At 43.3% G+C, this 56,704-nt stretch carries 58 protein-coding genes (2 of these 58 running past the window's edge); 23 read left to right on the forward strand and 35 right to left on the reverse strand.

Annotated features, from left to right (window positions below):
• Window positions 1–677: the 5' portion of a hypothetical protein gene (locus ACLI08_RS04135; RefSeq protein WP_411427192.1), read on the reverse strand. Its footprint begins 34 nt before the window's first position; only the first 677 of its 711 coding nucleotides appear in the window; it begins with the start codon at window positions 675–677; its stop codon lies off the left edge, out of view.
• A 252-nt stretch (window positions 678–929) separates the two neighbouring features.
• On the opposite strand from ACLI08_RS04135, the gene ACLI08_RS04140 reads away from it, so the two are divergent.
• The gene (locus tag ACLI08_RS04140) at window positions 930–1,517 is read left to right on the forward strand and encodes a hypothetical protein (RefSeq protein ID WP_411427193.1); all 588 of its coding nucleotides are present in this window, start codon (window positions 930–932) and stop codon (window positions 1,515–1,517) included.
• A 112-nt stretch (window positions 1,518–1,629) separates the two neighbouring features.
• A complete protein-coding gene (locus ACLI08_RS04145; RefSeq protein ID WP_411427194.1) occupies window positions 1,630–4,497 on the forward strand; it encodes a GH92 family glycosyl hydrolase in 2,868 nt (955 codons plus the stop codon).
• 2 nt (window positions 4,498–4,499) lie between these two features.
• On the opposite strand, the gene ACLI08_RS04150 is transcribed toward ACLI08_RS04145, so the two are convergent.
• Window positions 4,500–6,557: a site-specific recombinase gene (locus tag ACLI08_RS04150; protein ID WP_411427195.1), complete on the reverse strand. Its 2,058-nt coding sequence runs from the start codon at window positions 6,555–6,557 to the stop codon at window positions 4,500–4,502.
• Between the two features lie 198 nt (window positions 6,558–6,755).
• Here ACLI08_RS04150 and ACLI08_RS04155 point away from each other — a divergent pair, with 198 nt between their 5' ends.
• Window positions 6,756–8,120 carry a YHYH protein gene (locus ACLI08_RS04155; protein WP_411427196.1) on the forward strand — a complete coding sequence of 455 codons (1,365 nt, stop codon included), beginning with the start codon at window positions 6,756–6,758 and terminating at the stop codon, window positions 8,118–8,120.
• Window positions 8,121–8,318: 198 nt separating this feature from the next.
• Here the strand turns inward: ACLI08_RS04155 and ACLI08_RS04160 are convergent, their stop codons facing one another.
• On the reverse strand, window positions 8,319–8,957 hold the full coding sequence (locus ACLI08_RS04160) for an MAE_28990/MAE_18760 family HEPN-like nuclease (protein WP_411427197.1): 639 nt from the start codon (window positions 8,955–8,957) through the stop codon (window positions 8,319–8,321).
• On the reverse strand, window positions 8,957–10,042 hold the full coding sequence (locus ACLI08_RS04165) for a DUF262 domain-containing protein (protein ID WP_411427198.1): 1,086 nt from the start codon (window positions 10,040–10,042) through the stop codon (window positions 8,957–8,959). The genes ACLI08_RS04160 and ACLI08_RS04165 overlap by 1 nt, the downstream gene beginning before the upstream one ends.
• An 81-nt stretch (window positions 10,043–10,123) precedes the next feature.
• Here ACLI08_RS04165 and ACLI08_RS04170 point away from each other — a divergent pair, with 81 nt between their 5' ends.
• From ACLI08_RS04170 to ACLI08_RS04180, 3 genes are read left to right on the forward strand one after another with little or no spacing between them, the layout of a single operon-like run.
• The gene (locus tag ACLI08_RS04170; protein WP_411427199.1) at window positions 10,124–10,594 is read left to right on the forward strand and encodes a CYTH domain-containing protein; all 471 of its coding nucleotides are present in this window, start codon (window positions 10,124–10,126) and stop codon (window positions 10,592–10,594) included.
• Window positions 10,585–11,565, forward strand: a complete 981-nt coding sequence (locus tag ACLI08_RS04175; RefSeq protein WP_411427200.1) for a YpdA family putative bacillithiol disulfide reductase — start codon at window positions 10,585–10,587, stop codon at window positions 11,563–11,565. The genes ACLI08_RS04170 and ACLI08_RS04175 overlap by 10 nt, the downstream gene beginning before the upstream one ends.
• 1 nt (window position 11,566) lies before the next feature.
• Window positions 11,567–12,244 (forward strand): hypothetical protein, encoded by a 678-nt coding sequence (locus ACLI08_RS04180; protein ID WP_411427201.1) that lies wholly within the window; start codon window positions 11,567–11,569, stop codon window positions 12,242–12,244.
• Window positions 12,245–12,306: 62 nt separating this feature from the next.
• Here the strand turns inward: ACLI08_RS04180 and ACLI08_RS04185 are convergent, their stop codons facing one another.
• From ACLI08_RS04185 to ACLI08_RS04220, 8 genes are all read right to left on the reverse strand, one after another.
• A complete protein-coding gene (locus ACLI08_RS04185; RefSeq protein ID WP_411427202.1) occupies window positions 12,307–13,302 on the reverse strand; it encodes an NAD(P)H-dependent glycerol-3-phosphate dehydrogenase in 996 nt (331 codons plus the stop codon).
• A 319-nt stretch (window positions 13,303–13,621) separates the two neighbouring features.
• Window positions 13,622–14,104, reverse strand: a complete 483-nt coding sequence (locus ACLI08_RS04190; protein WP_411427203.1) for a hypothetical protein — start codon at window positions 14,102–14,104, stop codon at window positions 13,622–13,624.
• 75 nt (window positions 14,105–14,179) lie between these two features.
• On the reverse strand, window positions 14,180–14,761 hold the full coding sequence (gene nadD / locus ACLI08_RS04195; protein ID WP_411427204.1) for a nicotinate (nicotinamide) nucleotide adenylyltransferase: 582 nt from the start codon (window positions 14,759–14,761) through the stop codon (window positions 14,180–14,182).
• 48 nt (window positions 14,762–14,809) lie between these two features.
• Entirely contained in the window at window positions 14,810–15,061 is a 252-nt protein-coding gene (locus ACLI08_RS04200; protein WP_411427205.1) for a hypothetical protein, read from the reverse strand.
• 113 nt (window positions 15,062–15,174) lie between these two features.
• Window positions 15,175–15,750, reverse strand: coding sequence for a guanylate kinase (gmk, locus tag ACLI08_RS04205; protein WP_411427206.1), 576 nt, complete (start codon window positions 15,748–15,750; stop codon window positions 15,175–15,177).
• A 101-nt stretch (window positions 15,751–15,851) separates the two neighbouring features.
• Window positions 15,852–16,712 carry a YicC/YloC family endoribonuclease gene (locus ACLI08_RS04210; protein ID WP_411427207.1) on the reverse strand — a complete coding sequence of 287 codons (861 nt, stop codon included), beginning with the start codon at window positions 16,710–16,712 and terminating at the stop codon, window positions 15,852–15,854.
• A 174-nt stretch (window positions 16,713–16,886) separates the two neighbouring features.
• Window positions 16,887–17,237, reverse strand: coding sequence for an arsenate reductase family protein (locus ACLI08_RS04215; RefSeq protein ID WP_411427208.1), 351 nt, complete (start codon window positions 17,235–17,237; stop codon window positions 16,887–16,889).
• 149 nt (window positions 17,238–17,386) lie between these two features.
• Window positions 17,387–17,797 (reverse strand): hypothetical protein, encoded by a 411-nt coding sequence (locus tag ACLI08_RS04220; protein ID WP_411427209.1) that lies wholly within the window; start codon window positions 17,795–17,797, stop codon window positions 17,387–17,389.
• A 145-nt stretch (window positions 17,798–17,942) separates the two neighbouring features.
• Between ACLI08_RS04220 and ACLI08_RS04225 the strand changes: the two genes are divergently transcribed.
• Window positions 17,943–18,413: a copper resistance protein NlpE gene (locus ACLI08_RS04225; protein WP_411427210.1), complete on the forward strand. Its 471-nt coding sequence runs from the start codon at window positions 17,943–17,945 to the stop codon at window positions 18,411–18,413.
• A 115-nt stretch (window positions 18,414–18,528) separates the two neighbouring features.
• A complete protein-coding gene (locus tag ACLI08_RS04230) occupies window positions 18,529–20,778 on the forward strand; it encodes a histidine kinase dimerization/phosphoacceptor domain -containing protein (protein ID WP_411427211.1) in 2,250 nt (749 codons plus the stop codon).
• Window positions 20,779–20,858: 80 nt separating this feature from the next.
• On the opposite strand, the gene ACLI08_RS04235 is transcribed toward ACLI08_RS04230, so the two are convergent.
• Window positions 20,859–21,821 carry an OmpA family protein gene (locus tag ACLI08_RS04235; RefSeq protein ID WP_411427212.1) on the reverse strand — a complete coding sequence of 321 codons (963 nt, stop codon included), beginning with the start codon at window positions 21,819–21,821 and terminating at the stop codon, window positions 20,859–20,861.
• 65 nt (window positions 21,822–21,886) lie between these two features.
• Window positions 21,887–22,648, reverse strand: a complete 762-nt coding sequence (locus tag ACLI08_RS04240; protein WP_411427213.1) for an exodeoxyribonuclease III — start codon at window positions 22,646–22,648, stop codon at window positions 21,887–21,889.
• A 136-nt stretch (window positions 22,649–22,784) separates the two neighbouring features.
• Between ACLI08_RS04240 and ACLI08_RS04245 the strand changes: the two genes are divergently transcribed.
• Complete coding sequence (locus ACLI08_RS04245) at window positions 22,785–24,248, forward strand: hypothetical protein (protein ID WP_411427214.1); 1,464 nt, start codon at window positions 22,785–22,787, stop codon at window positions 24,246–24,248.
• An 80-nt stretch (window positions 24,249–24,328) separates the two neighbouring features.
• Complete coding sequence (locus ACLI08_RS04250; RefSeq protein WP_411427215.1) at window positions 24,329–25,114, forward strand: alpha/beta fold hydrolase; 786 nt, start codon at window positions 24,329–24,331, stop codon at window positions 25,112–25,114.
• A gap of 57 nt (window positions 25,115–25,171) precedes the next feature.
• Here the strand turns inward: ACLI08_RS04250 and ACLI08_RS04255 are convergent, their stop codons facing one another.
• From ACLI08_RS04255 to ACLI08_RS04275, 5 genes are all read right to left on the reverse strand, one after another.
• Complete coding sequence (locus tag ACLI08_RS04255) at window positions 25,172–25,807, reverse strand: DUF4291 domain-containing protein (RefSeq protein WP_411427216.1); 636 nt, start codon at window positions 25,805–25,807, stop codon at window positions 25,172–25,174.
• Window positions 25,808–25,894: 87 nt separating this feature from the next.
• On the reverse strand, window positions 25,895–27,346 hold the full coding sequence (locus ACLI08_RS04260; protein ID WP_411427217.1) for a nicotinate phosphoribosyltransferase: 1,452 nt from the start codon (window positions 27,344–27,346) through the stop codon (window positions 25,895–25,897).
• Between the two features lie 56 nt (window positions 27,347–27,402).
• Window positions 27,403–28,233, reverse strand: a complete 831-nt coding sequence (gene prs, locus ACLI08_RS04265) for a ribose-phosphate diphosphokinase (RefSeq protein WP_411427218.1) — start codon at window positions 28,231–28,233, stop codon at window positions 27,403–27,405.
• Window positions 28,234–28,308: 75 nt separating this feature from the next.
• The gene (locus tag ACLI08_RS04270) at window positions 28,309–28,995 is read right to left on the reverse strand and encodes an NUDIX hydrolase (protein ID WP_411427219.1); all 687 of its coding nucleotides are present in this window, start codon (window positions 28,993–28,995) and stop codon (window positions 28,309–28,311) included.
• 100 nt (window positions 28,996–29,095) lie between these two features.
• Window positions 29,096–30,778 (reverse strand): ABC transporter ATP-binding protein, encoded by a 1,683-nt coding sequence (locus tag ACLI08_RS04275; RefSeq protein WP_411427220.1) that lies wholly within the window; start codon window positions 30,776–30,778, stop codon window positions 29,096–29,098.
• A gap of 228 nt (window positions 30,779–31,006) precedes the next feature.
• On the opposite strand from ACLI08_RS04275, the gene ACLI08_RS04280 reads away from it, so the two are divergent.
• On the forward strand, window positions 31,007–32,824 hold the full coding sequence (locus tag ACLI08_RS04280) for a GNAT family N-acyltransferase (RefSeq protein WP_411427221.1): 1,818 nt from the start codon (window positions 31,007–31,009) through the stop codon (window positions 32,822–32,824).
• Window positions 32,825–32,871: 47 nt separating this feature from the next.
• Here ACLI08_RS04280 and ACLI08_RS04285 read toward each other — a convergent pair whose 3' ends face one another.
• The 7 genes from ACLI08_RS04285 to ricT all read right to left on the reverse strand — a co-directional run bounded on the left by ACLI08_RS04285 (window position 32,872) and on the right by ricT (window position 40,259).
• The gene (locus ACLI08_RS04285; RefSeq protein WP_411427222.1) at window positions 32,872–33,264 is read right to left on the reverse strand and encodes a DUF805 domain-containing protein; all 393 of its coding nucleotides are present in this window, start codon (window positions 33,262–33,264) and stop codon (window positions 32,872–32,874) included.
• Between the two features lie 107 nt (window positions 33,265–33,371).
• Window positions 33,372–34,328, reverse strand: coding sequence for a 2-hydroxyacid dehydrogenase (locus ACLI08_RS04290; RefSeq protein WP_411427223.1), 957 nt, complete (start codon window positions 34,326–34,328; stop codon window positions 33,372–33,374).
• Window positions 34,329–34,337: 9 nt separating this feature from the next.
• Window positions 34,338–34,997, reverse strand: a complete 660-nt coding sequence (locus ACLI08_RS04295) for a 3-oxoacid CoA-transferase subunit B (RefSeq protein WP_411427224.1) — start codon at window positions 34,995–34,997, stop codon at window positions 34,338–34,340.
• A gap of 2 nt (window positions 34,998–34,999) precedes the next feature.
• Entirely contained in the window at window positions 35,000–35,701 is a 702-nt protein-coding gene (locus tag ACLI08_RS04300; protein ID WP_411427225.1) for a CoA transferase subunit A, read from the reverse strand.
• A 90-nt stretch (window positions 35,702–35,791) separates the two neighbouring features.
• Entirely contained in the window at window positions 35,792–38,116 is a 2,325-nt protein-coding gene (locus ACLI08_RS04305) for a penicillin-binding protein 1A (protein WP_411427226.1), read from the reverse strand.
• A gap of 6 nt (window positions 38,117–38,122) precedes the next feature.
• Window positions 38,123–38,608, reverse strand: coding sequence for a gliding motility lipoprotein GldH (locus ACLI08_RS04310; RefSeq protein ID WP_411427227.1), 486 nt, complete (start codon window positions 38,606–38,608; stop codon window positions 38,123–38,125).
• Window positions 38,589–40,259 carry a regulatory iron-sulfur-containing complex subunit RicT gene (gene ricT / locus ACLI08_RS04315; protein ID WP_411427228.1) on the reverse strand — a complete coding sequence of 557 codons (1,671 nt, stop codon included), beginning with the start codon at window positions 40,257–40,259 and terminating at the stop codon, window positions 38,589–38,591. The genes ACLI08_RS04310 and ricT overlap by 20 nt, the downstream gene beginning before the upstream one ends.
• A gap of 320 nt (window positions 40,260–40,579) precedes the next feature.
• Between ricT and ACLI08_RS04320 the strand changes: the two genes are divergently transcribed.
• The 7 genes from ACLI08_RS04320 (at window position 40,580) to ACLI08_RS04350 (ending at window position 45,696) form a co-directional block, all read left to right on the forward strand.
• Window positions 40,580–41,068: a hypothetical protein gene (locus ACLI08_RS04320; RefSeq protein WP_411427229.1), complete on the forward strand. Its 489-nt coding sequence runs from the start codon at window positions 40,580–40,582 to the stop codon at window positions 41,066–41,068.
• Window positions 41,069–41,265: 197 nt separating this feature from the next.
• Window positions 41,266–41,487: a helix-turn-helix domain-containing protein gene (locus ACLI08_RS04325; protein ID WP_411427230.1), complete on the forward strand. Its 222-nt coding sequence runs from the start codon at window positions 41,266–41,268 to the stop codon at window positions 41,485–41,487.
• On the forward strand, window positions 41,487–42,728 hold the full coding sequence (dcm, locus tag ACLI08_RS04330; RefSeq protein ID WP_411427231.1) for a DNA (cytosine-5-)-methyltransferase: 1,242 nt from the start codon (window positions 41,487–41,489) through the stop codon (window positions 42,726–42,728). The genes ACLI08_RS04325 and dcm overlap by 1 nt, the downstream gene beginning before the upstream one ends.
• Entirely contained in the window at window positions 42,682–43,854 is a 1,173-nt protein-coding gene (locus ACLI08_RS04335; RefSeq protein WP_411427232.1) for a type II restriction endonuclease, read from the forward strand. The genes dcm and ACLI08_RS04335 overlap by 47 nt, the downstream gene beginning before the upstream one ends.
• Window positions 43,854–44,039 carry a hypothetical protein gene (locus ACLI08_RS04340; protein WP_411427233.1) on the forward strand — a complete coding sequence of 62 codons (186 nt, stop codon included), beginning with the start codon at window positions 43,854–43,856 and terminating at the stop codon, window positions 44,037–44,039. Before ACLI08_RS04335 ends, ACLI08_RS04340 begins: the two co-directional genes overlap by 1 nt.
• Before the next feature lie 122 nt (window positions 44,040–44,161).
• Complete coding sequence (locus ACLI08_RS04345) at window positions 44,162–44,266, forward strand: DUF559 domain-containing protein (protein ID WP_411427378.1); 105 nt, start codon at window positions 44,162–44,164, stop codon at window positions 44,264–44,266.
• 77 nt (window positions 44,267–44,343) lie between these two features.
• Complete coding sequence (locus ACLI08_RS04350; RefSeq protein WP_411427234.1) at window positions 44,344–45,696, forward strand: ammonium transporter; 1,353 nt, start codon at window positions 44,344–44,346, stop codon at window positions 45,694–45,696.
• Window positions 45,697–45,785: 89 nt separating this feature from the next.
• Here ACLI08_RS04350 and ACLI08_RS04355 read toward each other — a convergent pair whose 3' ends face one another.
• Both ACLI08_RS04355 and ACLI08_RS04360 read right to left on the reverse strand, forming a co-directional pair.
• On the reverse strand, window positions 45,786–46,400 hold the full coding sequence (locus ACLI08_RS04355) for a DUF6705 family protein (RefSeq protein ID WP_411427235.1): 615 nt from the start codon (window positions 46,398–46,400) through the stop codon (window positions 45,786–45,788).
• Window positions 46,401–46,441: 41 nt separating this feature from the next.
• Complete coding sequence (locus ACLI08_RS04360) at window positions 46,442–46,708, reverse strand: hypothetical protein (protein WP_411427236.1); 267 nt, start codon at window positions 46,706–46,708, stop codon at window positions 46,442–46,444.
• 80 nt (window positions 46,709–46,788) lie between these two features.
• Between ACLI08_RS04360 and ACLI08_RS04365 the strand changes: the two genes are divergently transcribed.
• Window positions 46,789–47,313 (forward strand): nuclear transport factor 2 family protein, encoded by a 525-nt coding sequence (locus tag ACLI08_RS04365; RefSeq protein ID WP_411427237.1) that lies wholly within the window; start codon window positions 46,789–46,791, stop codon window positions 47,311–47,313.
• Window positions 47,314–47,333: 20 nt separating this feature from the next.
• On the opposite strand, the gene ACLI08_RS04370 is transcribed toward ACLI08_RS04365, so the two are convergent.
• Window positions 47,334–47,801: a CvpA family protein gene (locus tag ACLI08_RS04370; RefSeq protein WP_411427238.1), complete on the reverse strand. Its 468-nt coding sequence runs from the start codon at window positions 47,799–47,801 to the stop codon at window positions 47,334–47,336.
• A gap of 99 nt (window positions 47,802–47,900) precedes the next feature.
• On the opposite strand from ACLI08_RS04370, the gene ACLI08_RS04375 reads away from it, so the two are divergent.
• The gene (locus ACLI08_RS04375; RefSeq protein WP_411427239.1) at window positions 47,901–48,257 is read left to right on the forward strand and encodes a hypothetical protein; all 357 of its coding nucleotides are present in this window, start codon (window positions 47,901–47,903) and stop codon (window positions 48,255–48,257) included.
• A gap of 105 nt (window positions 48,258–48,362) precedes the next feature.
• Complete coding sequence (pheS, locus tag ACLI08_RS04380) at window positions 48,363–49,382, forward strand: phenylalanine--tRNA ligase subunit alpha (protein WP_411427240.1); 1,020 nt, start codon at window positions 48,363–48,365, stop codon at window positions 49,380–49,382.
• Window positions 49,383–49,687: 305 nt separating this feature from the next.
• Here pheS and ACLI08_RS04385 read toward each other — a convergent pair whose 3' ends face one another.
• Window positions 49,688–50,671 carry an aldo/keto reductase gene (locus tag ACLI08_RS04385; protein ID WP_411427241.1) on the reverse strand — a complete coding sequence of 328 codons (984 nt, stop codon included), beginning with the start codon at window positions 50,669–50,671 and terminating at the stop codon, window positions 49,688–49,690.
• Between the two features lie 242 nt (window positions 50,672–50,913).
• On the opposite strand from ACLI08_RS04385, the gene ACLI08_RS04390 reads away from it, so the two are divergent.
• Both ACLI08_RS04390 and ACLI08_RS04395 read left to right on the forward strand, forming a co-directional pair.
• Window positions 50,914–51,354, forward strand: a complete 441-nt coding sequence (locus tag ACLI08_RS04390; RefSeq protein WP_411427242.1) for a hypothetical protein — start codon at window positions 50,914–50,916, stop codon at window positions 51,352–51,354.
• Window positions 51,355–51,571: 217 nt separating this feature from the next.
• On the forward strand, window positions 51,572–51,964 hold the full coding sequence (locus ACLI08_RS04395) for a DUF1508 domain-containing protein (RefSeq protein WP_411427243.1): 393 nt from the start codon (window positions 51,572–51,574) through the stop codon (window positions 51,962–51,964).
• Window positions 51,965–52,050: 86 nt separating this feature from the next.
• On the opposite strand, the gene ACLI08_RS04400 is transcribed toward ACLI08_RS04395, so the two are convergent.
• From ACLI08_RS04400 to ACLI08_RS04420, 5 genes are all read right to left on the reverse strand, one after another.
• Window positions 52,051–53,040, reverse strand: coding sequence for a TerC/Alx family metal homeostasis membrane protein (locus ACLI08_RS04400; RefSeq protein ID WP_411427244.1), 990 nt, complete (start codon window positions 53,038–53,040; stop codon window positions 52,051–52,053).
• Between the two features lie 436 nt (window positions 53,041–53,476).
• The gene (locus tag ACLI08_RS04405) at window positions 53,477–53,719 is read right to left on the reverse strand and encodes a hypothetical protein (protein ID WP_411427245.1); all 243 of its coding nucleotides are present in this window, start codon (window positions 53,717–53,719) and stop codon (window positions 53,477–53,479) included.
• Window positions 53,720–53,850: 131 nt separating this feature from the next.
• Entirely contained in the window at window positions 53,851–54,876 is a 1,026-nt protein-coding gene (locus tag ACLI08_RS04410; protein ID WP_411427246.1) for a cytochrome d ubiquinol oxidase subunit II, read from the reverse strand.
• A gap of 117 nt (window positions 54,877–54,993) precedes the next feature.
• Entirely contained in the window at window positions 54,994–56,298 is a 1,305-nt protein-coding gene (locus ACLI08_RS04415) for a cytochrome ubiquinol oxidase subunit I (protein WP_411427247.1), read from the reverse strand.
• A gap of 80 nt (window positions 56,299–56,378) precedes the next feature.
• Window positions 56,379–56,704 carry the 3' end of a hypothetical protein gene (locus ACLI08_RS04420; RefSeq protein ID WP_411427248.1) on the reverse strand. It continues 577 nt past the right edge of the window, so the window shows 326 of its 903 coding nt (coding positions 578–903); the start codon falls outside the window, past its right edge; it ends in the stop codon at window positions 56,379–56,381.

The following is a 56,704-nucleotide window of genomic DNA, read 5'->3' on the forward strand; positions in this document are numbered from 1 at the left end:
TTTTGCACTTTAAAGGCATTGCCGTTAAAGAGTATACGGGTAGTGTCGTATTGGTTAGGCCTGCTGCTGTCGTTAAAGTCTATACCTTCTACAATAGTAAGCGTGTTAGACTGCCCGGCCACATCGCCCGGCCATATTTCTTTAAAATGGCGGTTGCTGTACCCGTCGCCGCTTTTAGCTGACCAGTATTCGTTAATGTAGCCAATGCTGCCGTCGTTGTTTAGTACGTAATAGCGCGATGTTTGCGTATAATCACAGGCCTGTGTGCCGTAATTTAGTTTAAAGATCAGCTTTTTATCGCCACCCAGCTCGTGGTAGCCCAGGGAGGTAACATAGGGTTCGCCTTCGCCTTTAAACGCGTCTTTAAACAGTAGCTTGCCGTCTTTTTTTACCTCCAGGTAGCCCGGGTTTTCAAAGCCAAATACATCTTCATCGTATTCGGTGTACCCATACCGGAAGGTAAGTCCCTCCAGGGTTTTTTCATGCGGAATAAGGCGGGCTTCGTTTTTTAGGGTTTCCTCGTCTACCGGTTTTTCATTTGCCTGTTTTTTTGCTTTTTCCGGGGCATGCGCATGCTGTGCCGGAGTTTTTTTAACCGGCAGCGCAGCCGTGTCTTCAGCCTTGGGGCTGTTACACGCTACAGAAAGCGATAGCAGGGCTAACAAAATACGTTTCATTTTTTCAGCACAGAAATTACGGGTATAAACTTACAAAAAAACCTGATTTTTGCATAGGGTAACGGTAGTTATTCGTTTGTAAAACCTACATTATATAAACGCCAAAGCAGCGCATTAAGTTTGCCTGTGCTGTAAAAAAATGAAAAAAGGTGGCGTGCATGCGCGTGTTACACCTCCACGTGAATATTGCTGCGGTTTTAGCCACAGAAACTTCTTATATTTACAGTTAGCCAACACCACAAAAGCGTATAAATGAGAAAAATCTATATTCCATTGTTATTACTGTTTATAATCGCGTGCGACCCCGGAGCAAAACTTTCGATAGACGACCCTACGGTAAAATACATATATGAGAATCCGAAAGATGATTTCTTTCCGGATATGCGGTTCGGTCCGGTTTCGGATACTGTGTACCTGGATGCTATGATAGACGATTGTGGCGAATGGGGTGGGCCAAAAGATCGTTTTGCACTTTACCAGGATACTATCGGAACATATAAGCTGAACTGCATAAGGCACAGTTTTAATTGCGACTCGCTACGGTACCTAAACGGTAAACCAAAACCATTAGAATACAACAAAACAATAGTATTAGGCCCAGCCGGAAAAAAAGCGGTGGCTGATTTGTTTAAAAACATTATGATGGGGAAAATTGCTCAAACTAAACTTGAATCTTACAGCAGCTTTGTTTTGCATAATACTGATTCTACACTGTTTGTAGAGGTTAGCGGTGTACGCTATGAACTTGAACAAAGCTATTACCGTTTTAAAAAAGAAATAGGCCTGCCCGAAAATAACAACCGGGCAAAATACGAACCCGAAATAGAGATACCACAATAGCTTGCCACGTACATACCGCAGTACATAGAGGCCGCCACCGGTTTTGCTAAAAGCATACAACCAATAGAAAAACCGCTATCTTTACATTAACCAAAATAATCTCCTCATTAAAATGAAGAAGCTGTCGGTTTTCGCACTTTTAGTAGTATCATTTTTCGCATTTTCTCAAAAACATAAACCCAAACCGCGTACTAAGGCTTCAGCCTTAAAAGATCTTGCCCATTTTGTAAACCCGTTTATAGGCACCGGCGGCCATGGGCACACTTTTCCCGGGGCTACCGTTCCGTTTGGTATGGTGCAGCTTAGCCCCGATACGCGGGTAGATGGCAGCTGGGACGGGTGTAGCGGCTACCATTATTCAGATGAGGTTATTTATGGGTTTTCGCATACGCACCTTAATGGTACCGGATGCAGCGATTATGGCGATATTATGCTTATGCCTACCCTGGGCGAGGCATCTTTAGATAAAAAAGACTACAGCACCACGTTTAAGCATGCTAATGAAACGGCTGCGGCAGGTTATTATTCTGTACTGCTGGATAATAACATAAAGGCTGAACTTACCGCTACCCCGCGTGTGGGTTTTCATAAATATACCTTTAATAAGGCAGGACAAGCCAACATTATACTCGACCTTAACCATCGCGATAAGCTGCTTATGGGCGAAGTACGGGTTATAGACAGTAAAACCATAGAGGTGTTTCGCCGTAGTGAGGCCTGGGCACGAGACCAGTACATTTATGCCCGAATAGAATTTAGCCAGCCGGTAAAAATTACCAAAGTAAACAACAACGCCTTTGCCCCGGCTAAGCTAACCGATACGTTTTTTGCAGGTTCGCTTTTAGCTATAAGCTTTAGCAAGGAGGTAAAACAGGGCGAACAGCTATTGGTTAAGGTAGCGCTGTCCCCTACGGGCTATGAGGGCGCCGCCAAAAATATGAAAGCCGAATTACCGGGTTGGGATTTTGGCGAAACCGTTAGCAACGCGCAGGCGCTTTGGAACAAAGAACTTGGCAAAATAGAGATCACCGAAAAGAATAAAGATAAGAACGCCGTATTTTACACTGCGCTGTACCACACCATGATGCAGCCTAACGTGGCTATGGATGTAGATGGCCAATACCGTGGCAGGGATAACCAGCTGCATTATGCAGAAGGCTTTACGTATTACTCTGTATTCTCGTTATGGGATACTTTTAGGGCGGCGCATCCGCTATATACCCTGATTGACAAAAAACGTACTGCCGACTTCATTAACACCTTCCTTGCCCAGTATGAGCAGGGCGGCAGGCTGCCCGTATGGGAACTTGCCAGCAACGAAACCGACTGTATGATAGGCTACCACTCAGTAAGCGTTATGGCCGATGCCATCGCCAAAGGTATTAAGGGTTTTGATTACGAAAAGGCATTTCAGGCGGCAAAACACAGCGCCATGCTCAACCATTTAGGGCTCGATGCCTATAAGCGCAACGGTTTTATAAGCATAGATGATGAGCACGAAAGCGTATCGAAAACCCTGGAGTATGCGTATGACGACTGGTGTATAGCCCAAATGGCAAATAGTACAGGCCATGCGGCCGATTACAAATATTTTATGAAGCGCAGCCAAAACTGGAAAAACCTGTTTGACCCTACTACTAAACACATGCGCCCGAAACGCAACGGGGGCTGGGAAACACCGTTTGACCCACGCGAAATAAACAACAACTTTACCGAAGGCAACAGCTGGCAGTACAGCTTTTTTGTACCTCAGGATATACAGGGTATGATAGAAGCGTATGGAGGTAATGTGGCTTTTGAGGCCAAACTCGATGAAATGTTTAGCGCGCCAAGCGCTACAACCGGCCGCGAGCAGGTAGACGTTACGGGGCTTATAGGGCAGTATGCCCACGGCAACGAACCAAGCCACCACATGGCATACCTATACAACTATGTAGATAAGCCCGAAAAGACTCAAAAATGGGTGCGCTATATACTGGATAATTTTTATAAAAATACCCCCGACGGACTTATAGGCAACGAGGACTGCGGACAAATGAGCGCCTGGTACGTACTAAGTAGTTTGGGTGTTTATAAGGTTACGCCGGGACAGGAGGCATGGAGCAGCACCAAACCCTATTTTGAAAAAGCTGTGGTGCATTTGGAAAATGGAAAAAGCATAACCCTAACGCCTTCCACGGAAACAAGGATATTGGAGGGAATAGACAGTTTTGCTGCTACAGGAGGATATGATGTGCCAAAGATGTTGCCGGGATACGAAGAAATAGTGCCCGTGCCTGTTATAAAGACGCCATCAAAGTCTTTTGCAGGAAGTATGGACGTAACGTTTGAAGGCAGCCGCCCATCGGATAAAATTTACTATAGGGTAAACGATATGCGCGATTCTTACCTGCCGCCGTTCCAGCTTTTCAAAAGCCCGGTTACGGTTTCCCAGCGTAATGCCGTGGTGTCTTTCTATGCCGAAAATGCGGGTAAACGCAGCGATACCATTGAGGCATTTTATTTTCAAAAACCAAATAACTACACCATAGCCATAGCATCAAAATACGATAAGCAGTACTCAGCCGGGGGCGATGATGCATTGCTAAACGGTATACACGGCAGTACTAACTGGCGCAAGGGCGACTGGCAGGGCTACCAGGCTCAGGATTTTGAAGCGGTAGTAGATTTACAAAAAGTACAGGATGTACACAGCATAAGCGCATCGTTTCTACAAGACACCCGTGCCTGGATTATACTACCTACCAGGGTAGAATTTTTTATCTCGATTGATGGTGTTACCTACACGCCTGCAGGCAACATAACCCACGCTATAGATCCACATGATTATGAGGTGCAGCTAAAAGAACTAAGCACTACCCTAAACACCAAAGCCCGATACGTAAAAGTAAAGGCGTACAACTTTGGCACCCTGCCGCAGTGGCACCAGGGCGCTGGGGGAGAGGCCTATATTTTTGTAGATGAAATTACAATAAAATAGTATCAGGGTGTTTTGCCGGCTGCTGTCTTTTTTTCTCCCGAAGGGAAAAAGAACGACAGCGGCTTTCTTAAAAAGTGCCTGCGTATGGCGCGTCCTACAGCCCAAAACTCGGTAAGTGGAATGTTTCGCGAACGGAATGCTAAAGACATACTTAGGGTAAAGCTCACTAAAAAGTTAACCAATCCTATAAGCACAATACCTGCCGATGCCCATAGTATCATTTCGGTGCTTATGTTATAGTTAGCCCCATAAAGCGCCAAGGCAAGGTTGCCACTGGCAAAGGTAATGTGGCGTATATCCAGGTTTAGCCCTAGGAAAATACCAATAGATGAGGTACTGCCCATAAAGAAGCCAAACCAAAAGTTACTCACTATGCCCGCCCATTTCCGTTCGTACCAGCCAGCTATTTTTTCGGCACGTGTGCGACCAAAGGTTTTTTTAAGCAACGGATGCTCTGCTATACGGTAATACATGTGGCGGAATTTATCGCGATTTGCCACGCTGCCGGCTATAATACCCGAAAGGAACAGGAATACCCCGGCAATGGCCGCGTGGAATAATGCCAGCGAGTGTACGGGGCTGAGGTCAAACAGCAGCTTGTCCCATTTTGTAAGGGCTATGTTGTAGTGAAAGGTTATATCTATAAGCCATATACCCAGCCATGCCACCGGAAAAGCCACCAGCACATTGCCCACAAAGGCTATAAACTGCGACCGGAATACCCGCGCGAAAAACGTGGCAAAGGCGCGGTGCTGTTCTTCATTGCCCAGCTCATTGTTTTTCTGGTCGCGTTCCAGGGCGCGTATTAGTGCTGTAGCCGTCATGGCAGGCTGTTTGGTAGCCAGTGTAAAGCCCAGTACGTAGATAGCAATAAACCCAAACGCGTAGTTAAGGCTGTACAAAAACGCATGGCCAAAAATAGAGGTGTCCACTTTGCCCAGCAGTACTTTTATAATACACAACACTCCCACAATAATACCTCCGCCCGAAGCGGCCCACAACATCCGGAAGTATTCGCCTACAGTTTTGGTTATGTAATGTTCGCCGGTGTTTGCCGTATGCTGCGTAACCTCGTAAGACAGCAGTTGGGTGCTTTCGCTTACCAGGCTGCGTACGTTGTTTTTTATACAGTTGTAGTTAATCAGGTTTAGTGCCAGGCTTATGGTGTCTTTGCGGGCTTCTTCAGGTTCAGATATGGCCAGCAGTGGCAGCAGCACCTCCAGGCGTTGCAGTTGCTGGCGCATGCGCAGCAGGTTTTGGTTAACACGTAATGATATGCCGTATTTAGAACTGTTTTTAAACGCCGCATCTACATAATCCCTGCACTGGTGCAGCAGTACGCCTATCTGCCGGAATCCCATATCATCTGGCGATACATAGTTTTTTTGCTCCTCCAGCAGTCGTTCGCTCAGTATGCTAAACTCCTTTTGTATGGCTATAAACGGGCTTTCAAGGTTTTCGTACTCGGGTACCATCTGCATTACATCGGTCTCCAGCGCGCGGCCTCCTATACGCTGTATAAGTACCTTCATGGCAAAGAGCAACTCGGTAAGCGGGCTGTTTGCCTCATCTGAAATGTATAGGGAACGAAACCCGAAGGCATCAAAAAGCGCTTCCAGTTGGGCTTCCGGTATTTTCTGTATCCAAATAGGATCTGTTTTTAGGTAAAACACTTGGTTAAGAATATATTCCAGTGTGTCTTTTTGTGGCTGGTAAGGTATTATCTTACTCAGCAGCCTGCTTTTAACCTCAAAAAAGAAATCGGCGTCATTAAGTATGCCGGCATCGGTAAGTATGCGGCTAAATTTTTTCTGTTTAATCAGTCCTTTTATATAGAATCCTAGTCCCTTGCAATACTTTTCGTTGCTTTTTAGCAGTGCAAGCAGTGGCTCAAGGCTTACTTCGGTAACGCGTTCCGGGTGCCTGGGGCGAATAATCGCTACCAGTTCCACCAGCAGGTCTACCTCAGTGGCCTTGTATTCCCACAGGTTGTTGTCGTCAAAATTCTGCTGAAAGAAATCATCAAAAGTTGCAATGTCCCTTGATTTCCTAAATTTCATGAATATTTTTTAAGGTTAGCAGCGTAAATATAGTCAAATTACCTGTAAATGCCCGAAAGCGCTGATGCTTTTAGGATTTGATTAAGGGTTTGATATGGTGTACAGCCATTCGTTTAAAAAATAATAGCCACTGCCGCAGGAAGTTCTTAATAACATCGTCTAACCCTTACAGCACACCTTAACAAACACATTGGTTACATGAAAAAAATATTACACTACGCGGCTATCTGCTTTATAAGTTTAGCCGCAACAGCGCAGACCAATCCCGCTATTACATCATGGCTGCAAAACACCAGCACCACCGGAACTTACTATGTGAGCGGCAACAGTATCGCCCTTAGTAACGGTATACTGGTTAATTGCCAAAAGGTACAATACTCGGGTAACTATGTATATGTAACCGCTACGGGTGTGCCGGCATACCCTACGGGGCCTTTTTCAGACGGAAACCCTTCGGTAGCTGCTAACCAAAACAAAATAGTAAAACTGCCACTTAACCCCACACAAAATACAGGTACCGCTACCAGCACCACTATGGGCGATATAGGCGTGTTTATAAACGGAGTAGCACTGTTTGATTACCGCGATGGGGTGGGGTGGAGCACCAGCAGCAATGCCCTTTGCGGAGGTCCGGGCAATGCGCCCTGCGGCCCGCCGAATACTGTAATTTACTGGAACCGCGATGCCATACCGGCCGAGCGTGCGGGCTTCGATTGCTCTAAAGGGCACCCGGCTATGGGTAACTACCACCACCATCAAAATCCTACGGCCTTTAAGCTGGATATTAATGTGGTTTCTACGATTTGCAACCTGTACGATGCCGATGGGCTGTATGTAATAAACCCTCAGGAACATTCGCCGCTTATAGGCTTTGCGTTTGATGGTTTCCCTATTTACGGGGCGTACGGCTATGCCAACGCCGATGGCAGCGGGGGCATTACGCGCATAAAATCAGGCTATCAGTTACGCAACATTACTACCCGCACTGCATGGGCAGATGGAACCGATGTGCCCGATGGCCCTGCGGTAAGCACCACATATCCTCTGGGCTATTTTAGGGAAGATTATGAGTTTATAAGCCATAATGGCCAGGCCGATTACCTTGATGTGCACAACGGCAGGTTTTGCGTAACGCCTGAATATCCTAACGGTACGTATGCCTATTTTGCTACGGTAGATGAAAACCATAACTCGGCATTTCCTTATGTGGTGGGCCCTACGTTTTATGGTAATAAAACCGGTAGCCGTGTTACTTCTGTAACCGAAACTACCACCACTTACGAGCCACTAAATACGGTAGCCCTACAAAAAGAGCCATCGGTAACGGTGTTCCCTAATCCTTCGGCAGAACTAATAGCCGTGCAGGTAAGTAACGGTACCGTAGCTGATTATAAGGCGGAACTTTTTGACATCAACGGAAAGCTGGTACAAACGGCAACCATTAAAAAAGGGCAAACCATAGCCTATTTTGATGTGCAAACCGTTTACGAAGGAACTTACCTGGTTAAAATTACAAGTGGTAAATATACCGGCACTAAAAAGGTGGTTATTAAACGCGACTAAAATATTATTCTTTGTGTTTTAAAAGGCTGTACTACAGGTTTTGTAAGTGCGGCCTTTTATTTTTTGTACTGTAATTGCAGCAGCCAATAGGCCCAGCGGTTTTGGAGGTTTGGAAGGTGTTTGGGAGAAACCTAGCATAAATTTAGTTCGTAAATATACAAGTAAAATCCACTCAGCGTATTGGTGTTTAAAGATTCACTATTTCTTATACAATTCTAAGACTGCTGCATTCTCAATTTCAGTTTTTAACAACTCCATCATAGTTTGCGTATCATCATGCATTATGCCATAAGTATCAAATTCTACTCTGAGATAATTTCCATGAGCTATGTTATTTCTAGCGTCAACAAGGTCATTTATTAAACTGCTCTTATGTAAAAATTTTGATTGATCAATTCCAATTACAAAAAGTATCTCTTCTAAAACATTATATCTCAAATTTGACTTCGTCTGAATTACGTTCTTTGTTAATATATTCGAGTTTTTATTCATTTCATTTAAAAGAAATTCAACTGTTTTTGATTTTTCTTCTAAGTTTTTTATCTCTAAATTTCCAAGCTTTTTAGACATAGAAAGAGCAATGAACTGTGGTTGTAATTCATCGTTTTTCAAATGTTTAGCCGCTACGAATTCTAAATATAATTCACATGCTTTCTTCACAAACCCTTCCCAATGCGCATACAATATTGGAACAGCAAATCTTAATGCTGCATTTTGTTTAGGACTTGGAGTTGATGGTATCTGATTTTGAATGATTTTTAATTCTTTCCTTCTCCAAGCATAGTCATCGTCAATCAAGCGAATTAATTCATTTAAACTATATGGTTTTCTAGCCATTATTTAGCAAAGAATTGTTTAGCAAAAGGTACAAGTTTCGGTATTCTAGATTTAGCATTTGTACCCGAACCTGAAGTTTGGATATATTCTGGTTGAACATATAATTGCTCGATTTTACCTGTAATAATTGCGTCTTCAGCGGGTAAATTATAACTAGCAATATTATGAGATAATCCCACAGCGACAGCCTCGAAAGCTGATTCTAAAAATTTACCTTTAAAATCTGTTCCATTATATTTCTTAAAAGATTTATCCCCTAGGAGTCTGTTCAATGTTGAAAAAGTCAATTCAAAATTTTCCTTTACTTCAGTAAAATTAAAATTTAAGTTATTAAGTATATCTTCATTTATATCGTCTAAAAAGTCTCCTACATCTTTTTTGTGATTATAATCATATTTGGTTAAAGCAATAAATCTTAAACATAATTCCATGTGATATTGTTCATCAAAAAGACGATCAGATAGTGAAAGGGTCTCAACGAAGTCAACATTTGAAGCTAGGTTATTAAACCAACTATATCTTTGTGGATTTACCATAAGCATAACATTATTGCGTACCTCCTGATTGGAAGCATTGGATCCTCCAGTATTTAATCTTTGAAAAACTTCAAATTTTGCTCTTTTGTCGGACTCATTTAAAATGATTGTCAGATTGATTTTTGACCTCTTAATTGCAAGTTTGATAGAGGCTGGAATTTCTTTCTCCGGATCTTCTACATTTTCCCATTTGTAACCTTCAAGATCAGGAATATATTTTGTCCCTTCGAGAACTAATGGTTCTTCATCTGCTAAGACCCCAAATAGTTGTAAAATAGTTGAAACCCTTTGTAGGCCGTCTACTAATTCCCAAATCCCATTTTCATCTTGATAAACAAAGACCGAGGGAATTGGTATACCGAGAATTATTGATTCTATAAGTTTTACTTTTTGACCATGTGTCCATCTGAATAATCTTTGGTATTCTGGTCTTATAATAATTTCGTTGTTTTCATATAAATTGACTAGTTCACCAATTGACATTGCATAATTGTCTGTTTTGAAACTAGTCCTTTTGTCTTCTATCTGTTGTAAGATGTTAGTAGCCATTTTTTTACTTTTGTTTATCCCAAATATACAAAAAAACACTCCCCATTATTCCGTAAATTGCACGGGTAATCACACAGTATTATGACAGAAACCGAGCGCAAGTTCCTTATCCTTGCAGACGACTATAAAACAGCGGCTTTCGCCAATAAACGTATTACCCAGGGCTATCTTTCATCGCACCCGGATCGTACCGTTCGTGTACGCATTAAGGGCGACAAAGGTTTCCTTACCATAAAAGGCAGGGGAAACGACAGCGGTACTACCCGTTTTGAGTGGGAAAAGGAAATCCCCGTTACCGAAGCCGAACAGCTTTTTGCCCTGTGCGAACCGGGTGCTATAGATAAAATCCGTTATGAGGTAAAGGCGGGCGAGCATACCTATGAGGTAGACGAGTTTTTGGGGGATAACGCCGGGCTGGTCATTGCCGAAATAGAGCTGACTGATGAAAACGAAGCTTTTATAAAACCCGAATGGCTGGGTGCCGAAGTAACCGGGCAGGAACGCTATTACAACGCCTACCTGAGCCGTAACCCGTACAACACATGGAAGTAAAATACGATGTTATAATTATAGGCGGTGGCCCCATAGGTATGGCGTGTGCCATTGCCGCGCAGCGCAAAGGGCTGAATTACCTTATTCTTGAAAAAGGCGCGCTGGTAAACAGCTTGTTTAATTACCCGCTGTACATGACGTTTTTCAGTACAGCCGAGCGCTTGGAGATAGGCGATGTGCCGTTTAGCTGTATTGCCCCGAAACCGGGTAGGCAGGAGGCGCTGGAATACTACCGTAACATACAAAAGCATTTTAAACTGAACATTAATCTTTTTGAAAAGGTAACTTCGGTACAAAAGAAGGAAGATGGATTTTTTAATGTTATTTCTGATAAGGCAATCTATACTGCCGAAAATGTAGTTATCGCTACCGGTTTCTATGACATTCCCGTTTATATGGATGTGCCGGGCGAACACCTGCCACACGTGCGCCACTACTACAAAGAGGCACACGAGTATGCCTTTAGAAAAGTACTTGTGGTAGGAGCCAATAACAGTAGCGTAGATGCGGCACTGGAGTGTTGGCACAAAGGAGCTGAGGTTACCATGGTAATCCGCAAGGGCGAAATAAACGACCGTGTAAAATACTGGATTAAACCCGATATAGAAAACCGTATTGCCGAGGGCAGCATCACGGCGCATTTTTATAGCAGCATTACGGCTATTAGGGAAAAGGAAGTGGATATACTTACACCCGAGGGCCCGGTAACGGTGGAAGCCGACTTTGTACTGGCGCTTACCGGTTACAGGCCTGATATTGATTTCCTGAAAAGTTGTGGCATACAAACGCACGATGATGTATTGTGTGTACCGGTGTACAACCCCGATACTATGGAGACTAACCTACCCGGACTTTACCTGGCAGGCGTGGTGTGTGGCGGTATGGAAACGCATAAGTGGTTTATAGAAAACAGCCGCGTACATGCCGATATGATTATAACCAATATTGTTTCTGCAAAAGAATCTGATTAATATGAGCAATAAAAAACAGGTGCTTACCGTACAAGCGGTTTTGCCTATAGTAGTGGTTGTGTTTTGTTTTATAAACCTAGGCAATAGTGCTACGGCTACAAATCCGCTATCGGCCATGGTGAGCCTGCTGGGCATTACCGGGGTTATTACGTGGTTTTTGGGCAGGGCTTATGCAGTAAGGCTGCTGTATGCGTGGCTGTTGCTGCAGGTAGTTGCCGTTAAGCCCTATTATGATGTAACACAGTTTTTTTCGTGGGGTTTTTCGTTTAAAGCGGGTAGCTCTGTAATTAATGTAAATGTGCTGCCGCTTTTACTGTTTGGTTTGGTAAAAGTGTTGGCCGGTTCGGCGCTTATTGGTAAAAGGATAACATTAAGTGCTTCCGGAGATTCTGCCCTGGGCAATGTTTTTCCGCTAAACGGAGCTATAACCCACCGTATAACACTAGACGGACAAAAGCACTGGCTACTGGTACAGCTCGACGATCTTTTGGTATACAATGGCACCCCGGTAAACCGTGTGCTGGTGTGCCGCAAAGACCATAACATACTTAACCTTCGCAAGCCCATAAAGCAATTGTGCTACCTGAGGCTGGTACAAGATAATAATGAGGTATTGCATAACGCCGATGCCGCAAAATACCCGTTTATAGAATGGGTGTATGTAAATAGAGCTATATAAAAACAAAAACTCCCGTATCGCTTTAAGCACTACGGGAGTTTTTGTTTGATATAAAAGCTGCATTAATCCAGCTTATCGGTTAACTTTTTAAAAACCTGCTTGGCATCCTTGCCATCATATAGTATGGCGTATACGGCATCTATAATAGGGGTTTTTGCCTGGTATTCCTGGTTTAGTTTATAGGCACTTTTGGTGGCGTAGTATCCTTCGGCTACCATGCTCATTTCCATCATGGCGCTTTTTACGGTATAGCCTTTGCCTATCATGTTACCAAACATACGGTTGCGCGAAAACACAGAATAACCCGTTACCAGCAAGTCGCCCAGGTAAGCCGAATTGTTTATGTTGCGCTTCATTTTGTGTACCTTACGGATAAACTTTTTCATCTCCCGTATGGCATTGCTCATAAGCAGTGCCTGGAAGTTATCGCCATATCCTAAACCGTGTGCTATACCTGCCGCTATGGCGTAAATGTTTTTAAGCATTGCCGCATATTCGGTACCCACAATATCGTCAGATATTTTGGTTTTTATGTAGTGGCTGTTCAGGTTTTTGCCCATAACGCGTGCTTTCTTTTCATCGCCACAGGCTATGGTAAGGTAGCTAAGTCGTTCCAGTGCCACCTCTTCGGCATGGCATGGGCCTGTTATAACCCCTATATTTTCATACGGAATGTTGTAGGTTTTATGGAAGTGCTCGCCCACAATAAGGCTTGTTTCGGGCACTATACCCTTAATGGCACTAAACACCACTTTATCTTCAAGGCTTACGGTAAGCTTTTCCAGTTCCTTGCTCAGGAATGCGCTGGGTATGGCAAATATTACATAATCGGCATAGGCCACCGCCTCGTTAATGTCGCTGGTAAGCAGTAACTGGTCTGTATCAAACTCTACCGAACTTAGGTAATTAGGGTTATGGTTGTGCGCTTGCATGTGCTCTATGGCAGTAGTATTACGCATGTACCAGGCTATTTTGTTTACGTTTACGCACAGCATTTTTGCTATGGCTGTAGCCCAGCTTCCCCCACCTATAACGGCGAACTTAGGTGCATTGCTCATTATTATGTTTGTTTAGGCGCGCCAAAAGTACTCATTTTTAACATATCCTCCCAGTGTTATTGCTACCTGAGTTTTTGCGGGATTGAAAAAATTAACATTTAATAGTGTTAATTAATGCAATGAAACCCCGGTTGTAACCGTTATACTATTGAATTTTGTGTAATTCTAAGGATTACAACAAGGTTAGTTAAATTTTTTGTTTTTGGTGTTTTAGAAGGCATTTGTGCATAACAGCGCAGGTGCCTTTTATCTTTTACACTAAGATACAAAAAACGATTTCTTTAAAATGGTAAGGCTATGTTAAGAGCGCGGGAAAGTATCATTTAGGCCGGGCTATGGCTTTTTGTTCCCAAACCCAACGTATTTCGCGCATGCGGAAGTACAGGTCGGCCAGCAATATGGTTTCAAGAGGTATCACGTTAAGTAATGATTGTCCGTATATAAGCCCTACTGTAGTAGTAACCAGCGCGGCAACAAGGCACACAAGCGCATAGTATTGCATAACGGCTACGGCGCGGCGCTTTTCCAGCCAAAGCCCTAGCAAACCCGCCGGCAGGGTAAAAAGTATGAGCACAGTAACCAGTTCCAGGAAAGGGGAGGGTAATATACGGAACAAGCCTAATAGTTTAGGAAAGAAAACACCAAGGTACACCGACTGCCCGGCAGCTATAGCCATGCGGATAACAGTGTACACGGTTAGCACGCCCAAAATAGTCCAGATGCGGCCCGAAAGAAGGCTGCGCCGGTAAGGCAGGTGCAGGTGCTCAAACTCCGAAAAATTGTCTGGTTTTTGTTCCTCCATTACAAACCCTCAATAAAATCCCATCATAAATATAATGAATTATACAGAGGAGGACTGTGCGTTTTAGGATAAGATTTACTTTTTATAAAAGAGATTGTGTTCCACGTATTCCCATACTTTGGAGGGAAGCATAGGGCGTACGTTTTTGCCCTCTTTTATGCTCTGGCGGATAAATGTGCTCGATAGTTCTATAACCGGCGCACCTACACGGTGTATGGCAGGGTGGTGGGCTATAGCATCGTCTGGGGTGCCGTTATCCAGGCGCGGGTATACGTATATGTTATGGTTTTGCAGCAGTACCTCGTAGTTTTTCCACTTGTGCAGGGTATTCAGGTTGTCTTCGCCCATAATCAGTGAAAACTCATGGGTGGGAAATTTCTCCTGTAGGTGCGCCAGCGTATTAACTGTGTAGTTAGGCTGCGGCAGGCGAAACTCTATATCGCTGGGTTTTAGCTTAGGGTAGTCTTCCACGGCAAGGTGCACCATTTGCAAGCGGTGGTAATCGTCTAGCAGGGTGGTTTTCTTTTTATGTGGGTTGTGTGGGGTTACTACAAGCCATATCTGGTCCAGGCCGCTGTATTCGGCCATGTGGTTTGCTATAATAAGATGCCCGGCATGTATGGGATTAAACGTACCGAAGTAAAGCCCTATTTTCATCTTAATAATCTTATAGTTCGATCCCGTCATTGCGAGGAACGAAGCAATCTAATCAGGTTTATACTGTTTTATAAATTCTTTGGCTTCTTCTAATGTCTTTGGGTAATTTACTTTCAACAGTATGTTTTTGTCAATTCTCGTATAAACCGGTCTAAACCTAAAACCATTATCCAGCAACAGTTTTACTAATTTCCATCCGGCAACATCCCCCTTTTTGGGTGGCTTAAACTTATGGTGAACCAAAATCATTACATCACCACATTTGGTACACTTAGATGTTTTTATTTCATCTTTTTCCATACCCGTACTAAATGCAGTATTACAATTTAAACAAACCTTTTTGTAACCCATGTGATTTTCAGATTAGGTTAACTCACCATCTTCCAACCTACAGCCTAACCACTAAAAACCGTTTACGCCCCTACAAAATCCTTAACCAGTTTGTAGGCTTCTTCAAGTGCTACCTCTAGGTCATAGTTTTTTATAATGGTATCAAACTGTGGTGCTGTAGCCAGCTCTACTGATGCTTTGGCAATACGCATGTTTATTTTGTCTTCGCTTTCGGTGCTGCGGTTTTTAAGGCGAATTTTAAGCTCATCTACGCTTGGCGGCTTTACAAACACAGCCAACGTTTGCTCCGGGAATTTGCGTTTAAGGCGAAGCCCGCCCGCTACATCAATATCAAAAATTACGTTTTTGCCTTCGTTCCATATACGTTGTATTTCGGAGTTAAGGGTGCCGTAAAAGTTATCGCGGTACACCTCTTCCCATTCGGCAAAGTCCTCGTTTTTTATGTGTTTTTTAAACTCCTCAAGCGAAATAAAATGGTAATGCTCGCCATCTATTTCACCCTCGCGCGGTTCGCGCGTGGCAGCCGAAACCGAAAACGCCAGATTAAGTTCGGGGTGTTTTAATAAGTGCCTTACTATAGTGGTTTTACCCGACCCAGATGGTGCCGAGAATACAATTAGTTTTCCTCCAGTGCTCATTTGTGTAGTTTGTGTGTTGTTGTGGCCTCTCCCTAACCCTCTCCAAAGGAGAGGGGACCCGGAGTAAATATCTTTCGACTTTAAGACTTTAGACCTTATGACTAAAGTACATTAAGTACCTGTTCTTTTATTTTTTCCAGTTCGTCTTTCATTTGTACCACCAGCTTTTGCATTTGCGCGTGGTTGCTTTTGCTGCCCATGGTGTTTATTTCCCTGCCCATTTCCTGGCCTATAAACCCCAGTTTACGTCCGTTTGCTTCGGTTCCGGCAAGGGTTTCAAGGAAATAATTCAGGTGGTTTTCCAGGCGTACCTTTTCTTCGGTAATGTCTAGTTTTTCAAGATAAAAAATAAGCTCCTGCTCAAAACGGTTTTCGTCTACATTTACCTCAAGATCGGCAATGCTGTTGCGCAGTCGCTCTTTTACGTTAGCTATACGTTCGCCGTCAAAAGACACGGCCTCGTTCATTAGCCTTAGTATATTACCTATACGTATAATAAATTCTTTTTCAAGCGAAACGCCTTCGGCTATCCTAAAGCTTTGGATGTTTTCCAGGGCTTCATCTACCAGGCCTTCAATTTGTGCCCATTCGCTTTCGTCTATTTCCTCGCGTTCTGTTTTAAGCGCGTCGGGCATGCGTACGGCCATTTTCATCAGTTCGGTAGTATCGCCGTTTGGTATCACCTCTTTCATTTGGGTAATGTATGCCTTTACAATAGGCACATTTATTTTAGAGGTGGTTTCCTCGCCGGTAATTTCCACAAAAAGAGAAAAATCTACCTTACCACGCTCCAGCTTCTGTGCTATACGGTTGCGCAGCCCCAGTTCCATTTCGCGCAAGGCCGATGGCATACGCACATTAAGGTCGAGCCCCTTGCTGTTCAGGGATTTAATTTCTACGGTAATCTTTTTTGTGGGCAACTGTAGCGACGCTTTGCCGAAGCCGGTCATGGACTGTATCATGCAACGAATTTAAGATGCGCAAAGGTAGTAAAAGTTATGGAACGCAAATAACGCTTGTGCCTTGTAAACACCGATTTACGCATTTTTTTGACTCTTTTGTTATAAAATTGTCTGCGAAACGCCGGTGCCGGCTGCTGTTATATGCGTTCCATGCAATAAAAAACCGACTGGTTTTTATTTAAGGTAAGCTATGGCCTCGGCTACTGTATTAGCCTTATTGCCTATAAATATTTTATCTCCTGCCACAATTACCGGTCGTTTTAAAAACGTATAGTGTTCCAGCAGCAGTGCTTTATAATCGTCTTCGGTAAGGGTTTTATCTTTAAGCCCGCGCTCTTTGTACAGGGTAGCAGTACGGCTAAAAAGCGCCTCGTAACTACCGGCCATGGCATAAAGCTCATTGAGCTGTGCTTCGGTAAGCGGGTTAGGCTTTATATCCTGAAGTTCAAACCTGTCCAGGTTAGGCAGCTGCTTTAATATCTTAGCACAGGTAGAACAGGTTTTGAGGTAGTATATCTTGTTCATGTTTTCTTTTTTGTTTAAAGTTTGCCTCGGCAGTTCGGCTGTTGCCCCGTGTCAGGTTTCAGGTATCAATGAAAATACTATCCAAGCCCAAAACTTACTTTATTACTTCCGACTTCGGACTTCCGACTTTACAACTTTCGACCTAATGGCTATTTACCAAGTATCCCGTCTTTATATATAACCGGGATTTCCTGGGTGGCATTTTCTTTGGTTATGCTTCCGGCAGCAAATGTAAAGGTTTTGTCGTACAGCGTATTGCCTATAAAATAGGTAACCATAAACGTGTTAGCCAGTTGCAGTACACTTTCTTCTATCATTTCTATTTTTACGGCAGTGTTTGGCAGTACCTCCATAAACCCGTGGCGCAGGCTGCTGGTTTTGCGTTCTTCGCCATCTATAAGCCCGTGTGCGCTGCTCACCAATATAGCGGTTTCCAGCTTTTCTGTGCTGTCGTTTACAAGGTAAGCGTACCAGGTGTTTTCCATAAAGTCGTCATTCCACTCCTGTAATGCCGCTACATATATGTCTTTTACCGTAGGTATGGTGATATCTTTTTTCATGCTTAATACATTCTTTTTATGGGTGGCAAAGGTATGCAAAAAATTAGCAGCCACATAACCGCGGCACTACTGCCAAATTATTATTTCTTTGGCACAGAAAACCACCCGAACCGGTTAACTTTAACCTACGGAAATTAAAATTGCTATGAAAAAGATTGTTTTTGCCCTTGCGCTGCCCCTGCTTATTGCCTCATGTAAAAACGATAAACCCGTGCCCAGCGTAGAGCAGCAGGAGCAGGGTACACTGCCCCAGATGCCAGACAGCACTGCTACAAAACCCGCAGATACACTGGCCACTACAGATGCCTGGTATGGTAACTATTCGGGGAGCTTGCCTTGTGGCGACTGCAAAGGAATACTTACCCGCATAACGCTACGGAAAGATAATACGTACCAACTGCAATCGCAGTACCTGGGTAAAGAAACCAAGCCCACTATATATAAAGGTAGCTATAACCTGGACCCTGATAAGCACGTGGTAACCCTTGATGCCGAAGGCGATCACCTAAAATTTTTAGTGGTAGAAAAAGACAGCATGATTATAAAGCTGGATAAGTTTGGCGCACGGGAACAAGGCGCTCCATTTGCCCGTTATTTTTTACATAAGGTGCTGTAAATGATGGTATAATACGTTTTTTGGTAGTGGAGCCCGCACACCTGTATAGGATTTTGCTATATTTACAAGGTTGTTTTTTAGAGCATTGTAAATCTGTATTTTCCTCACTACCTGTATGAAGCGCATTTTCTCCCTATTATTTCTACTGTGTAGTTGTGCCGTGGTTTCGGCGCAGCACACCACGGCGCTGCGTACAAAGCTGCAGCGGGCTGCTACCGCCAAACAAAAAGTACCGTTGTTACACCAGCTTGCAGAAGCCTACTTATACCCGTATGCCGAAAGCAAAAACGCTGCCGATAGTGCTATGTATTTTGCACAGCAGTCGGCAAAACTGGCTAGCCAGGTGCAGGATGCTTATGCTACTGCGCATGGGCAGGTGTTGGTATCGCGCGCGTATACCAAACAGGGAAAACCCGCTGAAGCAAAACAGGCCGCGCAAAAGGCGTTGGAGCTTGCTACCGCAGGCAATTACGAAGATGTGCGCGGCGAAGCGCTGGAAGAATTATACAACCAGTATAATTTTTACGAACAGATTGACGAAAAAACGAAAGTGCTGGAGCAGGCACTTCAGGCATACGAAAAAAAGAGCACTAAAAAACAGCTTGCTAATATACTCACCACGGCATCTGACCATTACAACTACATCGGACAAAACGAAAAGGCATTGCAACTGGGGGAGCGTGCACTTGCTGCGTATAAGGCGGTACCCGATGCGGTACTGACCAATATTTACCGCGTTATGGGTAACAATTACTACACGGCGGGGCTCAATAAAAAGGCTATAGATTACTTTTTAAAGGGTGCACGCTATGGCGAGGCGCTTAACAAAGAGCATGAGTTACTAAGCTATATTTACAACCAGCTTGCTATTATATACACCCAGCTGGGCGATAATGACCTTTGCCTGAAATACCTGTACAAATCGCTGGACCAGGCTATGACCATTGGCGATAAGCCTACCATCTACACCGCGCTTAATAATATTTGTGGTGCGCTGGGGCGCGAGAAACGCTTTGCCGAAAGTGATGTTTTCCTGAAAAAGATTTCGCGGAAATACCCGGCTGATTTACCTATAGATAAGGTAACACTGGAATTGTGCTTTCTTAATAACGACCTGGGGTTAAAAAATTACCCAAAAGCAGGACAGCACTGCCACCGTATTTTACAGCTGGTTAAAGCCAATGAAAAAACACTGCCGGGCTTGTTTGTGTTTAGCCTTAATACAGCACTGGCACGGTATTACCTTGCGGTAAAAGACCTGGATAACGCAAGGGTGTACCTAAGTAAAATGAAACCCTTTGCCGAAAAAAGTGGCGGGTTTAACCGTAAAAAAACCTACTATACGCTGGCTTTTCAGGTAGATAGTACACAGGGCAATTACCTGGGTGCCATTGCTAACCTTAACCGGGTGCGCGTAGCCGATGATTCGCTTTTTGACATTAATAAGAATAACGAAATATCGCGGTTGCAAATAGAGTACGAAACCGAAAAGAAAGACAAAGATATTCAGCTTAAAAACCAAAACATACGGCTGCTGGGCAAAGAAACCGAACTCCAAAAGAGTAAAACCCTTGAAGCCCAAAAGCTGCGTAATATATCATTTGGCGTAATTGCGCTGATTATAATCTTCCTGGGTGTACTGTACCGCGCTTATCTGAACAAGCAGCGCACTAACGAAATACTGCGCAGGCAGCAGGCAGAGATTACCGATAAAAACGCCATACTAAGCCATCTGCTCGATGAAAAGGAGTGGCTGTTAAAGGAAATTCACCACAGGGTAAAAAACAACCTGCAAATTGTTATAAGCCTGCTAAATAGCCAGAGTGCGTATCTTAAGAGTAAGTCGGCCGTTAATGCCATAAAAGACAGCCAAAGGCGGGTGCACTCCATGTCGCTTATTCACCAGAAACTGTACCAAAACGATAACCCTTCGGCCATAAACATGAAAAACTACATCAGCGAACTAGTGTATTACTTAAAGGACAGTTTTGATGAAGGAATAGTAGAGTTTAGGCAGGAGGTAGCCGATGTTAACTTCGACGTATCTCAGGTGGTACCCATTGGGCTTATATTAAATGAGGCGATTACAAACAGTGTAAAATATGCCTTTACCGATGCAAAGCGCGGCATTATAGATATAACACTTACACAATGTGAAAACGATATGTACGAACTTATCATTGCAGACAATGGAGGCGGTATTCACATAGACCTTGATGCTACAGATTCGCTGGGTATGAGCCTTATACAAGGGCTTAGTAACGACCTTAACGGTACCCTGGATATTTATAACGATAACGGTGCGGTTATAAAAATCGTCTTTAAACGTAGCTACAACAACCCTAAGGAAGAAAGGCCGGCGTAATCCTGCCCGTGTTTATAAAACAATAATCCCTGTAGTGGTAAACGCCACAGGGATTAATTTTATAGTGTTTACAAGTTGTACTACAACTCGTTTAATAGCTTGTTGATTTCATCTAGCTTAGGCGTAAGGATGATTTCTATACGGCGGTTTTTGCTTTTTCCTTCGGCAGTTTCGTTTGGTGCTATAGGGGCAAATTCGCTACGTCCGGCAGCCGTAAGGTTTTTAGGGTCTACCTTTTTATTTTCGCGTATAATGTTTACAATAGCCGTGGCACGCTTGGTACTAAGATCCCAGTTGTCTGCTATAGGGCCGCTACCGCTGTACGGCACATTATCGGTATGGCCTTCAATAAGTACAGATATGTCCGGATTATCGGCAAGTACCTTTGCTACCTCTACTACGGCTTTTTTACCCTCGGGGCCTACAGTCCATGAGCCGGAATCAAACAGTAGCTTGTTTTCCATGCTTACATAAACCTTTCCGTTTTTGTGCTCTACGGTAAGTCCTTTCCCCTGGAAACTGTTTAGCGCCTTAGCCAGCTTATCTTTCAGGGCAGCCATGCTAGCCTGCTGGGCATTCATTTTACCTTCAAGCTCGTTTACGCGCGCGCTGCGTTCCTGCAGTTCATTTTTAAGTTTTTCCAGGCGTTCCTGCTCTGCTGCAAGTGCTTTCTCTTTTGCTTCCAGTTGCGCCAGTAGTTCGCGGTTTTTCTTCATGTTGCTTTCCAGCGCGCTGTTGCTGTCTTTTTCCAGTGCACTGTAGCTTGCCTTAAGGGCATCAAGGCTCTTTTTGGTAGCGGCAAGTTCGGCAGCATTTTTATCGCGTTCATCGCTGGCAGCGGTAAGTTTTGCCTCCAGGTCTTTCGCTTTCAGGTCCAGTTCATTCTTTTCCTTGGTAAGTGCCGCGTTTTGGTCGGCCATTTCGCGATTCTCCTTTTTCAGGTCGGCATATTTATTTTCAAGGTCTTTGTACACCTTTTTAGATACACAGCTGGTAGTAAGCGCCAGGGCCAATACCCCTGCGGTAATGGTTTTCAGTTTCATATTTGTGTAATGTTTTAGTGGTCTTTGTAAAAGTACATTTTTATTCACAATAACCTTGCCTGTTTTTAGTCTATCTCAACCAAAACAGGGCAGTGGTCGCTGTGCTTTGCTTCGGGCAAAATAACCGCGCGCTTCAGCCTGTTGCGCATCGGCTCGCTAACCAGCGCATAGTCAATACGCCACCCTTTGTTATTGTTGCGTGCATTAGCGCGGTAGCTCCACCAGCTGTAGTGGTGCGGTTCTTTATTAAAATGACGGAAACTGTCTATAAATCCGCTTTTCATAAAGCCATCGAGCCAGGCGCGTTCCTCAGGCAAAAAGCCCGAAACCTTGGCGTTTCGTATAGGGTCGTGTATGTCTATGGCTTCGTGGCAAATGTTATAATCGCCACAAATAATCAGGTTCGGGTGTTCCTGTTTCAGGTTGTTTATATATACCTGAAAATCGTCCATGTATTTAAACTTGTGGTCCAGCCTGTCTATGTTTGTTCCGCTGGGCAGGTACAGGCTCATTACGCTAAAGGTATCAAAATCCAGTCGCAGGTTACGCCCTTCAAAATCCATGTGCTCTATCCCTGTGCCGTATACCACATTGTTTGGCTTGTGCTTGCTGAAAATAGCCACGCCGCTGTAGCCTTTTTTCTGGGCGCTAAACCAGTAGTGGTACGGGTAGCCCGCTTCTTCTATAAGGTTTACCTCCACCTGATCTACGTTAGCCTTGGTTTCCTGCAGGCAAATAATATCCGGGTTTGCCTGTTTAAGCCAGTCTATAAACCCCTTAGTATACGCAGCGCGTATGCCGTTTACATTATATGAAATTATCTTCATGCTTATCCTCTTGGTTGTTCCAAAAGTAGGGAAAATTAAAGTTTTTTTAGTTATATAAGCTAAAATGTGATAGTATGAAATTAAGTGAGTATGTTTCTTTTATATATTTATAGACAACATTTTCACTTGTTTTTTTATGATTAAAATCTATTTAGATTGGAATGTTATTTCTGGAATGAGGAATGGACATTTAGATGATTTCAAGCAACTTATACAAAACGAAAATAAATTTTTGATTCTCTATTCAATTTCACATATTGGAGATATTTATGCTAGTTTCAAAAATAGGAGTGAAGATGAAAGGAGAATTATAGATGAGGATTTAAAATATATCAAAACTCTTACGAAAGGGTTATGTATGTTGATTCAATCTAAAGCATTAGCATTGGAATATTATGATCCCATACAGTTATTTGAGGATATGATAGATTCTGAATTTACTTTCGAAGATTTTTCAATAGACAAGTTATTCTCATGTGCGGATGATTTGGATCCAATTGCGAGTCAAATCTTAACTTGTTATAAAGAACTTCTTAAATCGATTCCTTTAAATCCTGAGTTTGCAAATGCGTATAATGATCCCGAAAGTTCTAAAATGCTAAAGAAAGTTTTTCCGGGTTTAGAAGAAAATCCTACGATGGATGGCTTTTTTAAAAGCTTTGGACAAATGTACTATAACATTAATGAAAAGGAGGACTATAAAATTATTAGAGAAGTTATTCAGAAAGTAGGAGTTAATAGTAGCCACTTTAATGAACATAAAAATCCATTCGATGTAATAAATACTGCTTACAAGAAGATGGGACTTGGGGATTTTAAAACCGAAAAATATTTTCAAAGTTCCAAAGTAGTTCCTGATTGGTTTGACAGCATTACATCTGATTATATGAAGATTGATATGCACGGGTATAAGGCAGATGTAATAAAAGTAAATGAAAAAGAAAAAAATACTTTTCGAAATATTTCGGAAGATTCAAACCATGCTGCATTTGCATCACGCTGCGACTTTTATATTACCAGTGACAATAAGAATTATCATAAAACAAAAAAAGTATATGAAAAACTCGGAGTCAAAACTATAGTTTTAAAACCTAATGAATTCATAGAATACTACAACGAAAATTTGGGATATCATTCATTTTCTGACCATTTTATTTCTGTTATTAATGAAATTAAGGCTCTTGAATCTATAAGAGAGCAAAGTCGGGAAACGGGGTTTGTTTTGTTAAATTATGCTGATGGTCGAGAATATTGTTTGGTAAAAAGGTGTGATAAATATTTTTTCAACTTTTTTAATAAAATATTTATCCCTCTCGACAAAACTTTTACTAAAGCACATTTTGTCTTATTAAAAGAATTTTCTGCAAATGATCATGATTGCTTTGTTTCAATGGATGAAGTCTCGGGATTCGTAAAGATTATAGCTGAAGTACTGGGGGTGGATATTTATGGTAAATCGTTTGTTGAAACAGACGAACTTATTGATGGTGATGATTGGTGTGGGAGGCAGTGGAATACTGAGTTTGGAAGTATTGTTCTTTGTTTTCGTGAGAATAGTTTCCAGCTATATTATTATTCTGAGATTCATGAAACAGAATGAATTGCTAAACCTTTGTAAAGTTTTTCGGTTAAAAAGGCAATTTTCTTAATTTTGCACTACCAGAAATTTAAACCGCAAACTTGAAACAACTCGTCTATAAAAATATCTCCATAACTTATACCGATGCCGGTAAGGGCACTGCTATAGTACTGCTGCACGGTTTTTTAGAAAACCGCGGCATGTGGGATTATTTTGCGGCAGAATATGCTAAAAAGTATCGTGTAATAACCATAGACCTGCTGGGCCATGGCGATACCGGCTGCCTGGGTTATGTGCATACCATGGAAGACCAGGCCGACGCCGTACACGCCATATTGCAGGAGCTGCGCATACGTAAGGCGGTGTTTATGGGCCACAGCATGGGCGGGTATGTGGCACTTGCTTTTGCCGAGCTGTATCCTGACATGGTTAAGGGCATTATACTGCAAAACAGTACCTCATTAGCTGATAGCGACGAGCGTAAAGCCAACCGCGACCGTGCCATAGCGGCCGTAAAACAAAACGCCACAGCCTTTGTGCGCATGAGCATAGCCAACCTATTTAGCGAAGAAAACCGCGAAAAATTTGACCGGGAAATAGAACAGCTGCGTAATGAGGCTGTAAAAACACCGGTACAAGGTATAGTAGCCGCACTGGAAGGTATGAAGATACGTAAAGACAGGGAGGTTATACTGCACTTTGCTCCATACCCTATATTACTGGTATTGGGCCAAAAAGACCAGAGCCTGGTATATGCAGACCATATAGACCAGATTGAAGGCACCCGCGTAAAACTGGTTACCTACCCAGATGGGCATATGGCGCATATAGAAGACCGCGATGCCCTGCTTAAAGAAACCCTGGAGTTTTTAAAAGCAATAAAATAGCGTGTGTATTTGGGTATTCGGTTGGGTATTGGTAGTGCTTAATAGTAAGATTATAAACTAAATACCCACGCTCCTGTCAAGTTCGGCATTGCCTGTAGTATACACAGCTTCAATAGGTACCTGCAAAAGTTCTGGCGGGTTGTTTTGCAAAAAGGCGTATTGTTCCTTTGCGAATTCGGTAATATCTTCTATGCGTTTTACATAATTCTTCCCGAAGTTCTCCAGTACAGCGTCTTTAAGCCCCAGCTGTATGGCACGGCGCTCTATTTTGTTTCCAAAAGGATCATGCTCCGGATCCCATTGCAGGCGTACGGGTTTAGCCTCAAGAGCTTTTCGCCATGCATCATGGCTTTCATAATATTCGGGTATAAAACGGGAAAAAGCAGCCTGTTCCAGTATCGTGTTAAAATCATCCTTGTGGAGCCAGAATGCCAGTACACGCTCCTGATTTTCTTTGGCAGCCCATCCGCAGCGGTACATCATCCATAAAAAGTTAGGCTTTATCCACGACATACGGTTGTAACTAAAGGCATCGCCGCCCAGGAATTGATTTTCTACTGCAAAATCCGCTATAGGGTGATTGTACGCCTGGTATACCACCACCATGTCTTCCTGGCTGTGCAGGGTAATATGCTGGCCTATTTTTGGTAAACGGGCCAAGCTTTCTTTATATGTTTCAGTTTTAATTGTCATTTTTTAAATGTTTTATGATAATAAAGTCTACAACATACCTACAAGGTTTTTAAAACCGTGCAGGCGACTGTGGACTACGACTGTAAGCTACCCCAGCACGCGGGCTCTTATTTCGGCAAGGGACTGGTCTATAAGCAGCTTACCATCGCGGAATACCTCTTTTAGTTCGCCGGTATTTTCTTCGTCCCAGCTTACCTGGTCTACCAGCGTGTAGGTATTGTTTTCTTTTACAATTTTTATAAGCCCTTTAGCCGATTTCTTAGTACCATCATCGGTCACCGGGTCTTTAAATATTTCGCGGCCTTCGCCGTTTACCTCGCCATAGGTAGCTTTCATGGCAAAACCAAAGGTATCGCGGGTGTTGTACTGGTAGGTGTACGATCCTATGCCCAAAACCACGTTAGTACTGGCAAAGCCTTTTTGTTTAAGGCGTTCGCATATGCGGGTAGCACGGTCTACGTTAATGCTGTCGCCGTATATGGCACCAATCTGCGGAATCAGTTCTTTGTAGCCTTTACTGTTTGTGCTTCCGCCAAAGGTATCCCACAGCAGCTCTACTACACCTTTGCGTTCGGCTTCGGTGGTTCCGTTAGGATTGCCACAAAGTATGTCTACCGGGTCGCCGCTGTCGGGGCGAATAACCACTTTGCCATCGCGAGCGGCTATGGTATCTTTTAGCCTTGGCAGGTAATCGGTAAGTACTTTCCATAAATCCCACGTGTCAGATACTATACTTACATTACCCTTAGGGTAAATATCGCAAATGAGCCTCTTAAAGGTTTCAAACTCGCCTTCGGTAGTACCCATGCACATTACCGAGTGTTCTGTAGCCGCCACAGAGCCGCCTACAAGTTCGGTATCGCTATTGGCGTTGTAGTATTCTTCCAGGAAATCTATTGCCGGAATGGTATCGGTACCGGTAAAGCTAAGCAGGTGGGCTGCCGCCGATGTTACTGCCGCATCGATTCCGCCCATGCCGCGCATACTAAAATCGTGCCCTTGCCAACTTACAAATTCGGGTACGCTCGATGTTTCGGCGGCATAAGCATCCAGTAATGTACGGTAGCGTTTTGCCAGCGTAGCCGATGTGCATGGCAGCCATACCACAGCCGAAAGCAGGGTTTCGAAATAATTGGTTAACCAAAAAAAGTCCGGCAATGTGTTGTACATGGTAAACATGGGTACGCGCATGGGTACGGCGGTGCCTTCGGGCAGGGCTTTAAATACCATAGGGATGTAACCCAAATCGTGTAAAGCCTCTATATGGGCAGTGCCCACGTTATTTTCGCCCAGGTAGTTGTTTATGCGGCGGGCATAGCGTGCCACGACTTGTTCTTTCGGCTGGCTGAAAAAGCCGCGCTCAAATTCTTCGATAATGTACTTTTTAATGAAGTACTGTAACCCGAAGAATACTACTTCGTCTATACCCTCTATGCGCGATTTACGGGGTGTCCAGTTGCTGTATACAAGGGTAGTGTTATCTGGGTATTGGCGGCGGTGGTCTGTTTTATAACCATCGGTTAATAATAGCGGATTCATAATCTGTAGTTTTAAAAATTAATAAAATGGTTGGTTGGGGTTGTATACTTGGTTGGTTATAATTGAATTTTAAACTGCTTAACAATATTAGTTTCTTCCACATACCGGAAGGAATTGGTGGTAAATACTTTTTCAAACCTTCCGGCAAACACGTCAAACCCTTTGCTAAAGATACCGTGGCTTACGGCAAGGTACAGTTTGCCTGCGCCCTTAGCTTTAAGCGCATCGGCTATTCCGGCAAAGGTGCCTCCACCGTCGCAAATGTCGTCGACAACAAGAATGTCGGCTCCGTTAAGGTCGTCTTCATACACCCTGAAACCGGCCAGTTTCCCGGTGTTTACATCACGATATTTGCCACATTCTACCACTTTGGCGCCGCCGAGGTGTTCGCTAAGCTTGTATATTTTTTTAAGCGCGCCGGCATCGGGCGATGCTATGGTTACATTGCCTATTTCATCCATTACCTGTGCGATAAAACTATGGTTAGGCAGCACGGTAACATTGTTTAGTAAGGCGGGAACCACATCACTGTGTGCATCAAAAATGATAACTTCGGCAAAGCCAAGGCTGTTTATAATATCAGCATATACTTTTGCGGTAAGGGGTTCGCCGGGAATCATTACCCTGTCTTGCCTTGCACCGGGCATATACGGAATAAAAAGGCTTATGTTTTTTGCTCCCATGTGCTTAAGGGCATCGGTAGCTACGCAAACTTCGCCAAGGGCATTAAAGCTGCTAAGCCTGTGGGTAATGATAATATTTTGTTTAACATCAAAACCTTCCTCAATTTTTATGTGGGGTTCACCGCCATAAAATGTAAAGAGTTTGTGGGTTAATCCTGTTTTGCCAAACGGGGTAAAATCAGGATCGAGGTTTAAGCTTACCATAACAAAATGTATTTGCGTTATTTTTACACAAATTTAAAAGATAAAACTAAACCGGCAAAATGTTTTGCGTATTTTTTACACAAACTTTAACTCAAAGTAGATGCCTTCTTGTGTTAACTGATTGTATTTTTGTTTGTTAAAGGTAAAATATTTGCCCGGGCGGCCACCTTTTTTTTCTGATACACGGTCCGTTTCATCTATAAAACCGAAACTCATTATCTTTTTACGAAAATTGCGGCGGTCTATTTCCTGACGCGAAATAGTACTGTAAAGGCGTTCCAGATCAGAGAAAAGGAAGTATTCGGGCAGCAGGTCAAATCCTATCGGTTGGTAAGTAAGCTTAGCCCTTAGCCGTTGTAGGGCGGTTTCTATTATTATATTGTGGTCAAATGCCAGTGGAGGAATTTCGTTTACATTGCACCATTGTACCTTATCGGCATCTGTATTGGCCTTAACGGTGGTTTTAGCAGAATCAATCAGCGCAAAATACGCTACCGAAATTACCCTGTTACGGGAGTCGCGGTGTACATCATCGCCAAAGGTATACAGTTGTTCCAGGTAGTTTACGGTAACATTAGTTTCTTCCATAAGCTCACGCTTTACGGCATCTATAAGCGGCTCACTGTCTTGTACAAGGCCGCCCGGCAGTGCCCAGTAAGGGTCTTGCCCATTAAATTTTTGCTGTATAAGCAGTACATACAATGTACCACCGGCGTAGCCGAATACTACGGCGTCTACTGCTATGCGGATGTTTTGCAGCATTGTTTTGCGTATTGATTACACAAAAGTACAAAAAAGAATATGCCCGAACCTTAATCTTTACTGTAAACTGTAAACCGTAACTGAACACTGCCACTGCAAACTAAGCACTCGGTATAGCGGCAATGAGCTTTTTGGTATACTCTTTTTCGGGGTGGGCATACAGGGCATCGGCTTCATTCATTTCTTCAATTTGGCCTTTATTCATTACCAGCACCTGATCGCTCATGTACTTAACCACCGCCAGGTCATGCGAAATAAATATATACGTAAACCCAAAGTTTTCCTTTAGCTCGTTAAGCAAATTAAGCACCTGCGCCTGTACGGAAATATCCAGTGCCGAAACACTTTCGTCGCATACTATAAGTTTTGGTTGAAGTGCTATAGTACGCGCTATGCCTATACGCTGGCGCTGCCCGCCGCTAAACTCGTGCGGGTAACGGTTAAAGTGTTCCTCGCCCAAGCCGGTACGGTGCAATATTTCTATGGCTTTTTCACGGCGCTCTGCTTCTGTTTTGTACAGCTTGTGCACTTTCATGGGTTCCATAATGGCTTGTCCCACGGTAAGTCGGGGATTAAGAGACGAGTATGGGTCCTGGAAAATAATTTGTATTTCCTTACGCAGTTCCCGTATTTCTTTGTCTGATAGTTTAGTAAGGTCTTTGCCGCGGTACAGTATTTTTCCGGCGGTGGCTTTGTCCAGCTGTAGTATGGCATTGCCTAGTGTACTCTTGCCACAACCTGATTCGCCCACAAGCCCCAGGGTTTCGCCCTCGTAAATTTTAAAGCTCACATTATTTACCGCCTTAAAGCTTGCTTTTGCGCCAAACAACCCTGCATTAGAAACATACTCTTTTTCTACATTGATTACTTCCAGCAAAGGCGGCTGGCTGTACATTTTTTTATGGTTTTCGGCACGTTGTGCAGGGGTAACCTCGGTGGTATTAACAGTATTATTTAAAAAATCCTGAATGGTAGGCAGACGCTTTAGCCGTATATCTAACGATGGCCTGGAGCTTATAAGCGCTTTTGTGTAGGTGTGCTGAGGGTTGGCAAAAATTTCGCTTGCAGTACCCTGCTCCACAATGTCACCACGATACATAACCACTACACGGTCTGCTATTTCGCTAACCAATGACAGGTCATGCGAAATAAAAATAATGCTCATGCCGGTTTGCTGCTGTAGCTCTTTAAGCAGTAGTACTATTTCTTTTTGTACCGTAACATCGAGCGCTGTGGTGGGCTCGTCGGCAATAAGTATTTTAGGATTGCAGGCTATGGCCATGGCTATCATTACACGCTGTTTTTGCCCACCCGAAATTTCGTGCGGGTATCGGTTGTAGATGGCCTCCGGGTTAGGTAGTTTTACTTTGTTAAACAGCTCCAGCACTTTGGCTTTAATTTCAGCATCAGAAAGTTTTGTATGCTCCTGCAAAATTTCAGCTACCTGAAAACCACACTTTAACGATGGGTTTAATGAACTCATGGGTTCCTGGAAAATCATGCTGATTTCTCCCCCACGCAGTTTCCGTAATTCTTTTTGGCTTAAAGCCGAAACATCACGTCCATCAAAGGTGATGCTGCCCGCGGTAATTTGCAGTATACCCTTTGGAAGCAATCCCATTAAAGCAAGTGAGGTAACTGATTTTCCGCTGCCTGATTCGCCCACTATGCCCAGGACTTCATTTTGATGTAAGGTAAAGGTGCTTCCTTTTACAATGGGTGTCCATTGGCCCTGCTTTCGGGCCGAGATTGTGAGGTTATCTATGTGTAGCAGCATATTCATAAGGTAAAGATACTATTTTTTGTATTTGCTGTTGCAGATTGTTGTTACTGGCACGGGGTTTGCTGCTTTGGCAGAATTTTACCACCAAATTTTTGTTAACAAAATAATGTAAGGCAAAAGGCATAAGGGCAATTACTTAGAATGATTCTTTGTAAGGGGGAAAGTTTTTACCCTGTAGTGTTACTATAATTGTTATCTTTGTGCCCTGCCCGAAACACACGAAAGTAGATGAGTTTAGTTACCCCTAAAGAGGTTGCAAAAGCAATTAAAACAGATAAGTACGGATTTTTAGGGACCTTTTCAGGATGGCTTCTTATGAAGATCCTGAAAATAGACACCATGAACAAAATTTACGACAGGAACAAGCACCTTAGCGACCTGGAGTTTCTTAATTCGCTTCTGGATGAGTTCCAGATTAAATTTGAGATACCCGAGGAAGACCTTAAGCGCCTGCCGAAAACCGGTCCGTACATTACCATATCTAACCACCCGCTGGGCGGTATTGATGGTATTTTGTTGCTTAAACTTATGGTAGAAAGGCAGCCTGATTTTAAGATTATAGCTAACTTTTTACTGCACCGCATAGAGCCTCTTAAGCCGTATGTAATGCCGGTTAACCCGTTTGAAACCCACAAAGATGCCAAGAGCAGTGTTGCCGGGATTAAAGATGCCCTGCGCCACCTTAAAGACGGCCACCCTCTGGGGATTTTTCCTGCGGGAGAGGTTAGTACCTATAAAGATGATAAGCTGATTGTAGATAAACCATGGGAGGAAGGTGCCATAAAGCTGATAAAAAAAGCGCAGGTACCCGTTGTGCCTATTTACTTCCATGCTAAAAACAGCCGCCTGTTTTACTGGCTGTCGCAAATTAGCGATACCCTGCGTACCGCAAAACTGCCCAGCGAACTGCTAACCCAAAAACGCCGTGTTATTAAGGTGCGTATAGGTAAGCCTATTTCGCCTGCGGAACAAGCCGAGTATGAAACGGCAGCCGACTTTGGTGAGTTCCTGCGCCGTAAAACCTATATGCTGGCTAATCCGTTCCAAAAAGAATCTAAACTGCTGGATACGGCTAACCTTAACCTGAAGCTGACTAAAGAGCCTAAGAAAATAGCCCTGCCTGCAAACCAGGATAAAATACTGGCCGAAATAGCCGAACTGCGCAAACAGGAAACCCGACTGCTGCAAAGCAAAAACTATGAGGTGTTTTTTGTTCAGGCAGATAAGATACCAAACATCCTGCATGAACTGGGCCGCCTTCGCGAAATTACGTTCCGTGAGGTAGGGGAGGGTACTAACGAATCATTAGACCTTGATCAGTACGATAAATACTACCACCACATGTTCCTTTGGGACGACGATACCAAGCGTGTGGCAGGTGCCTATCGTATGGGGCTGGGGGCGCAGATTTACAAAAAGTACGGCATAGACGGTTTTTACCTGCACGACCTGTTCCGTTTTGAGCCCGAGCTTTATGATATGATGAGCAAGTCCATAGAAATGGGACGTGCCTTTATTGTAAAGGATTATCAGCAAAAACCGATGCCTTTGTTCCTGTTATGGAAAGGCGTGGTACATACCACACTACATTACCCTGAGCATAAGTATCTTATAGGAGGTGTGAGCATAAGCAACCAGTTTAGCGATTTTAGTAAGTCGCTTATGATAGAGTTTATGAAATCGCACTATTACGACCCGTATATAGCGCAGTACATTCACCCTAAAAAAGAGTACAAGGTAAAGCTTAAGGATGATGATAAAGACTTTGTATTTAACGAAGCGGAAGCCGACCTTAATAAGTTTGATAAAATAATAGAGGAGGTAGAGCCGGGTAACCTGCGCCTGCCGGTACTGATTAAAAAGTACATAAAGCAAAACGCGCGTGTTATTGCCTTTAACGTCGACCCATTGTTTAACAATGCCGTAGACGGACTAATGTACATACGCATAGCAGACCTGCCCGAAAGCACGGTAAAACCTGTTATGGAGGAGTTCCAGGCCGAACTGGAGCGTAAGGTAGCCGAAAGAGGAGAAGACGGTATATAACTACCAGACCTGATATGAACAAAATAGCCCCATTTGGGGCTATTTTTTTAGTACTGCTTTGTACTTATTTCATTTGTGTAATAATCTTCAATTTTAGGGTCGGGGCCATAATTATTAGGACCGTAGTCGCCGTTTGTAGCTAATAATATAAGCAGCCAAATGCCCCCTACAACCGGTATAAATCCCACCAATATATACAAGCCGCTTTTATTGGTGTCATGCAGTCTCCTTACTGTAGCCGCAACTAATGGTAAAAATGTGACTAAGGCGTAAGCAATGTACATTGTGATGCCTGTATCATCTAAAATAAATATTAGCAGGCTTAGTAACAGTGTGATAACAATATTACATATAATAAAATTCCAAAATTCTGCCCTGCGTGCCCTTCCTGAAAAATTTGCGTAGTTATCCCTAACTACTTTTAAGTACCAGTTAATCATAGTTGTATTTTGTTGGTTTGCCCTACTCTGTTAAGGATTTTCGGTTGCTCCTGTTGTACGTACTAAAATATAAAATTTTTACGGAAAGCAGCTTCTTTTAACAAAAATCAGAAAACCGCTTTTATCTTATCTACAATAACCTGTGCCAGGCGTTCATGGCTTTCAAAAGTCCACCCGGCTATGTGGGGTGTAAGCAATACATTAGGCGCATCCAGTAAATACTGAAACGCCTCCGGGATATCGCCACCGCTAAACAGGGTTTCAAACGATGATTTTTCGTATTCTAAAACATCCAGCCCGGCACCCAGCACCTTACCGGATTTAAGCGCATTGGCTAAATCGGCTGTAACCACGCTGTTTCCCCTTGCTGTATTTATAAACCAAAACGGCTTGGCAAACGCGTTTATAAAATCTGCGTTTATCATTTTATCCGTTTCCGGGGTCCAAGGCGTATGCAGGCTTACTATATCGGCCTTTTGCCTCAATTCCTGTAACGGAACCTGTGTTGCATTAGCATCGCCCACGCCCTCTTTAATGTCATAGCATAGTATCTCCACATCAAAACCGCGCAGCTTTTTAGCAAAGCTTTTACCCATGTTTCCGTAGCCTATAATGCCCACCGTTTTACCGTCCAGTTCATGCCCTCGGTTGCCTTCGCGTATCCAGTGGCCATCCCTTATTTCACGGTCCGCCTTGTTCAGGTTATTAAACAGGCTCAGGAGCATGCCTAGTGCCTGTTCGCCTACCGCGTTGCGGTTGCCTTCGGGCGCGGCAATAAGGTGGATACCTTTGCTCAGGGCATAATCACAATCAATGCTTTCCAGCCCGGCACCTACACGGGCTATAAATTTCAGGTTAGTAGCGCGGTCTATAAAAGTGCGGTCTATTTTAAACCTGCTGCGGATAACAATGCCGTTATACCCGGCTATTTTATTCTCTACTTCGGCCTTGGTGCTTTTATAGTCACCTTCGTTTATAAAACCGGCATCCTCCAGTCCGTTCCACAAAACCGGATGGTTTGTATCAAGATGGAGGATGCGTATGTTGTTGTATTCGTTGTTCATTATATGTGTTTAATCGATAACCATTTCCGGGATTTCGCCTTCAATAATCAGGTTGCCCTCGGTGGCTTTAATAATATCTTCCACGCTTACCCCCGGTGCACGTTCCAGTAGCTTAAAGCCTTCGGGTACAATTTCAAGTACGGCAAGCTCTGTAACCACTTTTTTTACGCAGCCCACGCCGGTAAGTGGTAAAGAGCAGCGTTTAAGCAGTTTGCTTTCGCCGGCTTTGTTTACGTGCATCATGGCCACAATAATGTTTTCAGCACTGGCTACAAGGTCCATGGCGCCACCCATACCTTTTACCATTTTCCCGGGTATTTTCCAGTTGGCTATGTCGCCGTTTTCGGCAACCTCCATGGCACCCAGTATGGTAAGGTCTACGTGCTGCCCACGAATCATACCAAAGCTGGTAGCACTATCAAAAAACGATGCGCCCGGCAGGGTAGTTATGGTTTGTTTACCCGCATTAATAACATCGGCATCTTCCTCACCCTCAAAAGGGAAAGGCCCCATGCCCAGTACGCCGTTCTCGCTTTGAAACTCTACACTTATGTCTTCCCTAACGTAATTAGCTACCAGTGTAGGTATACCAATACCAAGGTTTACAAAATAACCGTCTTTTACTTCACGGGCTATTCTCTTTGCAATATCTTCTTTACCTAATGCCATTGTTAGTTACGTTTTCTGGTGGTACGTTGCTCAATACGTTTCTCATATTTTTCTCCCTGGAAAATGCGCTGTACAAAAATTCCCGGTACGTGGATAAAGTTAGGGTCCAGTGTCCCGGCAGGTACCAGTTCCTCCACTTCTGCAATGGTAATTTTTGCTGCACCCGCCATAACGGCGTTAAAGTTTTTAGAAGTCCCCTTAAAGATAAGGTTTCCGGCTTCGTCACCTTTCCATGCTTTTACAATGGCAAAGTCGGCTTTATACGCGTGTTCCAAGATGTGCATTTTACCGTTAAACTCGCGAGCTTCCTTACCCTCGGCTACTTCGGTACCATAACCGGCCGGGGTAAAAAATGCAGGTATACCCGCCTGTGCCGCGCGGCACTTTTCGGCAAGGGTACCCTGAGGTGTAAGTTCTACCTCAAGCTCGCCACTAAGCATTTGGCGTTCAAACTCGGCGTTTTCGCCCACGTAGCTCGATATCATTTTTTTAATCTGCTTTTTTTGTAGCAACAATCCCAGGCCGAAATCATCTACCCCGGCGTTGTTACTAATGCAGGTAAGGCCGCTTACGCCTTTTTTAACCAGTTGTGCTATGCTGTTTTCCGGAATACCGCACAGCCCGAAACCGCCCAGCATTATGGTAACATCATTGTGTATATCTTGCAGGGCTTCCTCAACTCCCTGCACTTTTTTATTAATCATACAATTTATTTTAAAATTGAGGTATAAATATATAAAAAAACACCTTCAATTGAAGGTGTTTTTTACAATGAGTGAAATATTTTTAAACATCTATGGTAAATCAATACCCTCTGTAGAAGGTGCCGCTATACTGTCAATTTCGGTAGTATCTTTAACTTTTGGCTTCATGTAGCAGTCTACCTTAATATCCAGGTTGGCCGGGCGTTCAAACGGTCGTTGCGATACCTTAAATACCACACTGTCGTCTGCATATACTTTTTTCATAAACAAGCCCCATATAGGCAGTGCCATGGTAGCACCCTGACCATAAATAAGGCTGTTAAAGTGTGCAGCTCGGTCTTCGTTACCTACCCAAACACCGGTACACAGGTTTGGTACCATACCTATAAACCAACCGTCACTCTGGTTTTGTGTAGTACCTGTTTTACCGGCAATAGGGTTTATGATTTTATACGGATAGCCCGTCATACGCTCGTAACCGGTACCTCCTGCGCCGCCCCATTTAAGGCGCGCGCCAGATCCTGTTTCGGTAACGCCTTCCAGAAGTTTTAGTACGGCATAAGCAACGTCTTTGCTCATTACCTCATGCGTTTCAGATTCGGCCTCGTAAAGTACCACACCGTTTTTATCTTCAATTTTTGTAATCAGCTGTGGCTTTACATACATACCCTGGTTTGCAAAGGTACTGTAGGCAGCCACCATTTCGCTTACGGTAACATCGGCACTACCAAGAGCAATACTTGGCTGTACAGGGATTTTACTGCTAATACCCAGGTTTTTAGCCATGTCTACCACCGGCTGTGGCCCTGTTTTGTCTATCAGCTTTGCCGATACCGTGTTTATAGAGTAGGCAAGTGCCTGCTTAAGGGTTACGGTACCGCGGTACTGCCCGTTAGAGTTTTGCGGATTCCAGTCGGCATCAATGCCGTATTTGCCTTTTGGCATGCTGAAAGGCCCGTCTATAATAGTGTCGCAAGGCGACATGTGCAGCTGCTCAATAGCCGTAGCGTATACAATGGGTTTAAAGGTAGAACCCACCTGGCGTGCACCCTGTGCTACGTGGTCGTACTGAAAATACTTGTAGTTAATACCGCCCACCCAAGCTTTTACATAGCCGGTTTGTGGCTCCATACTCATAACACCCGTTTGCAGGAAATGCTTGTAGTAGCGTATAGAGTCCAGTGGGGTCATTACAGTATCACGTTCGCCTTTCCATGTAAATACCGTCATGTCGGTCTTTTCGCTGAACGACTTTATAATTTCGCTTTCGCTTTTTCCTTCGCTTTCCATTATCCTCCAGCGTTCGCTGTTGCGCATGGCCCGATCCAGTATTTTTTTGGTCTCAGCTTCAGAGATATTTACAAACGGAGCGTTTTTGTTTTTCTTCTGTTTTATGAAAAACTCTTCCTGCAGGTTAGCCAGGTGCTCGCTTACCGCTTCTTCGGCATACTGTTGTAGTTTAGAATCAAGCGTGGTATAAATTTTAAGTCCGTCCCTGTAAATGTCGTACTCGCTACCATCTTCTTTTTTGTGGTCTTTTGCCCATGTGGCCATCCATCCGCGTATGTATTCGCGGCAGTAGGTGGCAAGCCCGTCTTTGTGGCTTTCAGGGTGGTAATGCAGCACAATGTGTTTTTGTTCTATTTTGGCTTTAGTAGCTTCGTCTAGCTTGCCGTTTTTAACCATTTGTGCCAATACCGTATTACGGCGGTCTTCCATGCGTTTTTTAGCCTTTTCGCTGGTGCGAGTAGGGTTGTATAACGATGGGTTTTTTAGCATACCTACAATTACAGCCGATTCTTCCAGCTTAAGGTCTTTCGGTTCTTTACCAAAGTAGGTTTTTGTAGCCGATCGTATACCCACGGCATTGTGGGTAAAGTCTACCGTGTTAAAGTACATGGCTATGATTTCCTCTTTGGTATACTGCCTTTCCAGCTTTACTGCAATGATCCATTCTTTTACCTTCTGAATCATCCTCATTATAATGTTCTTAGAACCCTCTCCGTGAAAAAGGTTTTTAGCCAGCTGCTGGGTTACCGTACTGGCACCCCCGCTGCGGCCCAGTGTGGCAATAGCCCTTAGGGTACCGCGGGCATCAATACCCGAGTGGTCATAAAAACGTTCGTCTTCAGTAGCAACAAGTGCTTCTACAAGGCTTTTAGGCAGGTCTGCGTACTTAACCGGGGTACGGTTTTCCATGTAAAACTTACCTAGGGTTTGTCCGTCTGCACTGATTACCTCTGTAGCTACATTGTAGCTGGGGTCTTCCAGCTGCTCAAAGCTTGGCATTTTACCAAAAACGCCCCACGATGCCAACAGGAAGAATAGCACAATACCCAGCATGGAATAGCCAAATATCTTCCAGAATTTTTTTACGTAATGCGAATAGTCTTCTTTACCGTTGTTCATTGCCATAATGCATTATTTTTTCTCAATTCGTAGTCCTACTTCGGTAACACCTTCCAGCTTTTGTACACCCGGAATTTCGTTAGCCTTGCGTACGGCCTGCTGTATACTGAATTTGTATTTCCCTTTTTTAGAGAGGCGTATGTTTTCTTTATACCACAGTTTACTTTCCTTAACATCGCTAAAGCCGCTGCCCATAAGGGTACCATCCGGGTTGGCCATTTGGTACTCCAGGGTATCGGCCAGTATGCGCTTGTTACCAGGCTCTTCCATTTGTACAATAAGGAAAATATTACTGTACGGATAGCTGTTGTTTGTACGCGTGGTTACAAACATGTTATACAACTGTGTAGTGTCGGCCGACTCATAGTTAAAGGTAAGTACGCTGTCTTTGTTCCAGCCGTCGAGTTCTTTATACTCGTCAAATACCCTTTTTTCGTCGCAAGATGCCAGCAAAAGCAGTGCCGCTATTGCCGTAAGGCTATTTTTGATCATTGCCATTTTTATCTCCCGATGGTTTTTTCTTATTACGGTTATGGTGTTTTTTCTTCTTTTGTGCATCATTAGCCCCTTCGGCGCCTTCGGCTCTTGGCTGGCTGTTTTCGCCATCCCTTGGTTGCTGTTGTGGGCGTGGTTTGCGCTCTGTATTACGGTCGTTATTACGCTCCCTGTTATCTGTGCGTTCGCCACGTTCTGCGCGCTCAGGCCTTTCGCCGCGCGGCGCATTATTACGCTCCCTGTTGTCTGTACGTTCCGGGCGATCTGTGCGTTCGCCGCGTTCTGCACGTTCCGGCCTTTCGGCGTTATTGTTGCGCTCCCTGTTACGGTCGCGGTTATCACGGCGTTCGCCGCGCTCCGGCCTTTCGCCACGTGGTGTGTTGTTGTTGTTGCGTTCCCTGTTATCAGTACGTTCGCCACGTTCCGGCCTTTCGGTACGCTCGCCGCGTTCCGGGCGGTCGTCCCTGCGCCTGTTTCGGTTATCGCGTGCAGGGGCTTCGGCTACGGCAGTTGTATCGCCTTTTTCGCCTTTGCCGCGCTGCGGTTTTTTGCGCCTGCGCTTAGGAGCATCAAAACGCGTAAGGCTGTCTTGCCCCACGGCATTCATAAAGCTCTTTTCGGTTTCGTCTGCATCGTCTTCCACTACATAATCCTCTAACGACGAAACAGGCTCCCTTAGTTTATTCATTTGAATAATTTCCTTCACCTGGTCTGCCTCAAGCACGTGCCAGTGGGCAGTATCGTTAGTATAGGCAAACCACATAAGGCCTTTAAAGATGTCTATTTTTTGGCATATAGCCTCACCTTTTTCGGTATATACGCGGGTATCCATATCCGGAAGCTCCTTAAGGGCATCCAGGTACGTGTCCAGCTCATAGTTAAGGCAGCATTTAAGTTTACCGCACTGGCCTGCAAGTTTTTGCGGGTTAAGCGATAACTGCTGGTAACGCGCCGCGCTGGTGTTTACGCTACGGAAATCAGTAAGCCAGGTACTACAACACAATTCGCGGCCGCAAGAACCCACGCCACCAAGGCGCGATGCCTCCTGGCGGAACCCTACCTGCTTCATTTCTATACGTATGCCGAACTCGCGCGCGTAATCTTTAATCAGCTGGCGGAAGTCTACACGGTCGTTAGCGGTATAGTAAAAGGTAGCCTTAGACGCATCGCCCTGAAACTCTATGTCGGAAATTTTCATTTCCAGGTTCAGGCGTATGGCTATTTCGCGGGCAATTACCTTCATAGGTTCCTCGCGGTTACGCGCGTTTTGCCAAATGTCTATGTCCTTTTGTGTAGCCTTTCGGTATATTTTAAGCACCTCCCCATCAGGGTTAGCGCCTTTCTTTTTCATTTGGATTTTTACCAGTTCGCCCGTAAGGGTTACAATACCTATATCATGCCCGGGTGAAGCCTCTGTGGCTACCACATCGCCCATGCTCAGGGTAAGATTTTCGTGGTTACGGTAAAAATCTTTGCGTCCGTTTTTAAAGCGCACCTCTACGCAGTCAAAGGGTTTTTGCCCACCCGGCAGGGTCATGTTGCCCAGCCAGTCGAATACGGTAAGTTTGTTGCAGCTATCGGTGCCGCAGGTTCCATTATTTTTACATCCTTTCGGTGCTCCGCCGGAGCCCGAAGAACAGCTAGTACATGCCATAAGTGTGTATATATATAGGTCGTGGCCGTGCCACTACGTGTCGTTGGTTACTAAATCTAAAAATGTTTTTGTGGGTAAAGATAGTGTTTTTTTACCTAACGGGTACATAAAGGCCTTTTTCGATAGTAGTGACCCCCTGTTAAACCCTGTAAATGTTAAAAATTATAGGTAATTATTAAGAAATGGTTTATAAAAGTGCTAAAGTTACGCTAAACCGATTGCAAAAACATACAACTTTGGCCCTTAGGCACGTAATTTGGTTACTGTCAAATCAACGTTGGGGGTTTACCCGGCTAACGTACTTAAATTTTTTGACCATTATGAAAACGATTCGACTTTTTGTGGTTACTATGCTGCTGATGGCGGCAGGCCACGCAAATGCCCAACTTTCCGTTAATGTAAACATAGGAAACCCGCCTGCATGGGGCCCTGCCGGATATACCGAAGTACGCTACTACTACCTGCCCGACATTAGCATGTACTATGACGTAAGCACAAGTGAATACATTTATGCCCGAAACGGTGCCTGGGTGCGTACCACAGTGGTGCCTGTGCGCTACCGAAACTACGATTTTTATAACGGCTACAAAGTGGTACTAAACGACTACCGCGGCGGTACGCCTTATGTATATTACAAAACGCACCACAACAAGTATCCGCGCGGATACCACCCCGGCCCACAGGCTACCTACGGCCCGCGCCCGGTGGTGGTAAACCATGTGCATAATACAGTAGTGGTAAAAGAACGCGGACACGGACACGGCGGTGGTCATGGCCATGGTCGCGGACACGGACACGGAAGGCACTAAACTCGTGCAACACAACTTCTGTTCTATTTTTAAGATAAAAACCGGCTCAGTGATGAGCCGGTTTTTTTGTGCCTTTTTGTGAAATATTCCAATATGGAATACAGGTAAATCTTACAGAATATTGTTGAAAACTAAAACAGTCGTGCGGACAATTGTAGGCGGGTCAATTGTCCGCACCGAAATAACTTTAAAAGTTTATGGACATCAGAGAACAATTTGGGATAAAGGTTAAGGAACTCCGTGATATTAAGGGGTTTTCAATAGAACATCTTGCCAATGTGTCAAACATTGACCGCAACTATATATCAGATATTGAGAAGGGGAAGCGTAATGTTTCAATTGTGATAATGGAAAAAATTATCCATGCTCTTGATGCCGATTTTGCAACTTTTTTTAATGATAAAAGATTTAGGAAGTAATGATAAAGTATTCTAAGATACGAGAGAAGTTAAAGATAGATGTTAACCGGAATACTGACAATGGGCTGGCTAATCTAACTCACTATTTACAAAATCAATCTGAAGATGTAAGTGAAATTTACAGGCCCGAGGCTGAAGAGCACCTTAGTTATCTTCATGAGAAGTTGAATTTAGTTGAAGAGCCTGATTTTCAATATTACCTTCCTATAAAATGGGATATTCCATTTCCTCCCGTTAAAGCGCCAAATTTCAAGTTTATAGATCTATTCGCTGGAATAGGAGGTATAAGACTAGCATATCAAAATTTAGGTGGTGAATGTGTTTTTACCAGTGAATGGGATACATACTCGAGAAAAACATACGAAGCTAATTTTGGAGAAGTTCCATTTGGTGATATTACTAAAATAAGTGAGGAGGAAATCCCGGATCATGATGTATTGCTTGCAGGCTTTCCTTGCCAGCCATTTTCGATTGCAGGTGTTTCAAAAAAAAATGCACTTGGTAGAGCGCATGGATTTCTCGATGAAACCCAAGGAACTTTATTTTTTGACATAGCTCGTATTTTAAAGCATAAGCGACCTAAAACTTTTATGCTTGAAAATGTTAAAAATCTAGTTTCACATGATAAAGGCAATACATTTAAAGTAATCCAAAATACACTTAAAGAACTCAACTATAATATTTATTTTAAAGTTCTTGATGGTAAGTATTATGTTCCTCAACATAGGGAAAGGATAATTATTGTCGGTTTCGATAATGAATACTTTAAGGGTGAAGAACAGTTTGAGTTTCCGGAGAGAAAAGAGGTTGTTCATCGAATACAGGATATTCTTGAGTCAAAAGTTGATGATAAATATACTTTATCTGATAAGCTTTGGAATTATCTACAGGAGTATGCTAAAAAGCACAAAGCTAAAGGTAATGGTTTTGGTTTTGGGCTGACAGACCTAAACGGTGTTTCAAGAACTATAAGTGCGCGCTATTACAAAGATGGCGCTGAGATATTAATTCCGCAAAAAAATAAAAACCCACGTAGGCTTACGCCAAGAGAGTGTGCAAGACTTCAGGGTTTTCCAGATAGCTTTGTAATACCAGTTTCTGATAATCAGGCTTACAAGCAATTTGGAAATTCTGTTGTTTCTCCATTGATGCAGGCTGTGGGAGAAAAACTAATCCAACAATTACAAGCAGCCAATGGAAGAAATATTAAACAAAGCGATAAAATCAGTACAGCAGTCTGAAGTATCTTTTAGTAAATATATAACAGCCAATGATACTGGTGCTACAGGTGCACATCAAGCGGGTTTTCACGTACATAAAAATTCTTGGTCACTTTTCTTCAATACTCCTGGTGAGAAAGGAAGTAATAAAGATAAGTTCATTACTATAAGGTGGCAAGACACATTTGAAACCCAAAGTCGATTTATATATTATGGACAAGGTACGCGTAACGAGTATCGTTTGACAAGATTTGGAAAAGGATTTCCTTTTTTGACAGATGAAAATATTGGAGACTTATTAGTTCTTACGAAAAAAGATGAGGAGAATTACGAAGGATTTATTTTAAGCAGTGATGAAGATATTGATGATTTTCTTGCTGCAATAAATATCTCTTCCACCGATGTAAATGGAATTATTCCAAAACAGTTTCAAGAAAATGCTGAAAATAAACTATTGCGTTGTTTCGATTTATTCCTTAGAGCTTTAAAAATAGATTTTCCTCCTACTGTTGAACTTGCTTTAACCGCTAGGAATTGTTATATCGGGTCTTATGGATTAACAGAAAAAATTATAAAAGCCAACCCGGATGTAGAATTACTGAATTGGATAGACACCGAATTTCAGTTGTTTAAATTCATAGAGAATAACCGGTATACTGAACGTATTAAAAATCCTTTCCAAACTGTACAGGAGCTAATTGATATAGCTAACACAATTTTGAATAGAAGAAAAAGTAGGGCGGGTAAGTCTTTAGAGCATCATTTGTCCGAAATGTTTAATATTCATCAATTAAAGTATTCTTCTCAGGCTGTCACAGAAGGTAATAAGAAACCAGATTTTCTATTTCCAGAAGCAGATGCTTATCATAACTTACACTTCAGTGATGATAAATTGATTATGCTAGCGTCAAAAACGACTTGTAAGGATAGGTGGCGTCAGATTTTAAATGAAGCTGATAGGATTAAAACTAAGCATTTATTCACACTTCAACAAGGTATTTCCTCTAATCAGCTTAAAGAGATGTATGACCATAACGTTTGTCTCGTTGTGCCCAAACCATACTTAAAGAGCTTTCCTGAGGTTTTTAGAGATAAAATTATGACGTTAGATTCATTTATTGAATTTACAAAGAGCAAACAATTATAATGGACGTCCACAATCCTGAACAGCGTAGCAAGAACATGGCTGCTATTAAAAGTACCGCTACTAAAAGTGAAATATCTCTCGGGAAAGCATTGTGGCAGGAGGGCTTACGTTATCGTAAGAACAACAAGACTGTATTTGGTAAACCTGATTTTACCTTTAAAAAGTATAAAATAGCCATATTGTAGACAGCGAGTTTTTTCACGGGAAGGATTTTGAAACCAAAAAGAAACCCGCAACAAATGCTGAGTTTTGGGAAAAGAAAATCTCCCGTAATATAGAACGTGATAAGGAAGTAAACGAATACCTCATTTCTCAGGGCTGGACTGTATTACGATTTTGGAGTAATGACGTAAAGAAAAATTTATCGGAATGTGTGAGTAAAGTTAAGTCTGTTATTGAAAACAGAATTTAAACCCTTTCAAAAAACAGGGTATATTGCATCAATAAACTTAATTTTATATTTTTGACCCCATAAAATAAAAGGGTGTCATGGAGAAAAAGCACGAAAAAAGATGGTATGTGGCCTTTGGCCTAACCGCATTAATAGCCATAACAGGTTTGTTTTGGGATCACATAAAATGCGCTACCCCCACTGATTTTTTACCCGAAAGCGCCATAAATGGTGCCGATACCGCCTGGATACTGGCCTCATCTAGCCTGGTGCTGCTTATGACACCGGGGTTGTCGTTTTTTTACGGCGGTATGGTGGGCAAAAAAAATATAATTTCTACCATGCTGCAAAGCTTTATTTGCCTTGGCGTAATTTCTATACTGTGGGTAGTAGTGGGCTTTAGCCTTGCCTTTGGCGACTCTGCCGTTACCATTACCCTAGGTGGCCACGATTACGGACTCATAGGCAACATAAACCAGTATGCTTTTTTTGACAACGTGGAGCTTGCCCCACATGCCAAAATAGCCAGCACCATACCCTTTGTGCTGTTTGCAATGTTCCAGATGAAGTTTGCCATAATAACCCCGGCGCTTATAACCGGTTCCTTTGCCGAGAGGGTTCGGTTTATATCGTACCTGTTGTTTATTTGCCTGTTCTCTATAATAATATATACACCACTGTGCCACGCGGTGTGGTACCCGGACGGACTACTGGGCGCGTACTTTGGCGTTAAAGATTTTGCCGGTGGCACCGTAGTACACATGAGTGCCGGTTTTGCCGCCCTTGCCGGAGCCTTGTTTCTAGGCAAGCGCAAGGATGCCAACCACCAGCCGACAAACATTCCGTTTGTGCTGCTGGGTACAGGCCTGCTGTGGTTTGGCTGGTTTGGGTTTAATGCCGGTAGCTCGCTGGCGGCAAACGGTGTGGCGGCTAAGGCGTTTGCTACCACTACGGCTGCCTCTGCCGCGTGTATGATGACCTGGATTTTCTTCGATCGTATAAACGGGCGCAAGGTTTCGGCTATGGGTGCCTGTATAGGTGCTGTGGTGGGGCTTGTGGCCATAACCCCGGGTGCCGGCTATGTAACGGTGCCCGAGAGTATTTTCTTCGGGTTTATATCGGCCATTGTAAGTAACCTTATGATGTACTGGAAAAAACTGAAAAGCTTTGACGATTCACTCGACGTATTTGCCTGCCACGGGGTAGGGGGTATTATGGGTATGATACTTACCGCAATATTTGCCGAGGGCGAAAACGCCAGCTTGCTGCACGGTGGTTGGGAGGTATTTGGCCACCACATGACGGCACTGGTTATGGTAGCCATTTTCTCGTTTTTTGGAGCTATAGGCCTGTATAAATTGACCAATGTGTTTATCCCATTACGGGTTTCGGAGGAAGCCGAAGAAATGGGGCTCGACCTCTCACAACACGATGAAAGCATTGGCTTGTAATAAGTAAAGTATGTAAAATAGGTTATATATAATGCAAAAATCCGCCTTGCGCTATGCAGGGCGGATTTTTTGTTTTTTCTATTACGCTGCTATTGCCTGGTAAGCACATACGTACCGAAAGGCACACTGTAATCAGAAAACTCGGGCTCATGGTTAGGGTCTTCGCGAGAGCCTGTCATGGTAGTTTTAAATACCACCTTTACTTTTTGTACACCGCCTTCGTCTACACGCTCAAAGATCATCCTTGGTCCCATCATTAAAATATCTCTGTTTGGCTCGTCGAATGATAGGTACAGGCGGCGTGTTTCTGGGCCGCAACCAATACATCCTAAACTGTTTTGCCCTAAGATACAGGATCCGTGCAAGGAATAATAAATAGGGTTTGTGTAATTATTATTTAGTAGCGGCAACGTATTTACCACAGTGGTACCGTTTACCACGTATTTATAGCCTCCTATCAGCATGTCTTCAAAAAAATTTCTACGAGATGCACGTATTTTTTTCTGTAGGGTTATAGTAAGCGATGTATTTCCATTGGTATACATCCAGGTGCCTACAAAGGGATCTAAATCGTTATATAGGTCTTTGTAATAGGTATTGGGTACTGCGTAATCCGGGTTGTCATACAAAGGTTCTATTTGTTGAGCAGAAGCTGATAGCGTTGAGCCTATCAAAAGTAAGGTACATAATATTATTTTTCTCATGATTATTGTAGTGCGATTGCATGGTTAATCTGGGCGTACACTCATTTTTCTAATAATTTAAACACTTTCCCTTTGTAGTTTGGCGGTGCACTAAAATCTGCTATGGCTACGGTTACGGGATATACATTTTTAACCTTGGCACTGTACTTTCCTACTGATTCAATCAGGAATGTTAGCGTTCCACTTTCATCTGTAAATTCAGTGTGTAATAAATTGCCATCACCCTCTGTAATTTTTACATCGAAAATAATCCGCTCATCAGGTGTGGATTTATTAAGAATGGAATAGTCTAAAACAGTAATTTTCATGATGATGCTTTCTGTGGCTTGTTGGCTTTTATTTGGTCAGCTAAATATAATCATAAAACAGGAATCTTTATATTTACGGTATGAAGAAACTTACTCCCTACCTGCTGGTGGCTTCCCTTGGGTTTAGTGTATACACCTACATAGCGCCTGTAAAGCCGATTGATACCAAAGCCGATACTGCCGAAATAAACACCTTGCTAAACGACTGGCACGTGGCTGCTGCCAAAGCCGACTACAACGGATATTTTGATAAAATAGCCGCCGATGGGCACTATATAGGCACTGACGCTACAGAGAACTGGGACAAAAAAGCGTTTGAAGCGTTTAGTAAACCATATTTCGAGAAGGTTAAGGCGTGGGACTTTAAGCCCCTGGAACGCCATGTGTATTTTAGCAAAGATGGTAAAACCGCCTGGTTTGATGAGCTGCTGGATACCTGGATGAAAGCCTGCCGTGGCAGCGGAGTGCTTGAAAAAGAGGGTAAAACCTGGAAAATAAAACACTACGTATTGAGCATGACCGTGCCGAACGATGCCACCAAAGAGGTACTTCCGCTAAAAGCGAAGTATGAAGATACGCTTATAGAGAAAATGAAAAAACAATAACCGGCTTTGTTAACACCGTACTACGTAAACCAGGTTTTAAGCACCGGGAATATGTAATTGCTTACGCTGAGTATCGGGTAAAAGAAAATAGATTTTTGCAGGGTTTCTTCGCTGGCAAAAATATGGGTGCTGTTTATTTTCAGTAAAAAGTTTAGCAATACGCTTACAATAAGGCATACTTTTATTCCGCCAAAAAGCCCGCCCAAAATGCGGTTTACCATGCCCACGCCACCGGCTTCGGCAAGTTTTGTAAATACTTTGGCTAACAGGTAAACGCCTATTACCGCGGCTATAAAAGTGATGAAAAACACCGTAATACCGCCTGTGCCGGGTTTACTGCCGGCAAACAGCCCGGAGAATTTTATAGCTATAAACAATCCCACAACAAGGGCTACTAACGATGCCAGTTCTGAGAAAAGGCCTTTGCGTACGCCTTTAAATATACCCCATGCTAATAGGGCTGCCAGTATTATGTCTATAAATTTCATGGAGGCAAAGGTACATTACACACTGATTTTTAGCAAGTAGTTATTGCGGTGTAAATGGTTTATCTTTGCCGGTTTAATGTAACTTACAGACGAAGAATTATGTCGAGAGATGAACAACTGAAAGAACGCTGGGAACAGCTTGTAAATATACTTAGCACACGTTTTGCCGATGGCGATACACTGGATCTTGATGCTATAATCTACCTTATAGGCGTGCAGGAACTGGGGCAATTCCACAAAAAGTTTAAAAAAGACGAAAAAGTAAACCTTATGCACATAGCCATTTGCAGGCTGTTAGAACCATACGGCTACTATGAGTTCGATTTTTTTGATGCTGACGGTTGGCCGCACTACAAAGTAAAAGAACTGCTGCCCGTACTTAAGGCAGGCGAGCAAAGCGTACTAATGAAAACCGCTATTGTAGAGTACTTTTTAGAAAAAGGGCTTATTAAGTAATATTTTAAATAAGGCAGCAAGGGTTATAATACTGCTAAAACTCTTAGGGCGTAGTGGCATACCAATAATAAAATGCCTAAATTTGCACACTTTTGTTTGTTAAAGATGATAGATAAGATTAAAGGCTACATTGCCGAAGCCGAGGCGTTTAACGCTGCTACAAGGGAAGAACTGGAAGCATTCCGTATAAAGATACTGGGTAAAAAAGGCGTGCTGAACGATTTTTTTGCCGAGTTTAAAAATGTTCCTAACGAACTTAAGAAAGAATTTGGGCAGGTTATTAACCAGCTTAAAAATACTGCTGAGGCTAAAGTGGCCCATTTGCAAGAAGCTTTTGAAAGTAAAGAGGTAGCTAAAGGCCTGTATGGCGACCTAACGCGCCCGGGCGAACCATTTGCCATAGGCAGCCGCCACCCTATATCTATTGTAAAAAACCAGGTTATAGATATTTTTAGCAGTATAGGCTTTAACGTAAGCGAAGGGCCGGAAATTGAAGACGACTGGCACAACTTTACTGCGCTTAACCTGCCGGAGTACCACCCGGCACGCGATATGCAGGATACATTCTTTATACAGACAAACCCAGATGTGCTGCTGCGTACGCACACCTCATCTGTACAGGTGCGTTATATGGAAGAAAACAAGCCGCCTATCCGTACCATAAGTCCGGGAAGGGTGTTTCGTAATGAGGCCATTTCGTCGCGTTCGCACTGTATTTTCCACCAGATAGAAGGGCTGTATATAGATAAGGATGTATCGTTTGCCGATCTTAAGCAAACACTGCTGTACTTTACCAAAGAAATGTTTGGTAAAAGCAAAATACGCCTGCGCCCAAGCTATTTCCCATTTACGGAGCCAAGTGCCGAGGTAGACATTTATTGGGGGCTTAAAACAGAAACCGATTACCGTATTACTAAAGGTACCGGTTGGCTGGAAATTATGGGCTGCGGTATGGTAGATCCTAACGTTCTTAAAAACTGTGGTATAGACCCTACGCAGTACAATGGCTTTGCCTTTGGTATGGGTATAGAGCGTATGGCTATGCTGCTGTACCAGATAAGCGATATCCGTATGTTCTATGAAAACGATGTGCGTTTCCTGGAACAGTTTAAATCAAGTATATAATCAACAGATTATTTTTATCCGTATAATAAAGTTGAAGCCCCCGCATTGCGGGGGCTTCTTCCATCTTTTTGAATCAGTAATGAGAGAAAAATAACGGTTTTTACAAACCATTGTTGTTACAGCAAAGCTGAATATCTTGAGTTAAATATCTTACAACGCACAATTGCTTTAACGCAATGCCAAAGTAAAGATATAAATTAAAATGTAATTTTATAACAAAAATGCAAATTTTGGTTATAATTTTTTGTAATACCGTAATTTTCAATCACACTTAGTATTCCTTTTATCTTTTTACTACGCTAATATTAGTACACTCCGCGTATTTCCGGTTTTATCTCGTTGTTATATAAGTTTGCCAAATCATTCATTACCGCGTTATCAAAATCAGGCAATGTAGCCGCAGCCATATTGCTTACAACCTGAGACGGCTTGCTTGCTCCCGGAATTACCGTAGTTATGGCAGGGTGCTGCAAAATCCATTTAATGCTTTGTTGTGCTAAATTGCCTTCGGGTAGCAGCGCTTTTATTTTTTCGGCGAAAGCCACTCCTTTGTCAAAAGCTATTCCGCTAAATGTTTCGCCTACATTAAACGCGTCGCCGTTTGCGTTATAGTTGCGGTGGTCTTTTTCTGCAAAAACCGTTTCTGTTGTAAACTTGCCGCTAAGCAATCCGCTTGCCAGGGGTACGCGTGCTATTAGTGCTGTTCCCTGTTGGTGGGCTTTATTAAAAAATGCTTCGGGCAGGTGTTGCCTAAACAGGTTAAAAATAGTTTGAAGCGAAGCCACATCGGCATGTTCCAGGCATATAAGAGCCTCCTCGGCGGTTTCCACACTTACGCCAAAATGCTTTATAAGCCCTTCTTCCTGTAATCTTCGAAGATGATTAAACACATCACCTTTTTTAAGTTCCTCTGTGGGTATGCAGTGCAACTGCTCTAAAAATAGCTGATCTGTACCCAGGTGAGTAAGGGAGTCTTCCACGTGGCGGCGCATGGCATCGTAGGTAAAGTTTTGTGGCCAGCCGTTTGGCGCATCACCACGGCGTCCCAGCTTGGAGGCAACATACATTTTTTTGTCGGTCTCTTTTAAAAATTTGCCTATAACGCGCTCGCTTGCGCCCATGCCGTATACATCTGCCGTGTCTATAAAGTTTCCGCCGGCATTAGCATAGGTGTCCAGGATTTCCAGTGCTTTATCGTCATTTACCACACCCCAGTCGGCACTGCCCAGCTGCCAGGTGCCCAGGCCTATTTCGGCTATTTTTTCTCCTTTAAACTCCCTGTAGTTCATAAAACGTGTGTTTTAGTTACGTGCATAAAGGTACAAACTACACTTATTTCTAGGGCAATAAATTTTGGTGCGTAAGGGTAAATTGTAGAAAAATTCCACATAATTGTGTGGAAGTCAACACTTTATGTTTACTTCTGTATTTTATTAATGCGTTGTTATTCAGTATTTTAAAATAAAAGGTACGGTTTTGTATTATACTATAAGCGTAAATGAATTTCGTAAAACCAAAAAAGATTAAAGCAATGAAAAACTTATTTTTAGGCGCAGCACTTACACTGGCATTTGCCGGTACCGCCATAGCACAGACAGATAGTACTAAAGTACAAGTTACAACTCCCGCTGCTACAAGTCAGCCTGCCGTTACCCAGCAGCCTACTACGGCTAGCCCGGCAGCTACAACAGGTAGCACAGCGGCAACCACCACACCACAAACTACTGCTACACCGGCACAACCGGGCGTAGTTACAGATGCCAGCGGTAAAGAGTTTACTAAAGTTACCCAAAACCAAATAGCACCCGCCGTACTAAAAAAAGCGGTGGTAAAATATGAAGGCTACGCACTGAGGCAGGCATTAGCCGCTATAGACGGTAGCGAGTACAAGCTCGTACTTACTAAAAACGGTAAAGACGTAGCCGCGTACTATAAAGCAAACGGTGAATTTATAAGAGAAGAAACCGTATAATAATTTTTCACATTGTTTAACTTGTGAGATAGTGCCAATTGTAAATATTAAAGGCAGCCTGTGGTAGGCTGCCTTTTTTTGTTGTTTATAAGTAACGTTTAATTTTTCGATTTTGCAAGTATACACCGCCTCCTGTTTTTGCCTATTTTGTGTTAGATTTGCGCCCCCTTAACAGCAGGGCATAGCAATAACGGAATTAAAAAAATCTTATATCGGCATGGGAGTTTTTGTAATTACCAAAAGAGACAACGGGCAGTATAAATTTAGCTTTGACACCCGCAGGAAAAAAACCATATTTACCAGCATAAGCCTTAAACGCAAAAGCGATTGCGAACAAATGATAGAGGCTATGCGCCAAAATATAGCTAACCTTACCTATACCCGAAACAGGCGTGCGTCTGGCAAGTTGTTTTTCCGTATTTCCAGCGGAGGTTTTGTGCTGGCCACCAGCCGCAATTTTAATACCGAATTCAGCATGAAAAAGGCCATGGACGATGTGCTGAAATACCTGCCTAAAGGCGAAATCATAGATTTTTCTGAAAACGACTTTGTATTCCCTCCTCTGGAAGATGAAGTAGATGAAGATGCAGTGTTAGAAACAGAACTATAACTGGATTACGGTATTTTGTTGTAACCAAAAATAAAAAGCCGGAAAGTTATGCTTCCCGGCTTTTGCTATAGTAAAATAGATCGTGTTTATGCTTGCTCTTTTTTCTTTTCAGGAAAAATTACCGATGCCAGTACAGAGAGTACCAGTACACCACCCACTACCATAAGCGAGTGCATAGAGTCTATGTGGTATACAGGCGAAATAACCATCTTTACACCTATAAAGGCAAGTATAATGGCAAGGCCGTATTTCAGCTTGCTAAACAGGTGGATAAAGTTGGCCAGTAAAAAGTACAGCGACCTAAGCCCCAGTATGGCAAAAATATTAGATGTGTACAGTATAAAAGGATCATCTGGCGCTATGGCAAATATTGCCGGGATAGAATCTACCGCAAAAAGCAGGTCTGTAAACTCTATAACACCTACAACCACCAGCATGGGGGTAGCCATTTTAATACCGTTTTCTATGGTAAAAAAATGGTCTTTGTCATAGTTTTTACTCACTTTAAAAAAGCGGTGTATTACACGGGCGCCCGGGCTGGTGCTAAAGTCTTTCTCCTCGTCGTCATCGTCCTCTGTAAAGGCCGACTTTATACCGGCATAAACCAGGAAAAAACCAAACAGTGTAAGCACCACGTTAATTTCCATTTCCCTGCCAAAAATGGTCATTACCGGCAGGTAGGTAAGCTTAATAAGTTCTACGCCGCTAAATATAAATACCGCACGCAGTAACAGCGCACCTATAATACCCCAGAACAGTACCCTGTGATGGTTTTCTTTGGGTACGTTAAAAAATCCGAATACCATAATAAACACAAAAAGGTTATCTACAGAAAGGGCTTTTTCTATCCAATAGGCGCTTTGAAACTGCGAAAACTTCTCTACGCCCATAAAGTAATAAATTACACCGCTAAAGCCCATAGAAAGGCTTATCCATACCACAGACCATATAAGTGCCTCTTTGTTTGATACAACATGGCTGTTTTTGTTAAATATGCCTAAATCCAGCAGCAGCATAATCAGTACTACTACCGAAAACAGTGCTATAATACCGGGGTGGTTAATTAAACTGTCCATTTCTGTTTATCTTAATTATTGTTTTAGTTCTCTTTTGTTTAATTGTCAGGGGGGTATAACTCTATTAAAGTCGTGCTAAAGTAGCGTTTAACCCGTTACTTTTTACACAGTCAGTTTTTTAATACAAGGGCTAAATTCGTAATAAAAATCCATATAGTTAAACCTGTATTTGCTTTGTGCCGCAAAATATACATTTTGAGAGGAATTTATTGTTAACGATCTGCCAGTTTTTAGAAATAAAAATCGGGTAAATTGCTTTCGCATAACTTAGTACATTTTTGGCTTAAAAAAGTTTTATTTAGAAGATTAAAATAATTGTGTAAGGTAGTTTTTGGATTTAGAACCGTCTTGCTTTTTTGGTGCTTACTGACCGAAAAGGCAATATTCTACCGTCCTATATCTGGTAATATCGCTTGCAGTAATTGTAAAAACCTAATTATCTTTTTTGTAAAGCCAATTTATAGATACACAACAGCATGAGTAGTATAGCCCCGCCAATACTACCTAGCAATATGTTTTCCCATAAGCACAGGTCTTGTCCGGTTGCCAGAGATATACAATCCGAAGGATCATTTAGCTCATATTTTTTACTCACGGCATTGTTTAGTAATCCGTAAAAACTAATGGGGATAACTGCCAGGCTTGTAAACAGCAGAATGTAATAGTGGCGTTTTTTCATGGACTTTGGTTGGCGACACTTTTTCTATTAGTGCATAATGTTATAGCGCGGATTTACTTCGTCAGTTTGGGCAATCCGCGCCATCGGGAATGAGTAAGAAGCTGAAAACTGCGACTGTGACTGAAAATTTGTTAATCCCTCTCCTCCAAAACCTTTATCATCCTGAAGGATTTCAGCAGGTGGATAAGCCCCGGGATAATCAGTAGCCCGCCTATAATAAGGCTTATACCAAGCACGTCCATAACACGGTCCGGAGCCGCGTGGTCTAGCAAACTTATAGGGCCTTTTTTGGTAATGATGAGGTTAGGGAAGTGCGTACCTATGGCGGCAAACAGTATCAGCAACACCTGAAGCCCGGCAAGGAACCTGCTCCAGATAACGCGCCCGATGTGTATAACCCTCCATAAAGGGTACAGCAAAATACCTGATAATGCCACGGCTCCCAGTGCCAGCGGATTGGTTATAAACTCACGCGTAAAATCGTTACCCTGAATAAATCCAACCAGTATGGTAGCAAAGCCTATGACCACCACGGCAATAATAGCTACCGCTGCCTTGCGCATGTACATACGTTTTTCGTAATCCTGTGCTTCGCCTATAAGGAACGTAGCCGCCAGGAACACGCACAACGCGCTAAAAAAGAAACCCGTAAACAGCGGAAACGGCTGCAGCCAGGGCTCTATGTAAAGTTGTACAAACGATGCATTAGGAGCTTGTTCCAGCGTTTGTATATCGCCGTTTAACAGTGCGCCAAACGTCATGCCCAGGAAAATGGGTGTAACCAGGCAACTGAATTCAAACATACGGTCGTACAGGTCTTGCGTGTGGTCTTTAATAGCATCGTAATTCCGGAAAACAAACGCCACACCGCGCAGTGTAATGCCTAGTAATATCAGCGTAAGCGGAATGTGCATATATACAATAACCACGTTATAAAACTCAGGAAAACCTATCCACAGCACCACAATAAGAATGATGATCCAAATGTGGTTAGCCTCCCATACCGGCCCCATAACGCTGTACACCGTTTTCTTAATGCTCTTTTTATGCTCGGGCCCGCTAAACAGCTCCAATGTACCTGCGCCAAAATCAGCACCGCCCAGCAGCACGTAAAGGAAAAACGAAAGGACTACAAATAATAATACTACGTAAAGCATATTAACTATTTTATTATTAATACCTACAAGGTCTGCGAGACCTTGCAGGAGATACAATACGAAATTCAGTTTGGTTAACCTGCAAGGTTTTAAAAACCTTGTAGGTTTGGGTAAGCCCTAGTTGTGATTCACGCTGTTAAGCACTTTAATCTGGCGCGCCATAAGCCAACCCACCGCTACGGTAAGCACGCTGTACAGCACTATGTACATATAAAAACTGTATACCATACCCGGCATAGGCGTTACGGCATCTTTAGTCCGCATTACGTTATGAATAATCCACGGCTGGCGGCCTACTTCGGTTACAATCCACCCCGCTTCCAGTGCCAGGAAGCCTACGGGAGCCATAAGGCTGAAAAACAGCCAGTAGCGGTTGCTGCCCTGCCATGATTTCTTTTTAAGACTTATGAGGTAAATCACCGCAGCCAGTGCCAAAAGCCCGCCCAGGCTTACCATAACCTGAAACGCGTAGTGCGTAATGGCTACCGGCGGCCGGTCTTGTTCGGGGAAATCATTTAAGCCTTTAACCTCAGCGTTAAAATCGCCAAAGGAAAGAAACGACAGCATTTTTGGGATTGCTATTTTATGGGAAACCGTTTTGTTCTTCTCGTCTACAATACCGCCTATGTACAGCGGAGCCCCTTTTTCGGTTTCGTAGTGCGCCTCAAGGGCGGCCAGTTTTGCCGGTTGCCGGTGGGCTATGTCCTTAGCGGAAAGGTCGCCACTAAGGGGTTGCAGCAGTGCTGCTATGGCACCAAACACTATGGCTATGTTAAACGCCGTTTTGTGTACCAGCGTGTTTCGGCCTTTGTAAATCTGCCATGCGTGTATACCGGCTACGGCAAACGATGTGGCGGCAAAGGCGGCAAGCGTCATGTGGAGCGCCTGGCTGAACCACGCATCGTTCATAAAAGCCTTTACAGGGTCTATGTTAGTAAACTGCCCGTTTACATAATCAAATCCGGCGGGGCTGTTCATCCAGGCGTTTGCCGATACTACCAGTATACCCGATGTAATGCCCGAAATACCCACTATGATTCCCGTAGTAAGATGGAAGCGTTCGGAGATTTTATTCCAGCCGTAAAGGTAAAAGCCCAGGGCTACGGCCTCTATAAAAAAGGCGGCACCTTCCAGCGAAAACGGCATGCCTATAATAGGCCCGGCGTACTTCATAAAGCCCGGCCAAAGCAGGCCCAACTCAAACGACAGCGCGGTACCCGATACGGCACCGGTTACAAAAAATATGGCCACGCCCTTTTGCCACGCCTTAGTAAGGGTGAGGTATTCGGGGCGGCGGGTACGGAGCCATTTGGCATGGCTAAGCACCATAAAAAATGGCATTACCATACCGATACAGGCAAATACAATGTGAAAAATGAGGGTGAATGCCATTTGCATTCGTGCGGCATCTAAGTTGTCCATGGGTGTAGGGATTTATAGACTCCTGTAAAGGTACGGCACAAATGAATAGGGGAGGTGGTTTTTTTGAGGGAATGTTTGAATTAAAGATGCTCTCCAATATGCCCTATCAATATCTTTCCATCTGCAACTTCTTTCATTCCTTCATGGAAATAAATTCTTCGATTAGTAGAATAAGAAGAATCACCAGGATGATTATCATTATAGCATAACTTGAGATGAGGCTCACAGCAAACTTTAATAGATTCAGATTTTGAGTTGGTGAATTCAAATGTTAGTGAGGGTTTTCTGGCTGCATTGCCTTCTAAAGAAGCGGTCTCGTCTAACTGAGCATAAGCACTAAAGCTTGTTAAAACCTGTGTTCGGTTCCCTCGATCTTTAACATCTTTAAACTTATCATTAAGGGCTG

The sequence above is a fragment of the Flavobacterium sp. RNTU_13 genome (assembly GCF_046614455.1).
Taxonomy (GTDB): domain Bacteria; phylum Bacteroidota; class Bacteroidia; order Flavobacteriales; family Flavobacteriaceae; genus Flavobacterium.

Excerpts from the sequence above, each read along its gene's own strand:
- ACLI08_RS04355 (WP_411427235.1), bottom strand. The coding sequence starts at position 46,400 with ATGAGAAAAATAATATTATGTACCTTACTTTTGATAGGCTCAACGCTA.
- ACLI08_RS04400 (WP_411427244.1), bottom strand. The coding sequence starts at position 53,040 with ATGGACAGTTTAATTAACCACCCCGGTATTATAGCACTGTTTTCGGTA.
- ACLI08_RS04225 (WP_411427210.1), top strand. The coding sequence starts at position 17,943 with ATGAAAAAGATTGTTTTTGCCCTTGCGCTGCCCCTGCTTATTGCCTCA.
- ricT (WP_411427228.1), bottom strand. The coding sequence starts at position 40,259 with ATGGCATGTACTAGCTGTTCTTCGGGCTCCGGCGGAGCACCGAAAGGA.
- ACLI08_RS04285 (WP_411427222.1), bottom strand. The coding sequence starts at position 33,264 with ATGATTAACTGGTACTTAAAAGTAGTTAGGGATAACTACGCAAATTTT.
- ACLI08_RS04415 (WP_411427247.1), bottom strand. The coding sequence starts at position 56,298 with ATGGACAACTTAGATGCCGCACGAATGCAAATGGCATTCACCCTCATT.
- ACLI08_RS04295 (WP_411427224.1), bottom strand. The coding sequence starts at position 34,997 with ATGGCATTAGGTAAAGAAGATATTGCAAAGAGAATAGCCCGTGAAGTA.
- pheS (WP_411427240.1), top strand. The coding sequence starts at position 48,363 with ATGATAGATAAGATTAAAGGCTACATTGCCGAAGCCGAGGCGTTTAAC.
- nadD (WP_411427204.1), bottom strand. The coding sequence starts at position 14,761 with ATGAAAATAGGGCTTTACTTCGGTACGTTTAATCCCATACATGCCGGG.
- ACLI08_RS04395 (WP_411427243.1), top strand. The coding sequence starts at position 51,572 with ATGGGAGTTTTTGTAATTACCAAAAGAGACAACGGGCAGTATAAATTT.
- ACLI08_RS04375 (WP_411427239.1), top strand. The coding sequence starts at position 47,901 with ATGTCGAGAGATGAACAACTGAAAGAACGCTGGGAACAGCTTGTAAAT.
- ACLI08_RS04155 (WP_411427196.1), top strand. The coding sequence starts at position 6,756 with ATGAAAAAAATATTACACTACGCGGCTATCTGCTTTATAAGTTTAGCC.
- ACLI08_RS04385 (WP_411427241.1), bottom strand. The coding sequence starts at position 50,671 with ATGAACTACAGGGAGTTTAAAGGAGAAAAAATAGCCGAAATAGGCCTG.
- ACLI08_RS04365 (WP_411427237.1), top strand. The coding sequence starts at position 46,789 with ATGAAGAAACTTACTCCCTACCTGCTGGTGGCTTCCCTTGGGTTTAGT.
- ACLI08_RS04215 (WP_411427208.1), bottom strand. The coding sequence starts at position 17,237 with ATGAACAAGATATACTACCTCAAAACCTGTTCTACCTGTGCTAAGATA.
- ACLI08_RS04335 (WP_411427232.1), top strand. The coding sequence starts at position 42,682 with ATGGAAGAAATATTAAACAAAGCGATAAAATCAGTACAGCAGTCTGAA.
- ACLI08_RS04245 (WP_411427214.1), top strand. The coding sequence starts at position 22,785 with ATGATTAAAATCTATTTAGATTGGAATGTTATTTCTGGAATGAGGAAT.
- ACLI08_RS04235 (WP_411427212.1), bottom strand. The coding sequence starts at position 21,821 with ATGAAACTGAAAACCATTACCGCAGGGGTATTGGCCCTGGCGCTTACT.
- ACLI08_RS04305 (WP_411427226.1), bottom strand. The coding sequence starts at position 38,116 with ATGGCAATGAACAACGGTAAAGAAGACTATTCGCATTACGTAAAAAAA.
- ACLI08_RS04145 (WP_411427194.1), top strand. The coding sequence starts at position 1,630 with ATGAAGAAGCTGTCGGTTTTCGCACTTTTAGTAGTATCATTTTTCGCA.
- ACLI08_RS04255 (WP_411427216.1), bottom strand. The coding sequence starts at position 25,807 with ATGACAATTAAAACTGAAACATATAAAGAAAGCTTGGCCCGTTTACCA.
- ACLI08_RS04310 (WP_411427227.1), bottom strand. The coding sequence starts at position 38,608 with ATGGCAATGATCAAAAATAGCCTTACGGCAATAGCGGCACTGCTTTTG.
- ACLI08_RS04350 (WP_411427234.1), top strand. The coding sequence starts at position 44,344 with ATGGAGAAAAAGCACGAAAAAAGATGGTATGTGGCCTTTGGCCTAACC.
- ACLI08_RS04360 (WP_411427236.1), bottom strand. The coding sequence starts at position 46,708 with ATGAAAATTACTGTTTTAGACTATTCCATTCTTAATAAATCCACACCT.
- ACLI08_RS04300 (WP_411427225.1), bottom strand. The coding sequence starts at position 35,701 with ATGATTAATAAAAAAGTGCAGGGAGTTGAGGAAGCCCTGCAAGATATA.
- ACLI08_RS04165 (WP_411427198.1), bottom strand. The coding sequence starts at position 10,042 with ATGGCTACTAACATCTTACAACAGATAGAAGACAAAAGGACTAGTTTC.
- ACLI08_RS04290 (WP_411427223.1), bottom strand. The coding sequence starts at position 34,328 with ATGAACAACGAATACAACAACATACGCATCCTCCATCTTGATACAAAC.
- ACLI08_RS04170 (WP_411427199.1), top strand. The coding sequence starts at position 10,124 with ATGACAGAAACCGAGCGCAAGTTCCTTATCCTTGCAGACGACTATAAA.
- ACLI08_RS04210 (WP_411427207.1), bottom strand. The coding sequence starts at position 16,712 with ATGATACAGTCCATGACCGGCTTCGGCAAAGCGTCGCTACAGTTGCCC.
- prs (WP_411427218.1), bottom strand. The coding sequence starts at position 28,233 with ATGGTAAGCTTAAACCTCGATCCTGATTTTACCCCGTTTGGCAAAACA.
- ACLI08_RS04340 (WP_411427233.1), top strand. The coding sequence starts at position 43,854 with ATGGACGTCCACAATCCTGAACAGCGTAGCAAGAACATGGCTGCTATT.
- ACLI08_RS04180 (WP_411427201.1), top strand. The coding sequence starts at position 11,567 with ATGAGCAATAAAAAACAGGTGCTTACCGTACAAGCGGTTTTGCCTATA.
- ACLI08_RS04405 (WP_411427245.1), bottom strand. The coding sequence starts at position 53,719 with ATGAAAAAACGCCACTATTACATTCTGCTGTTTACAAGCCTGGCAGTT.
- ACLI08_RS04220 (WP_411427209.1), bottom strand. The coding sequence starts at position 17,797 with ATGAAAAAAGATATCACCATACCTACGGTAAAAGACATATATGTAGCG.
- ACLI08_RS04410 (WP_411427246.1), bottom strand. The coding sequence starts at position 54,876 with ATGCTTTACGTAGTATTATTATTTGTAGTCCTTTCGTTTTTCCTTTAC.
- ACLI08_RS04190 (WP_411427203.1), bottom strand. The coding sequence starts at position 14,104 with ATGGAGGAACAAAAACCAGACAATTTTTCGGAGTTTGAGCACCTGCAC.
- ACLI08_RS04370 (WP_411427238.1), bottom strand. The coding sequence starts at position 47,801 with ATGAAATTTATAGACATAATACTGGCAGCCCTATTAGCATGGGGTATA.
- ACLI08_RS04160 (WP_411427197.1), bottom strand. The coding sequence starts at position 8,957 with ATGGCTAGAAAACCATATAGTTTAAATGAATTAATTCGCTTGATTGAC.
- ACLI08_RS04325 (WP_411427230.1), top strand. The coding sequence starts at position 41,266 with ATGGACATCAGAGAACAATTTGGGATAAAGGTTAAGGAACTCCGTGAT.
- ACLI08_RS04270 (WP_411427219.1), bottom strand. The coding sequence starts at position 28,995 with ATGCTGCAAAACATCCGCATAGCAGTAGACGCCGTAGTATTCGGCTAC.
- ACLI08_RS04320 (WP_411427229.1), top strand. The coding sequence starts at position 40,580 with ATGAAAACGATTCGACTTTTTGTGGTTACTATGCTGCTGATGGCGGCA.
- ACLI08_RS04230 (WP_411427211.1), top strand. The coding sequence starts at position 18,529 with ATGAAGCGCATTTTCTCCCTATTATTTCTACTGTGTAGTTGTGCCGTG.
- ACLI08_RS04200 (WP_411427205.1), bottom strand. The coding sequence starts at position 15,061 with ATGGAAAAAGATGAAATAAAAACATCTAAGTGTACCAAATGTGGTGAT.
- gmk (WP_411427206.1), bottom strand. The coding sequence starts at position 15,750 with ATGAGCACTGGAGGAAAACTAATTGTATTCTCGGCACCATCTGGGTCG.
- ACLI08_RS04280 (WP_411427221.1), top strand. The coding sequence starts at position 31,007 with ATGAGTTTAGTTACCCCTAAAGAGGTTGCAAAAGCAATTAAAACAGAT.
- ACLI08_RS04175 (WP_411427200.1), top strand. The coding sequence starts at position 10,585 with ATGGAAGTAAAATACGATGTTATAATTATAGGCGGTGGCCCCATAGGT.
- ACLI08_RS04260 (WP_411427217.1), bottom strand. The coding sequence starts at position 27,346 with ATGAATCCGCTATTATTAACCGATGGTTATAAAACAGACCACCGCCGC.
- ACLI08_RS04185 (WP_411427202.1), bottom strand. The coding sequence starts at position 13,302 with ATGAGCAATGCACCTAAGTTCGCCGTTATAGGTGGGGGAAGCTGGGCT.
- ACLI08_RS04150 (WP_411427195.1), bottom strand. The coding sequence starts at position 6,557 with ATGAAATTTAGGAAATCAAGGGACATTGCAACTTTTGATGATTTCTTT.
- ACLI08_RS04275 (WP_411427220.1), bottom strand. The coding sequence starts at position 30,778 with ATGAATATGCTGCTACACATAGATAACCTCACAATCTCGGCCCGAAAG.
- ACLI08_RS04390 (WP_411427242.1), top strand. The coding sequence starts at position 50,914 with ATGAAAAACTTATTTTTAGGCGCAGCACTTACACTGGCATTTGCCGGT.
- ACLI08_RS04140 (WP_411427193.1), top strand. The coding sequence starts at position 930 with ATGAGAAAAATCTATATTCCATTGTTATTACTGTTTATAATCGCGTGC.
- dcm (WP_411427231.1), top strand. The coding sequence starts at position 41,487 with ATGATAAAGTATTCTAAGATACGAGAGAAGTTAAAGATAGATGTTAAC.
- ACLI08_RS04240 (WP_411427213.1), bottom strand. The coding sequence starts at position 22,648 with ATGAAGATAATTTCATATAATGTAAACGGCATACGCGCTGCGTATACT.